Here is a 57,671-nt window from a genome sequence, read left to right on the forward strand (position 1 = left end):
ATAGCAATGCTCTATTTTTGTTCTGTTTCATTTTTTTGATTACTAGCAAGTATGTGGGGAGTTTGTTACCATAGAAATGGCCCGGAACGGACTAAGTTCAGCACCATATATCCTGGCGGTGCCTAATCCGGGCTGCCACACTGATAAGGTTTTGACTAATATTTGATTAGCGAAGTGAGAGGAAGGTAGGATCGCGCGGTGATGATTCTGGTTTTGCTGCCGGTCGGCTAGGGGTTGTCCCCTGCTCGCGCTCGACAGAAATGGGCGAATCTGAAGTCGGTTTACGTTTCCGGCTACGACTACGCCTTTTCTTTGCCTGTCCTTGGTTTTCATTATCAACCACCGACAGGGGGGATGATGCGACGGCTGCGGTCGGGAGGGGGCTTGATGCTACTCTCCCCTGCTGTTGGATAAGCGATGTGTTGAGCGAATCTGGAGTAACGGTTTGAGTATGAGCATTTATCGGCCAGAGACGCTCAACGCTCACTGGGGGTGTATTTGTTGGAGTGGGCGCCTGAGGGGGCTTTTTGTTTGGGTCTGAAGGCATAATTCGTTCGTCAATTTCGTGCTGGATATCTTCTCGGGTTCGGCTATAATGCATGCGGGTATACTCGATGATGCGGCCAGTATTGTCTTCTTGCGGTATGGGCAGGTTTAATGTGGTAGCACTAAACGCTGGCGCCTTCTCGCCGTTGATTACCATATTGATAATAAAATGCCGATTGTGCATCTGTAAGAGGTCTTGCGGCTCAAATTGCGGCTCAAATTGCTTGGCTAAAATAGGAGAATCGTCGGGACTGACACGGAAGCTGATCATCGTGCCAACGTTGCCGAAGACAGCGTTGCGTACCTCTTCGCTCATCTGAGAGATGTATTGATTGGCGACGGTGAGGTTAAGCCCATATTTGCGTGCCTCAGACAAAATAGTAGCAAACGAATCAGTCGCGAAGTTTTGAAACTCGTCAACGTACAGATAAAACGGCCGGCGATCCTCGACATTTGGAATATCGCTGCGGCTCATGGCCGCGAGCTGAATCTTTGTCACCAGGAAAGCGCCCAAGATTGAGGCATTATCTTCGCCGATCAATCCTTTTGATAGATTGACAATCAGGATTTTGCCCTCATCCATAATCTTCCGAATATTGAACGTACTCTTTGGCTGGCCGATAATGTTGCGGATAATGGGGTTGGCGGTAAAGGCGCCTACCTTATTGAGTACAGGAGCGATTGCTTCGGCCTGAAACTTATCTGTCCAGCTGGCAAACTCGACATTCCAAAACTGAAGCACTACTGTATCGGTACAGTACCCTAGTGTTTCCTTGCGGAACTTTTTGTCGGTGAGCATGCGTGTGATATCGAGCATAGTTGTCTCGGGTCGGTCAAGGAGTGCCAAAATTGTATAGCGGAGAATATACTCGAGGCGAGGTCCCCAGGATTCGCCAAACATGCGCTTGAGGACACCGATAACCTCTGAACTGATATTTGTTTTTTGGTTGGGGTTTGTAACTTCGAGCGGGTTAAACCCGAGAGGAAATGCTGTGTCGGCCGGGTTGAAGTAGACGACGTCTTGCAGACGGCTCCCTGGTATGAAGCGCATGTTGTCTACGGCGAAGTCGCCGTGCGGGTCGATGATGGCGTAGCCTTGGTTGTGAAAGATGTCACTCAGCGCAAACAGCTCGAGCGTACCGGACTTCCCTGCTCCAGTCTGTCCGATGATGTAGACGTGGCGGCTACGGTCATAGCGAAGCATGCCGAATTGGTGATTGATACCGCGGAAATTGGTCAGGCCAAAAGCAGAAATATTCTCATCGATCGCCATATCACCAGTGATAACCGGTAGTTTTGCTGGCGGTTCGGCTGTTTTGCTGCTCGCCCAAACAATATTGGGCGTTTCGACATTGGTGTGTGGCAGGTGGAATACCGAGGCCACCTCTTCGATATTGAGGATATATCCCCTATCGGCAAAGAGGCGAGACTTGTATTTAGCAAGATCCTCTTTTTTGAAACTATCGGTTGTCATTTTGAAGCCATTGAGGTTTGTGCTATTGAACTGTTTGAAGGTCCCGACGATGGCCTGCATACGGAGTTTGGCGTTTGCCGTACTCTCCCCTAGATAGGCGACACGGATTTTGGTTTGGTAGCCCAGCTTTGTCGCTTTTTTTTCGGCCTCGGCGATACGTGTTTTGTCACGTTCTGAGACCTCTTTGACAGTAGTGCCGCTCACTCCCTGCTCTGGGGGTTGCCAGAGGGCCATAAAGAGGCCGGCAAACCATTTGAGGTTGAAGTCGCCATTGAAAAACGCCGCTGTGCCGTTTTTGACACTTCGCACCCAGGATTCTGAGGCTTTGTGCCATTCATCGGCGATAGGTCGTACTAACATTTGAATCCAAATCTCTTCGTCAGTATCTTCTAGCTTGGCGAGCGTTCCCGTGATGCCGGCGAGCGGGTCAACCTCAAAACTTTGGAAGGTCTTGATGGGGAGAAATTCTCGGTCTGTGAGGGTAATTTCGGAAGTATAGACAACGCTATGTTGGCGCTCATGTGAGACATAATCTTCATCAGCAGTGTGAATTTGAACCTGAGGGTACTGGGAATATACTTGGCCCTCGACGAAGCTCTGCAATGTCTTGGGAACCCATACATAAAAACGGATTCTACCGGCGACTGAAGCAATCTCAAAGCTGAGGTGTTCTTGGTATCCCCCATTTGCACGGAGCTCTTTGGCATCGCGCAGGATACCGTGCAGGCTGGCAAACATCTGCTCGGCGGCAAGCTCACTCTTGTCATTCGCCTTTGGAATCTCAAGCGCCAGGAGGACACTCTCGACATCTCTTACCATATCGATGCGTTGATAATTGCGCCATGTCAGGTAGAGAAGGATGACAACAATAGGTACCCAGACGTACCATTGAAGCAACAGAGAGACAAACCACGTGATAAATGCCATAACTTAGTGCTTCTCATTATATCATACCTCTGTTAATTTTGCAAGAGTAAGCATGATCAGATAATGACAAAACCCGCCACCGGCGAGTCGTGCGCACTCGCATGGTGCGAGTAGCGGGTTCTGTCGGTTGGCGGGTTATCTAGTAGTTGGAGACCACCTGGTACCCCGCATTCCAGACGGCCGTGAGGCCCTCTGCAAATGCCACCATCTCCTCCCAGCCGATCGGGTCACCCTCGACGGGCTTGAAGACGATTTTGAGGTCCAGCTTGGGGCCGTCGGTGAACTCGAGGGTGATATGGGGGTCATTGCCGGTGGCTTCGATGGTGAGCCGACTCGCCGAATCCCTCCCCTTATCATCACTGAGCTCTTGGACGATAACGCTCGTTGCGTACCGGTGCACGTGCGCCGTTCCGCCGCGACGGGTCCCACGTCCGGAACCGTAGTACCGGAATATCCTGACGGTGCCATTTCTGGTGGACATGTTTCCTTTTTCTACTAGGAAAATTCGGGAGCAAAACGCACCCCGATGAACGTGATTATATACTTTTCATATAAATAAGTCAAATCAAGGTCTCATAAAGTATACAGCGTAAACAAAAGAGCTCGCTGTGATGCGAGACTCTTATGATTTAGCTTTCGGGGTTTTATTTACCGTCAACTTCAGCGAGAGTGTATGTGGCCTTAGCGACACGTTTGAACTCTGATTTGCTCTGGAGGTTGAGGAGAATAGTCGTCTCCTTGACTTGTCGGCTTTTGAGTACGCGTTTGACAATTTCGTCGCGGTGGAGGGGCTCCCCCGCTTTTTTGAGCACCTTGGTGATAATATCGCTCACGGTACCCTTGCTATAGCCCCACTCGTCGAGGGCATAGATACCGCGGCCGATGAGGACAAAGCGCTTGTCTTTGATAAGCTCATTGTGGATGGCCTGCGTGGTCACGTCTTTGCGTTTGAAATCACTCTGCTTGATCGTTTTTGCGATGTCGCTGAAATGGAGTGGTTTACCACCATCAGCGAGGATAACGTAGATCTTGTCGCGGATATTTTTTGGATTGACGGTAGGCCATTTGACGAGACCCCATACGTCCTTGAGGCTTGCGAGGAGCTTACTGAGGCTTGCGAGCGCACGAACTTGGTTTGGGTTTTCATAGCTGAGCATATCGTGGAGCTGCTCGATACCAACTGGTTCGCCATGTTTCTTGATAGTTTTGACGATGTCGTCCACCGAAGCGCGTACTTTCTTTTCGTCGCCATACTCTGCGATACCAACGCCCAGATAGTAATTGTCGTTTTCATTGATAACTATTAGCTTTGGTGATAACTCACCGATAAATGCGACATGCGCTTTGGTTTGAGCCGAAGGAGCTGTGGTGACAAGGCGCGTCGCGAGGTCTTGCACGCGAGCGACGCGGCCGTTTTCGCTAAGATCGCGAATAATGAGTCGCTCTACGTCGTGGATGGCTGGTATCTTTCCTTCGTCGGCAGCGATTTTGAGACGGATGAGGATGGCTTTTTCGAGCTGGCGGACGCGCTCGCGAGTGATACCGAGTAACTCGCCGATTTGTTCCAACGTTTCGCGTCGGTCAAAAAGTCCAAAGCGTCGGGTAATAATCTCACGTTCGCGCTCCTGCTCGATGACACGCAAGATGTCTTCAACGGCCTTCTTCAGAGTTGCTGCAGTATTTTGCTGTGCAGGTTCACTCATTACTTGTATCTCCATTCCTCTCTGCCTCACCTCTGGAAATTATGTTTACTATTGAATCTTGGTTTTGATTATAGAACAATATTTCCAAAATGTCAAACCCCAAATTCTCTATGGCATTATTATAGCACAATGTCGACGCTTATGGTAAATACTTTTTTGAGACTTTTTATATCAAAAAATGATGGTGAGGCTAACCATCATCTTCAATACTGTCAACTTTCACCCCTGTTTTATTGCTATAGTTGCCAATGGAAAACGTGGCAAATATTACACCAGCTATAGCCAATTTTACGAAGAGAGCCCGCCCCAGAGGAGCGGTGGACCGAAGCCGGGGTGACGGCTTGGGACGGGCTCTCTCTGGTGCGGGCTGGAGCTCACACCTCGATGTTGTTCGGGGGCCTGAGAGGGTGGCTGTTCCTGTTGAGCAGCCAAAAGGCGCTACAGCCGCCGAGGGCCCACCAGAAGTCACTGGCGAGTTGGTGCTGGTGACGTAATAGCTCACCCCCAAGCCACCCACCCAGCGTCCAGCCGGCGACTCCTACGGGGAACCAGGTCCCCCGTAGGATCTCGTACCTGAAGACGGCTCTGACGATGAGCCAGAGGAGCAGGCCGACCATCAGGCCGCTGATGTAGATCTCGAACGGGATGCTGTTCATCTCAGATGCCTTTCTCGAGAGGAGCTGACAGGAGTCGAAGAGACTCAAGTTCGTACGTAATTATATCAAATAACGGTATAAAAGTCAATATCTGATAGAGGTAGTTATGCCTTTTTGCGTCGTGGGATGCGGCGTGCTTTGCCTTTTGCTGGCGCTGATTCTAAGAGCTGTTTTGCTTCTGATTCTTTGATAGTCTTGGGGTCAGTATCTTTTGGTATCTTGGCATTTTTTTTGCCATCGGTGATGTAGGGACCAAAGCGGCCGTTGAGGATTTTTATCGTACCAAAGTCGGCAATAGTTTTTTCGGCTTCGGCGTGTAACTTAGCAGAGTAGAGCTCGCGTGCATCAGCGAGCGCGATAGTACGAGGATCGTGGTCCTTGATCGAGACAAACAGCTTGCCAACTTGGATATAGGGGCCAAAGCGGCCGACGTTTGCCTTGATGTCTTGACCATCTTCTGTCTGACCGACGAGTCGTGGTAAGGTAAAGGCTTCAAGCGCTTGCTCGAGTGTCACCGAATCGATACTCGTACCTTTTGGCAATGGCGCAAACTGGGGTTTATTTCCCTCCTCGGTGTTACCGAGCTGGAGCATCGGACCATAGCGGCCAAAACGAGCGATAATAGGCTGATTGGTTTTGGGATCAAGACCAATCTCTTTACTATGTCCCACACTGCTGCGGTCGATATCTCCCGATTTCTCAATGAGCTGATGAAAGGGTGTATAGAACTCTTGGAGCATCATATTTCGCGGTAACTTGTCTCCGGCGATATCGTCGAAGTGCTCTTCAACACTAGCGGTAAAGCCATAGTCGATCACTTGATTGAAGTGTTTGCCAAGGAAGTCGCTGATGAGTTCACCGGCGGGCGTTGGTACTAATTTACCTCTGTTGGAACCGGTTTTTTCTTGCTCGATTTCGCGATGAACCGTATCGTCGATAAGCTGGAGTACGATAAGATCACGTGGCATGCCTTCGGACTCACCTTTCTCGGCATAGCCACGGGCTTGAACCGTATTGATGATCGTCGCGTAGGTACTTGGTCGGCCGATACCGAGCTCCTCAAGCTTTTTGACGAGCATACCCTCGGTGTAGCGGGCGGGTGGTCGTGCGAAGACCTGACGTGCCTCAAGGCTATAGACGGCAAGTGAATCCTTGGTGGACAGGGCGGGCAGCAGCGTGTCTTCCTTGCCACCGCCATAAACGCGCAGGAAACCATCAAAGATAACGACTTGACCTTTCGCTTCAAACACGAGCTGTCGAGGCGCTACATTGGGAAGTGATGCGGCGTTCACTATGTCAATTGTGATAGTAGTGTTTTCCAGTGTTGCTGCTGCCATCTGACTTGCAAGGGTGCGGCGGCGAATGAGGTCATACAGTTTTTGGTCGTAGTCGCTCCCACTGACTGATTCACGACTAATGTCGGTAGGACGAATTGCCTCATGGGCCTCCTGCGCCCCCGCAGATTTGGTGGTAAATTTGCGTACATGGCTATACTCCACCCCGTAAAGACGCTTGATGTAGTCGGCAGCAGCCGAGATGGCCTGTGTCGAGAGATTGACGCTGTCAGTACGCATATAGGTGATCTTACCTTCTTGGTAGAGCTTTTGTGCAGTCGACATGGTGGTGCGACTACTGAAACCAAGCTTACTGTTTGCTTCCTGTTGCAAGGTGCTGGTCGTAAACGGTGCTGCAGGATTGCGCGTGGAGGGACTTGTCGAAATATCACTTACCGTATACTGGGCAGTTTTGACACTTTCGAGGAATGCTCGGGCAGTCTCCTCGGTATCAAAACGCTGTCGAAGCTCGGCCTTGAACTCATGACCGTTGTGGGTAAAAATAGCGACGACCTTGAACTGCGATGTGCTCTCAAAGGCGCGGATTTCGCGTTCACGCTCGACGAGCAGGCGGACGGCGGGGCTTTGTACCCTTCCGGCACTCTTGCCGCCAGGTACTTTTTGCCAGACGACGGGACTGAGCTCAAACCCGACGATGCGGTCGAGAATCTGTCGGGCCTGCTGCGCCTCGACAAGTTTCATGTCAACGGTGCGCGGGTGAGCGACTGCCTCTTCGATAGCGGACTTGGTAATTTCATGAAAAACAATACGGTTTGTCGTCGCGGGATTGAGCTTGAGGACTTCACAGAGGTGCCACGCAATGGCTTCGCCTTCTCGGTCTTCATCGGTTGCCAGCCAGACGGTCTCGGCTGCTTTGACGGCTTTTTTTAGTTCGGCGATTGTCTTTTTCTTTTCGGGGTCTATTTCGTAGGTAGTAGCAAAGCCATTTTTGACATCTATGGGCGGTGTACCGTCCTTTGTTTTCTTGGCGATGCTACGAATATGCCCGATAGAGCTAAGAACCTTGAAGTCTTTTCCAAGGTATTTTTCGATAGTTTTTGCCTTTGCGGGCGACTCAACGATAACGAGATGTTTGCTCATGTGTATCACCTACTATATATGAATGTTGGCGTCTGGGCCACAAATCCAAGTCCGTATAGTACGCGTCTCCTACTAAGATTGCAAGTCAAAAGTAGGCGTAGTACGAAAATCCGCCCCGAAAGGCGCTGAGCCGAGGGCTCGAAGCGGATTTCGGGGCGGCAGAGGCCCTTATGGTGGCTGGCGGCTACTGGCGCGGAGGATTCACAAGAGCCCGGTGCTGGTAGATCACGCAGGCGTTGCGGACCGTGTTTGTCTCTGTGCGCGGCTCATTGGTGGGCCGTGTCTCCTGGATGTTGAGCATCGCATAGAGTGCGCTGAAATCGAGGTCTCCCCAAGCGTACGCGTTGAAGAGGTTTGCCCACTCACTGGAATGAGCTTGACCCGACTCGCGGACCAGCTCGGCGTAAGCGGCGAGCAGCTCGCCAAGCAGATGGCGATGGGTCGCGAGGTCCAGCCGGGCTGCCTCCGCCTCAGAAGTGAGCACGGCGATGTGCGTTTTGCGCAGATCGTTATACATCATTCCCTCCCAGGATGATTGTCAGTAAGCAAGGGCTTCCCTCTACAGTAGAGGGCTAAAAAATATTATTACACTAATTCTAGTATATTGTCCACTGATTTGCGCCGAGCGAGCGGATGGTGCCGTTTACCTCAAGCATGCTCAAGGCAGTTGAGAGCGAGGCTGCATCGAGGCCCGTCTGGCGCTGAATAAGTTCGCCATCATGAACACCGTTTTGTAGTTGCTCGATGATCAACCGTTCAGTGGGGCTATATGTCAGTATCTGATGTGCTGGTGCCGAGAGGAGTTCGGGCGCGAGGATCTCAAGAATATCGTCTGAGCAGGTTACGGGGTGGGCTCCTTGTTTGATAAGCGCATTGCAGCCGGCGCTCAAAGGACTGGTAATATTGCCCGGGACAACAAATACGTCTTTGCCCTGCTCAAGGGCATGCATCGCCGTATTGAGCGTACCGCTTTTTGCACTGGCTTCAGTGATCAATACGGCATCGCTGATACCTGCCACTAGCCGGTTGCGCTCGAGAAAGCTCCATGGGCCGAACTTTTCATCTGTCGCGTGCTCGGCGATGATAGCACCTCCCTGAGCGATAATACGCTCGCCCAGAGAGCGGTTTGTAAGAGGACGAATCGCGGGGAGTGCGTTCGCTAGCACCGCGATCGTAGTACCATGCGCTTCGAGTGCGGCACCGTGAGCGATGGCGTCAATCCCGAGGGCGAGGCCGCTGACGATCACCACTCCTTTTTGCGCCAGTTCAGCGACAATCCGCGACGTCACCTCTTTCCCGTAGGTGGTGGGCTTACGGGTGCCGACCACCGCCAATGTCACTTGGCGCTCCGCGGGAAGTGTCCCGACAAAGTGCAATGTATTAGGACATTTTGCAATACTACTTAGTATCTTGAGGTAAGGATGTTCCTGGGGTGATAATACGTTGATTTTAAGCATGATTTGTTATGAAAAGTGTTGACATAATGTCAAGTGTGTGATAATATGGCTATGATTGATTGATTCTGCGAGAACAATCAACCGCACCTTATACCCCCTATTCTAACTTATGTTAGGGTACGCACAAGGTGTGTTATAGTATTCTACCCTCCACTGTAACACCGTTTAGAAAGCCTGGTGCGTATACTAACGCCTTTATCCGGCGGACCTCGTATTTGTGAGGTGGGTCACGCTAATACCCGATATTCAGGGTGGGATGAAGGCTGAAATGGCGCTAGGTGATGCCCACCCTTACCTAGCGCCTTTTTGGTTGTGTTAAAATACCTCTATGAATTCTTTTGCTCTGATGGTGCTCGCAATCATAGTAGGTAGTGCTCTCTCGCTGATCGGTGGTGCCTTACTTTTTTTGACAAAAAAGCGGAGGGCGCACGCTATCACGTATGCGTTGCCATTTGGTGCAGGTGCACTGTTGGCGGCGGCATTTTTTGATCTATTGCCAGAGAGTTTTGAGATGGGTCAACCAAGAGAATTGCTCGTGTGGGTACTTGTAGGCTTCATCATATTCTTTTTACTCGAGCGGAGCTCGACGTGGTTTCACCATCATCATGAGCATAAGCTGGGAGCAAAAAATACTTCTCAAAACCTTCTGGTGATGACGGGAGATCTCGTCCATAACATTATCGATGGTATTGCCATTGGGGCGGCATTTGTGGTTAATCCCGTGAGCGGGTTTGTGACGACACTCGCAGTGAGTGCACATGAAATTCCCAAGGAGTTAGGGACATTTGGTATCCTTCTGTCGCGCGGGTGGCATGATCGTAAGGTGTTGCTCGCGAACATCATGACCGCAGTTGGCACGCTGCTTGCTGCCACGACCGTCTATCTGCTCGGTACAACAGTAAAGATACCCGAAGCCGAACTATTAGCCCTCACCAGTGGTTTCTTCATCTACGTAGCAGCGAGCGACATTATTCCCGATATTCACGAGCAACCCCGGCGCGTGGGAACGCTGCAGGCACTTGTATTGGTTATGGCACTTGTGATGGTTGCCGCTATTATTAAGCTTCTCGGTGTGTAGTTACTGCAAAGTCACCAGCAAGGAACGCGTCGATAAGTGATGTGACTTTTGGGAGCAGCGCTGCTAACTGCTGCTGCTCTGCTGCGGAGAGTTTGCCCAGCACAACATCGGTTGCCTCTCGACCCTCATGGGTATCATCCCATACGCCAATGCGAAGCCGGCACGTTGTTTCACCAAGGTGGCTGGTGAGGGATTTGAGACCATTATTGCCGCCACTACTGCCGCCAATTCGCGTTCTTACGGTGCCAAGGGGTAGCGCAAGGTCGTCGTGAATAATCAAGGTGTCTTCGGGCGCGATTTTATAAAAATCGCTGATAGCACGCGCTGACTCGCCAACCAAATTATAGTAGGTCGTGGGTTTTGCGATGATGACATGCTGACCACTGGGGGCTACATACTCTGCTGTGATTGCATGAAATTTCTTCTGTTTTTGCCAGCTAGCATGCCATTGCCCGACAAGATGGTCGGCAATAAAAAACCCAATATTATGACGGGTCCCGTCATAGCGTTTCTCTGGATTGCCGAGTGCAATGATAAGTTTCATACGTATCATTATAAACCACTGTAAAAGATGACAAAGATCATTACTTAGGCAATTATATACTTGATGTCACCAAATCACACTAAAGGCGGCTATTCTTGAAAAGTAAAGCTACCTGTCATTTTCTAAATCTTCGATCTCTTTGCGTTGATCTTTGACCCACTTTGCAACTTCGTTATTCGTCATAGGCGGGGCTTGCGACATTTCTTTTACCGCGTCCTGAAAAGCAGCGCCAACTCTTACGCGGCGCTCATTTTCGCGTACAGGCTTTTCTTGATCGGCTTTAATTTGAGCCTCTAGCTCCTTGATCTCTGCCTTAGTCGGCTTTTTATCTGTTGTCATGCCTTGATTATAACAAAACGCCACGACATTATTTAGTGATACAATACATATGCACTTTTGCAGACGTCTCGATAGAGCCGCTCTGCTTCTGTCCTGTCAAAAGTACCTGCATCGTAATCAATTATCTTATAGTTAAAGTCATCGTATGGCATGACGTACCGCGCATTACCATACCACGGCACTTCATCAAACTTTTTGATGAGTTTTTGCCATAACCTCCCACATTCGGTTTCGTTCATCAGGCGCATCGTATATATCACGCCACTATGATGCCGGAGGATTGCCATGCAAATGAAATCAAATTGTTGTGCGGCAGGCTCGAGGCCCGCCATATACCGCACTGTGTCGACTTCTGGGCCTGACATCTGGTGCTGCTCACCGTTTTTGCCGCTGATGTAGTGGCCTTTGCTGTCGAACCAGTGCGGTTCATCTGGGCGGATGTATCTGACTGAAGTGAAGCGAGGGAGATAGAGCATGGTCTTAGTGTAGCATCCGATCCCTCTATTCCCATAAATACACCTTAGCGCTATACTAAACAATAATGCTTATCCTGCCACGAAAACGTCCGCACTCTATTGCCCGTATTGTTTTGCTTTTGCTTATAGTGTGCCTTCTTCTCGGTGGTGGCTACCTCCTCCTGCTTGTTTCTGCGCCGGCCATTGCTCCACTTGCCATCAAGTCGATCGATACAAAAACCTTACCTACACCAAAAGTAGGCGATAACCGCATCATCATTCCAAAAATCGGTGTCAATATACCCTACGGAACAGACGGACTCAACTCGCTCAACCACGGAGCCTGGTGGCGCTATCCAGAGAGAGGCAACCCGATCGATGGCGGTAATTTCATCATCGCAGCCCACCGCTTCACACTAGAGGGCACCGTTGCCGGGACGATTGAAAAGTCGCCATTCTACAACCTTGGCAAACTCGTGCTGAACGACCAAATCCTGATTGACTACAACGGCAAACGTTACACCTATTACGTTGATAAAATCTTTGATGTCAAACCGACACAAACGGAGATTGAGGCGCCGAGCAAAGATGCGAAACTCACCCTCTATACATGCAGCCTCGGCGGTTCAAGCGATGGCCGGCTTGTTTTGATAGCCAAGCAAGTGATGGCAGCAAACTAACCTCCAGCAATGAAGTCTCTCAGGCGTTCACTCCAGTCAACCGCCAAGCAGTCTTCTCTCCACGAGGCCTATCGACGAGCCGTCCGCAACAAATCGCAGCGCCCCGAGGTTGCACGGTTCTTGCCCCAAAAAGTTCTCTTGCTGCATCAAATAACAAGGAGTTTGCAAACACAGACATACGTGCCCTCGCCGTACTATGAGTTTACGATTCATGATCCAAAAACCAGGCATATCCTAGCCCTTCCGATTCATGACCGTATCGTTCACCAGTGGGTCGTCGAGGAATTCATCAAACCCTACTATATCCCGCGATTTATCGCCCATACCTACGCCTGCATTCCCGAACGTGGCACGCACCAGGCCGTTGCCACCGCTCAGCATTTTTTGCGTACGGCGCTCGCTCACTTCACCTCGCCCTATATTATCAAGTTGGATATCGCCAGCTTCTTCTCGAATATCGACAAAGCGATTCTCTACCAACTGCTCGCAAAGAACATCCGCGATAGGGAGCTCCAAGCACTTCTTTTTACCATTCTTTTTCACAATACACCCACGCAGGGTATCCCCATCGGCAACTATACCTCACAGTATTTTGCTAATATCTACCTCAATGAGCTTGACCAGTTCGTAAAGCGAGAGCTGAAAGTCAAATACTACGTGCGCTATATGGACGATTTCATTTGTTTTGTTGAGAGCAAAAATGAAGCGGGGCGCATTTACCAAGCAATCGAGTCATTCTTATACACCAAACTGCACCTCCCACTCAATCCTAAAAGTCGCTACTATCCGGCACGTCACGGACTGGATTTTTGCGGTTACAAAATCCATCCGCATCACAGAAGGCTTCGTAATCGCAGTAAACGCAAGTTATGTGAAATCATCGATGAGTACGAAAGTGGAATGGATTCACTAGAGCGTTTTGAGCTCCGCGTCAATTCTTGGCTTGGCCATGCAGCACATGTGAACGCCCACACTTACACGCGACGTAAGTTGGCTCGCTATCAGGAGCAGTTCCGATCCTTGCGCCAAAAAAACAGTCCCTGAGAGTCAGCGAAATCCGCCTACCAAAAAGGGACTGTCGTATTGATATGTTTATTCTCCCGCTAAGTAAACGAGAGAAGAGGACGAGTCTCTGAGTGTTGCGTGCATGCCCTTCGCCTCCGTAGAGCGCTACTCAGGCACTTTAGTTTGCTACACGCTGGACAACACGAAATCCGTTATCGTTGTTCGCCGACCCGTCGTTGGTATTCGCATAGAACAGACCAGCGTTCGAACCATTGTTCGCATTGCCGCCCCGGATAACCCAAGGGTTGTTCGGGTCGACCGAGTTCGAATTCTCGCCGAGCCACGACTGATTCCAGTCGGACACCGGCGAGGCGGAGGTGTCACCGTGCGAGACAAGCCCTAGCATGATGAACATGCCGTCTACAGTATACTTCGGATACTAGCAAAGTGATAGAATAAGAAAAGATATGTCCAAAAAGTACGAAGTAGTTGTTAAAACAGACCTTATAGATTCGCCGCACGATCATGAGATGACGGCTGCGGTTATTTTGGCGCATCACTTCAAAACAAATGTTATATTCCTGCGCCCAGAACGAAAGAAGACGCCAGATATAGAGGCCAACGGTACAAAGTGGGAAGTCAAGAGTCCGAAAGGTGATGGCAGAAAGACGATAGACAACAACTTGCGAACAGCCCGTAAACAGTCCCATAACATAGTCATAGATTTACGCCGAGCCAAACTCCACCAGAAGAAAGCGGAAGCACGGATCCGCTACTACCTCGCGTCTGGTCCGCATGACATCAAACGGCTCAAGATTATTACGAAAGCCCGAAAAATTATTGACATACTGTAAGTGTTTTGTTATTATGAAAGGTAGATAAGGCGCGCGCGTTACTGTACTGTATCAACCGCGTCTTTTCATTTTGCTGCCTCTTTCTTCCCTAAACTCATCGCCCACCCTACCACCGCGTCATCAAGATTGGAGAGCTTGCCTGCCCAGGCTGTCAGGTTTTTGTCGGTGATATAGCGCTTGTTGTAGGCATATTCGACTAGCACGGCGATCATTTTGATGCGGATATCGGCTTTGCGGAGCAGTTGCTCGCGATTATGGTCACGGCTGTAGTAGCTGGCGGCCTCAAGGATCAGCTCAACCACATCTTCGGTGCGGCCACGGATGGCTTGCATCAGGCCGAGCTTTTCGTGTTTCGGAAATTTCTCAATCAAGGTGTAGGTATAGTTGAGTAGCAGCGTCGCCTGGTAGTAGGTTTGGTAGTGGACGGGCGGCATCTTGCGGGCACGCTGGCGCATTTTATTGACAGCTGATGGTTTCTTGGCTTTTGATGGAGTTGACGTAGGTGCTTTTTGGGCACTTTCTGCTATTTTAGCTATTTTTTCACGCTTTGGCGGCTTCGCCGCAGCGGATTTCGGCAGCTGGTCTGTGGGACCAGCTGCCACCTCGCCGAAAAGGCTCGCTTGCACACTTGAAGAAAGTGGTTTCTTAGGCATAGTGATGAAAAGAGTTAAAGAGATAAACGCTTTTAGCTGAAGCTAAAACCGACTCTGGACAACACGAAAGCCGCTACCGCCGTACGCCGACCCGTCGTCGGTAACCGCAGAGAACAGACCAGCGTACGAACCACTGTCCGCAACGCCGCCCCGGAAAACCCAAGGGAGGTACGGGTCGACCGAGATCGAAATCTCGCCGAGCCACGACTGACCCCAGTCGGACACCGGCGAGGCGGAGGTCGTCTCAAAGAACGCTTGGCCGCCGCAGGTTGCCCAGGTACAATTCTGGTAGTTTCCGAAGTAGTCGCCAGCGGCAGCGTTGAAGGTAGTTGTGCTGTAGCCGTCAAAGTATTTGCTGGCTGGGAGCGTGGCAAAGCCGCTATTATCGCTATAGTTCGCAATATTGGTATCGTTGACGAGATGTGCCATGACATATTGCCAGTTACCACCGACCATGTCGTAGATGCCACTGGTGTTGCCGGTGGTGCTGGCTGTTTGGCCGATCGTAGTCTGGTACGCGCCGCTGTCATCAGTGCCAACCGCGCAGCTCTGCGTATAACTGGCGCTTGACGAACCACCACTCCAGCCAGTACGACCGTTGTAGTCGTTCCAGTCAGCTGCGACACAGTTATTGATTGCTACAGGATTTGCTGCGCCTTGGCCGTAGACACTCGTCGTGAGATACGCCACCGCACCCCAGTCGCTGTTGGTCATCATGCGGGAGTCGGTCGTGCCAGCGCTCATACCCTGGTAGGTTGCTTTAGTGCTGTCGGCGAAGCTCTGGGCGGTGGCGAACTGGTTCGAAACGGTCTGGTTGCTGAAGCCCCATTGGTTTGGCTTGATCGTGACGTCACCGCTCGTGACCGCTGCCGCCGAAGCGGTTTCGCTGGCAACATTGGCCTCGCTGCTGGTACTGGTCTGGTATTTACCGACCCAGATACCGTTGAGCTGCGCCGTGCCAAAGGTAAAGGCAGGGTGTGTTGCCCAGCCGCCGATGGTCGTGCCGTTATACGAGGTAGTCTGGCTGGCGGTTTGGAACTTGATGTTGAAGTTGTACGGGCTGGCGGTCGAGAGCACGTCTGCACCGGTGCCGTCTTGGCATTGCCCGGCACTGAGTGTCAGTGAATCGCTCGCATTCGGGCGGCAAACTTGATATTGGTAACGCGGGATGTAGGTGTAGTAGCCAAGTACGTCACTTTCAGGGATGATGGTGCCAGCGGCAGCGTTTTGATAGGTGGTACGCACGCCAGCCTTGACCGCAACAGCATTCGCCCATTGCTTGGCCTGGTAGTTATACCAATTGCCTTCGCTGTTGACGTCAGCCTTGCTCCACTGTGGGCTTGCCGTCGTACCGGTGTACGTGACGGGGATAAGGGCAGCATCCATGTCGACCTGGCAAGCACTTACTGGGTTGGCGTTTTCACAAACAGCAGGGTTAGCGGGGACAGGAGTTTCCGTCAGCGTGTAGGTCAACTTAAGATCGCTCGTGCCCGGGGTGGCGTTGGCGGTTGCGGCAACCGTGAGGGTGGTGTTGACTGCCGTGCTCGTTGCGGCGCTTGATGATTGCTTCACGGTGACGGGACTTGCAGCAATAGGCGTATCCGAAGTGAGGTCACCGCCCTTCACTGTGGCGCTGACACCATTGGCGCTTTGGGCTTGGACGAGGGTCAAGGTGTAGCCAGCGGTCGAAGTAGTATTCAATGTTGCCGTGGTTGGAATGGTCGCCTGGCTGCCCTGGGCAACGGAAATAGCTTGGTTTTGTGGCGTCAAGGCGAGGGTGGCAGTGGCAGAAGCGGCGTGGGTCTGCGAGAAGATAAAAACACCCGTAAGACCAGCTAGTGCGATCAGTGAGAAGAAGCCACGGAATTTGGCGCGTGCCGTGCGGCCTTGTTTGAGGTAGATGAACGTCAGTGCAGCTGCAACCAGGAGGCAGAGAGCCCCAACACCGACAAAAAGAGGTAGGTTTTCACCGGTGTTAGCAAGTGTACCGCCACTGTTTGCTGGCGCGGTCGTGACAGTAATCGTCTGGGTGATGGATTGGTTCATCGGGAGACTCCCTTCGCCACTACCTGCCCGCTGGGCGAGTTACGAGAGAGAGAGAGAGAGAGAGAGAGAGAGAGAGAGAGTTCTTGCTGCGAGTGTTTATATGTGAGTACGACATTCCACCAGGGTTCCTTTTGAGATTATTTGCTATCTATTTCTCTTTTTGACAGTGGTGGATGCCTAAGATTTACTTCAGTTTAGCATGAGAGGAATGGGGGTGTCAAGGAACTTTGGTTGAATCTGGCGCGGTTGCTACAGCTTTACTAAATCTATCTCTTGCTCCTCGTCTATCTTCTGCCATAACCTACTTGTAGTCGTGGCTTTTTCTAATTGCTCTCGTGTAATCGTCGCAAACACAATCTCGTCCCACATATCTTCCTCCTCAACTGCCCGCCGTATCTGCTTAGCCAGTTTTGTCTGTGTGCGCTCGTCTGGACAAATCGCCAAGACAGTCGGCAGCTCCCCATGCCCATACGGCCAGTCACCATCTGTGGCGTAATGAATGTAATTGCGTATTTTACGCACGCTCACAAAGAACGGCTTGGTATCGTCCCATACATCAAGAAAGTAGCGTCGTGGACTACCGGTGCCACCGCTTCCTGTCTTCTTGCCTTTGAAGCTCAGAAACAAGTCTGGCTTCCATGTAGGAAAGTACTCGTATGGTGTGAGCTGGCTGCTCGCAAATGAACGGAGTTTGTCGTCATATATGGCTTGTAATGTCAGGACGGTATCAGCTACGTTGAGGCAGTGCGTGATGAACTCTGGCGATACGGTTTTGTTTTTGTAGAGAGCTTTTATAGCCCACTCGTTTGTACTATCTGCTGGTAACTGGCGTGCGCCTTTGGGCGTCAAAAAATACTCCGCTGGTCGTCCTGCGAGCTTGTATGACTTGTTGTAGTGCTTGCTAATAAAGCCGCGTTCTTCGAGTATCTGTAGCTTGTTCTGTATGGTCTTCTGGTTCGGTTTAAGTAGGTACTTAGCTATTTGTTTACTATTACTGAAACGTACTTTATACAGCCAGTCTAATACCGCTACTTGCTCTAGGTTTAAGGGTCTTCTATACTTCGGTTCTGCTACTGTCATACGCTTAGTCACTTTCTTCTTATATTTATATATAAAAAGAGAGGAAAAGAAAAGAAGTGAAAACAGATAGAAAGAGTAGTTATAGGTTGGGTATCGATACCAAAGTTTTAAGAACGCCTGCAAATGAGGTTCCTGTACATCAGGCGCTTGCCGTCGATGTTATCAAACCATACCTCAAAACGCTCGCCGTCAGTCAGTTCGCGCGTATTCCAGCGGAACGTATATTCATCACAGTATAGCTGCAAATGCTTGGCGCTTACATGGTGGTAAATACCATTGATACCGCGCTTTAGGTGCGACCAAAAGCCCTCTGCGGTGTTCGTACTAGCCATGCCGTTTACAAACTCTTTGACGCCGTGGTTGACGCTTTCGTGCTTGAAACCAATTTTAGGCAGGGTGCGATACGGCATGTGTTCGTCTGTGTAGATCGTAGCGTCAATAGCAATGTTCTTGCGCGCTAGGTTCATGAGCGTAGCGCTACCTGTGTCTTTTGTTGCAATAACGCGTAGGCGGCCGCCACGTTCAACCATGCCGACGACAGGAGCTTTACTATTCTTGCTGCCGTGGCCTTGTGCGCCTTTGCCAGTAAGAGTCTTAAGTTTCTTGTTGTGGTGCTTGTATTTATCTGAGCCGCCTATATACGCCTCGTCCATTTCAACCTCACCAGTTAGCTTCTCGAAGCTGCCAGTTTCAAACACATGGCGTATACGTTGGAGCATAAACCAAGCAGTTTTTTGGGTGACGCCAATATACTTACTTAGCTGAATAGAAGACACGCCCTTTTTGAGGCTCGTACATAGATAGATCGCCAAAAACCATTTACGGAGCGGTACAGGGCTTTCTTCAAAGATAATACCCATACGGACGGTAAATGGGTTACGGCAGCTAGCGCACTTCATGCGGCCGCTGGCGAGCTTATAATACTTGATACCTATTTCACCACATTTTGGGCAAGTAACGCCGTCTGACCAGCGCTGCTCAAACAAGAACTTTTGACACTGTTCTTCTGTGGCAAATGAGTCGTAGAATTGGATGAGGTTGAATGCTTCCATGCCTCTATTGTATCAGGGGTAGTTGGTAACGTCAAGTATATAATTACCATTACTTATGATATAAATATTGGTGTAAGGGTAGACCAAACGATTGAGTGAGGAGGTGAAATACAAGTGAGTCCACTTGTGGATCCGGCAGCGTTTACGTCGGCACATTCCAGGGGTGAGGCTATCCTCTTGATGGTCTTGGGGACGGTGCTCATCATCATGGGAGCGTTACTCGGCGTCGTTACGAGCCAGTGGTTCACCGGCGTCATGGCTGTGCTTCTGGGTGCACTCGGTGGCTGGACGGGAGTTGTCCTGAATCGCGAGATTACCAAGGGGCGCCGGCGCGCCTGATATTCTGCCCCCCCAAAAAAAAGCCCAGGGAACCTCCCTGGCCCCCCGTCCTTGTTGGCGGGGGTTCGTTCTATGGTGACAAGATTATTTGGCGGATTGTTCGGCTTTCTTGCGCTGCTTGTATGCTTTTGTAACGGGTTCAAGACCCTTGGCAATACGTTCGCGGTTGGCCTTGATTTGTTTTTCGTCGCGGTAGCTAAACTTTACAGGAGTGCCACTATAATCATACGTTTCGCGCAGCAGTCGCTCCAGATAGCGTTTGTAGCTCCAGTGGACAAACTTGAGGTTGCTCCCATAGATGACGAACCATGGCGGAGCGGTATCGGTCTGAACCATATAGCGGAGTTTGGGGTGCGAGTTTTTGAGACCGGCCGGTGGATGTTTTTGGACGGCTTGCTGTAAGAGATCGTTGAGAACACGCGTCTTAGTTGCCTGATTGCGGCGAGTGATAATGTCGGTAGCAAGCTCAAAGAGTTTGGTAACGTTTTGACCAGTCACACTGCTCGTAAAAATGAGTGGTGCCCAAGGTACAAAATCGAAGCTGTGGGCTATTTTCGGGGCGAGGGCGTCGCGAGTAAAGGCGTCTTTTCCCTCCACACTGTCCCATTTGCTTACAACCAAGACTAGCCCTTTGCCCGCTTCGTTGATGAGACCAGCCAGACGTTGGTCGAGTTGGGTGTTTAGCTCGCCAACATCCATCAGGAGGAAGCAAACATCGGCTTCTTCGATGGCCTGGAGCGTGCGCAAGACCGAAAACTTTTCGATTCCCACCTCTTGCTTTCCCTGGCGACGGACACCCGCTGTGTCAATGAGCTCGAGTGTTTGGCGGTGAAACGTTACGCGAGTGCGCCCGAGATCGCGGGTCGTCCCTGCGATATTTGCGACAAGCGCTTGCTGCTTGCCAGCGAGCGTGTTGAACAAGTGACTTTTGCCAACATTTGGACGACCAATCAATGCGATTCGTACGACGTCATCTGGCTCAGACTCGCGTGCTATGGGGATCAAGTCTGTAATCTTGGTTAATAGCTCGGCGATACCGCTGTTATGCTCAGCACTTGTACGAATACTGTCGCTTATCCCTAGGCAGCGAAACTCTGTGTCGGGCAGACTCGTTTTTAGATCAGCCTTGTTTGTAACGAGGATAACTGGTTTTTTGCTCTTGAGCGCTTTTTTGGCAACCATGCGATCCTCATCGCCTGGGTACTCAGTACTATCAACGACAACAATGATAACATCTGCGGCCTCAGCAGCATCATCAATCTGGTGTTGAATGGTTGCCTCGAACTCATCCAATGGATCCTTGAGACCGGCCGTGTCGACAAGCCAAAATTGATGGTCTTGGTACTGCACCTTGCCCGTGACGTTATCTCGGGTGGTCCCAGCCTCACGGGCAACAATTGCTTGCTGTGAGCGGACCATACGATTAAAAAGCGAGCTTTTGCCCGCATTCGCACGTCCGATAATAGCAACCATAGGGAGTTTTGCCGCCATAATAGAGATAGTATAACAGAGGTAACGAGAAATAGCGAGCGTAAACACTATAATCTGAGTATTCCATAAGATTGACCAATAACAAATAAAGTGATATAAAAACATGAATAAGGAAATCATCTATGGCCGCACCGAGTAGTGAACAGCGACAACAATTTATTGGAGACAGTCTCGAGCGGGCATGGGGCTTTTTGCGTCATGAGGGTGTGAGGGATATCTTGGGTGCGACGACTGTCGCGGTGCTTGAGCGGCGGCTTAGCCAGGTAGTGATACCAGATATGGCCGTGTCGACTTCGGGGCTTGAGATAGATTTGCCGAGTCATGGTGAAAGTCAACAGGTATTTCCGGTTGTCGCCATGCTCCCCGGTGAGAACCTCTGCTATCCGAAAGAGATGACGACACAAGCGGATGAAGTTGTTGAAGCGCAGATTAGGCGCATGAGAGAGCTTTGTCCTAACCTGAGCCATCAAGATGCACTCGATGCACTTATACGCCGAGAAGCGTATCGCCGCCAAGATACCACAACTAAGATTGAAATGGGGAGGGGCTATAGTGCTCAGGTCTTCACGGAGCGTGGCGAACACTCTGTTGGTGGTACACGCTTTGCAATCTATCAACAGCCGATCGTTGCCTTTGCCATGCAAGATGCCAAGAATGTCACCTATCCTTTTGCGCATCCTGTCGTGACAACGCATGAAGTGACACACCTCGATGACTATAGTATGTTTCCTGTTGTCGATATGAACGTAACGCTCCCCCACGAGTATCGGCTTAGTTCCGAACTAAGGGCATATCATATCTCTGCTCTGGCTGAAACAGCTATCGACAGATACGGTCTCGACAGCAACGGTCTCTGGCATAGAGCAGTTTATCCTGGTAGGCCGACAGTATCATCGAGGGTTGAAGCGTTGCGCCGTTTGCACACTACGGCAGAACGTCCCTATCGACCGTTGCCATCACTATATCTTGCGCTCGAGGTAGAAGGTCTGGAAAGTATTTATCAAGCAAATATATCGCCTACTGAATATTAATCTGATGGTAAAGACCGCGCTTTATATCACCCAGTGAATAATTACCGAAATTAGTCCTATCGAGCCTCACCACTGTATATCCTAGTGCGGCAAAAGTACGGCGTATCTGTCGATTACGGCCTTCACTCATCGTTACTTGCCACTCGCGCAAATTGCCATCACGCAGTTTTGCTAAGGTCAGTTGACTACGTCCATCGTCGAGAGTGATGCCGATGTCACTAATCATTTGCTGGTGGAGTGGTTCGAGATCACGATCGAGGCGTATACGGTATACTTTTGTTTTGCGATACTGAGGGTGCGTCATGCGGTGGGCAAAGTCTCCATCATTGGTAAGTATGATAAGGCCTGAGCTGTCCTTATCGAGACGACCAACTGATTTAAGGTGTTTGAGGGGTAATGGTAGAAGGTCGTAAATTGTTGGGGTATCTCCCTGGGAGCGTCGTGAACAGACGTACCCGGCGGGCTTATTGAGGAGGAGGTAGGTGTACTTGGTGGGTGCCAAGGGTATTTCTTTGTTGTTTACCGTAATATGATCAGATGAGCTTACCTGGAGGCCGAGTTGAGCGGTGACGCCATTAACACACACGCTACCTTTTTCGATCAGCAGATCCGCTTCGCGACGTGAAATACCAAGCGCAAGAGCGAGGTATTTATTGAGTCGCTGTGAATTACCAGGTAACACGATAGTTCGTATTATACAACAGGAGTGACCGGATTGCTCGGTGGCGTCGGAGACTGAGGCATGGGTACTGTGGGCAGAGGAGGCGCTACAGGCGGCCGAGGTGTTTCCTCAAAGGAAAGACCACTGGCGGCCGGTGGGGTCGCAACTACCGGTGCAGAAAACGTTGGTGGAGGCGTTGGAATGGGAGGAGCGGTGGGAGCTTGCGGTTGAGGCATTACGGGTGCAGCGGTGCCTTGGACGCCGTTTGCCAGTTCTCTTGCCATGAGATTGTTGTAGTCGCGCGGAGGTTCTGAAGGCTGCAGTGGATGAATGACCCTATCCCCGAGTGTAGCCGGGCGAGGGGTGGAAAACGGTGCAGTCGGTTGCGGCAGAGGTGGTGGTGATGCCTGGGGCTGTGTTAAGGTGGGCGCTGGCTGAGGTGATGGTGCGGACGTAGCTGCCGTTGGTTGAGGAAGCGGAGCGGCAGGGGGCATGGGAGCAACAGGAGCTACGGGTGCTGGAGAGGAAGTAGGCGCTGCCGGCGAAGGGGGTAACGGGGCGGAAGTGGTAGAGGAAGCGGGCCTCAGCGTATTTGCAGTGATAGGTGCGTCACCTAAGACTTCATGCACTGTGCGTACGACGTCCTCAATACCAACCTGTGACTTTACCAGGTAGCGATCGGCGCCAAGGCTTTCACCCCGCTTACGCTGATCTTCGCTGCTAAGAGCGGTCATCATAATGACCTTAATGCCCTTCGTCTCGGTTGTTGATCGCAGGATATCAAGCATATCGAATCCACTGATTTTTGGCATCATCACATCACTAACAATAAGATCAGGACGATCCTTGATTGCCATGGCGAGTGCTTCTTCGCCGTCGCCTGCCGAGACAATATCGTATCCTTCCGCTAATAGGCGTACACCGTAGATCTCTCGTAAGCTTTTGTCATCCTCGACTAGCAGTATCTTTGTCATGTTACCTCCCATTGTATCCCAGGCATGTAAAAAAAACTATACCCCTCATGCTTATCTCTTGATTTCAGCTTGTGGAGACACACGTGTCGCTCCGTGATGGCTGATAAATGCACTTGGATTTGCTTCAATTGTTGACAGCGGAATATTTGGAGCGGCGTAGGTTCTTCCTGGAACGAGGGGTTGAGATGCGGGTGCCATCAGAGGTGCCGGTGCTAGTAGTGGGGTCGTTGGTGGTGCGGTAACCACGCCCACAGGGGCGCTTTGGGAAGGAGTTGAGATGTCAGGAATAGCTGGCAGTGACGGTGGCACAGCAAGTGTTGTGGTACTTGTTGAAATCGGTGTGGTCGTTGTTGCCGCAGCTGCATTTTCGGCCTCGATACTCGCTTGCTCAATCAGACGCATCGCATCTTCATGGTTGATACGGGGAAGCTCCACATAGAAGGTGCTCCCTTTTTTGTATTCGCTTTCTAGCCAAATACGTCCCCCCATTGTTTCGGTGAGGCGACGACAGAGATAGAGGCCAAGGCCGGTACCACCAATTTCACGCGTGTCGGTATTGTCCACTCGATAAAACTTTTGGAAAAGGTGTGCTTGGTCTTCTCTAGGAATGCCTAACCCCGTATCGGCGATGCTCATCACGATATGATTGTCATCACCATTGACGTCAACAACAACATCGCCGCTCGGTGTGTACTTGATGGCGTTCTCTATAAGGTTGCTCATCACCTCGCGGAGGTGATCGTTGTCGACATTGACATAAAATACTGGGCTCAGGCGTCGCCCGTTTAGTTTCTCTTTGGTGACATTGTCTTCGGGTAGCGGTTTGTAGATAAAATGAAGATTTTTTTCTTTTGCTTTTGACTCAAGCCCCTCAAAGATATCATGAACAAAGGGGACGACATCAACCACTTTAGGGTTATTTTTGAGTCGGGCGTCATCTGCCTTGGTGACGTCGAGCAAGTCCTGAAAGAGTCGGCCAAGGTGCTGTGCCGAGGCGTGTGCTTTAGTAATAAAATCACGTGCTTTGTCGTCGATGGTAGCGGTATTGGGGTTGAGTGCTAGGCCTAAGTATCCTTCGATAGAAGCAACCGGCGTACGCATTTCGTGACTTGCTGTACTGATAAACTCGGCTTGTTGACGTTCCTCTGCCTTCTCTCCGCTAATGTCACGAAAAACAATAATAACACCAGAGCCGGCTTGACCAACCGGTGACACAACAATGGAGATAAGAGTGGTCTTGCCCGAGCTGGTGACAAGACTGAGAACTGATGAGGTGGCCTGTTTGTTTTCGTTGAGGGCTTTTGTGATCGGATCATTCATGACATCAGGTTCTTGATTTTTGCCATCAACGAGTTTGAGTACCGATTTGTAGCTAAGGCCGAGTGCATCTTGCTTGCCCCACCCTATCAGCTGCTGCGCAGCAGGATTTATCAATTCGACCGACCCTTTACTGTCGAGAGCGATGACTCCGTCGGCAATGGCATTGATCACTACCTCAGATTTGCCCGAAACTTGGCTAAGCTGTGTCGCGAGTTCATGGTAGGATTTATCCTCCGAGGTTTCCTCGTCGTCATTGTCGCCCTGATGTCCCCAAATGAGCATGCCAACAGCAAGCGGTAGATCTCCCGCTAGGAGAGCGAGCATGAGACTATTGGTCGTGAGTGTATTGCTCGAATATTGCCAAAAGAGTATAGCGTTGACTACGATAAAAAGCATGATGATCCCCTGCTTCCCGAATACGCCCGCAAACACTGACGCAGCCATCCAGAGCGCGATAAATGGCGAAGATATGCCACCCGTCCCAGCCATCAAGCAACCGATGGTTACGAGCAGTAGGCCATAGATGAGGCGCGAAGAGAGACCGATAAATCGATGGGGGGTCCACTCGTACGCAATAAAGGAGCTTATGAGGGTCGCTGCGGCGACGATTGCCGCATAATCTGCGACAAGGAGTGTGTTATTTGGTTGCTTGACTCCTGAAAAGAACGACCACGCGTAGAGGCCAAGAACTGCGGCTGCTACTAGCATAACTGCTTCACAGAGCCGCCGATGCCAAAAGCGATTTAATTGGCGTGGTTTAATAAAATTGCCCCCTCGTTTGCTATCGATAGTACTTACGGTTAGTATAACGCATCAACGGGGGTGATTGCAACAATTCTGTCATATGAGGGTACGGAAGAAGCCCGAGAAAGGACCTGGGCTTCTCTCGCGGCTAAGATGACCACCTCCAATATATTGGGATGGTGTTGATCTGAGGTGTGACGATGCCATGGGGACTACCTGATAATATTATCTTTGTTGAGGTGGAAGTGGCACCAGTACTGAGGTGGCTCGGCGGTACTCGTTCCAATTTGGGTAGCGACTTGATCTCTGCTCGCTCGGTGGGATTCCTGATATAAAGATAATTAAAATACTGATCGTGGCAGCGCCAATCGTCGCGAGCCACCAAGAGGGCGAACTCAATGAGAGACACGCGATTCCCCACCACATCACGAGTTCTCCAAAATAATTTGGATGACGTGAGTATCGCCATAGGCCACTCGTCATAAGTGTGCCGGGTTTTTGTGCAACATGGCTGCGGAGCTGGTAATCAGCGACCGACTCAATGATAAATCCGCCGACCCAGAGGACAAGCCCTAATGCGGTCAATGATGACACCGCTGGTTTGTCAAGCCAGAGCGCGATACCCGGAAGAGATACGATAACGGCGAGGACTGCTTGTACTAGGTAGATACGAAAAAATGTTTGTAAACCAACAAACCGTTTGGGCCATTGTTTTTTGAGCGCTACGTAGCGCGGGTCTTCTGCTTTGGCGTGAAGCCAGCGTTTTCCGATGTGAAACGATAGTCGGAGTGCCCACAAGCAGATGCAGGCGCTGGCAGCAATCGCTACGGTTGAGTGAGTAAAATGAAATGGTATTTGAACGATTACCGATGCCAAGATTGCCATCCCCCATGCGACATCGACGCCATCGTAGCGTTTCTTGTACCAGCCAACAACAAAAGCACAACTCATAACAGCGAGTGCTGCAAAAAAACTAACCGCAAGATCGCCTATGACCACCATGTTCGCATCACCCAGTAGGCAATACCCGACACTGTGGCAGTCAACACCGTGCCCCAGATCAGGTCCACTATCACTAAGGTAAGAGGCCAGTTTTTGAGTGTGGCAAGATTGGTGAGGTCATAGGTTGCATAGGCGACGAACCCAAAGAGAGCGCCCATTCCTAGGGCATAGTGCCATGACTGCTTATCGAGTGCTGGTGATAATACAAATGCGACGATGCCGATGACATAAATAACATAAAATAGCACGGCTGCCGCCATGTTTGGCTTATCCATAAGGAGCGATCCGATTTGCGAGCGGTAAAACTTGTTGGCAACGACACTAAGCCATAGCCCATCGAATACACCCATTACGACGCCAGTGACGACGAGTCTCACTAGAAATTGTTCAACCATACTACTATTCCCCCTTCCGCTGACGGGCTAGTTTGCTTGGCCACCACATCGGCCGCCCGATATCGATTGTGAGGCTTGGTACGAGGAGTGACCGAACGATAATTGTATCGAGCAGAACACCAAATGCCACGATAAAGGCAAGTTGCGCCAAAAATAGAATTGGGATAACACCCAGTGCCGCAAATGTCGATGCTAGCACAACGCCAGCACTGGTAATGACCCCTCCAGTGACAACGAGTGCCTTGATGGTACCATCCACTACCCCCCTTTTGTTGATCTCCTCGCGCACCCGTGTCATCAAGAAGATATTGTAGTCAATACCAAGTGCGACCAGGAAAACAAATCCAAATAACACAACAGATGGGTCTGCGCCCGGGAATTGGAATACGTGGTTAAACAAGACTGCCGATACGCCAAGTGTCGCCTCGAAAGAAACGACTGTTGTTAGGAGCAGTATGATTGGTGCCACTAGGGAGCGTAGCAGAACCACTAAGATGACTGTAATGGCTGCTAAGATGAGCGGAATAATAACATAACGGTCGCGCTCAGATGAGATAATGGTGTCATATTGGACTGCGCTGATACCGCCTACCTTGATACTGTTTTCGAGCGGATGGAGGGCAGTCCTGAGCCTGACGATTGTCGCTCGCGCCGCCTGTGTATCCGCGCCATCTGTTAAAGTCACCTGGAGAAGTACCATTCCGTCGATGACTTTTGGCGTGGCGTTTTTGAAGGGCGAAAACGATTCAACTGGGGTGCCGGCAGGGATTTGACCACGCTTTGCGATAGCTGCCTGCAAGGTTTCGAGCAGTTTTTGCTTACTTTTGCCAATCGGGGCGGTTCCAGATGGTGATCCAGTGGCAGTGATGGCCGTAGAGGCAACGCCTGGATCGGCATCAATCACTGTGACAGATTGATCGACCTTTGATTCCGGAACAATAACGTAGGTAGGAGATCCCGAACCGCCCGGGAAATGATCGTTGAGGATAGCTTGAGCATCCCGTGCTTCTGACTTCCCTAGTACAAAATCACTTTGGGCAACACCGTCGGCTTTTAGTTGGAAATACCCCGCACACGCGACAATCAATAGTGCGGATGTTACTATCCAAACACGGCGTGGGTATTTACGTACGAAGGCTCCTACTGAGGCCCATAATCTGTGGCGCTGCTCGTATTTGTCATTGTGCGTTAGGTCGTACTGCGGCTTGCGAGGCCAGAAGGCCGTGCGTCCCGCCAGCAGCAATGCGGCCGGCAGAAAGGTCAGGCTGCTGATAATGGCTAAAATAATTCCGATTGAGCCTACCGGTCCAAGTGCTTTGTTTGATCCTAAGTCAGATAGCAGGAGGAAGAGCAGCCCAACAATGACGGTACCGCCTGCTGCCACAATCGGTTCCCATGAGCCTTTGAGTGCGGCCTTTGTTGCTTCCCATGTCGTGCGGTGTTCACTCAACTCTTCGCGTAGGCGGGCGATGTAGAGTAGCGAGTAATCGGTCGCAGCACCAATAACCAGGATCGACAAAATCCCCTGCACTTGTCCGTTGAGCTGGATGGCACCATTTGCAGCCAAATGGTACACGATGATAATTGCCGCTGATAATGCGCTGATTGACCCCAAGAGAACGATGACCGGCAGTAAAGGTGATCGGTACACTATGAGCAAAATAACAAATACAACGGCGAGTGCTACCAATAATAACGTGACGTCGATGCCACCGAAGGCATTTTGCAAATCACGGGCGAATGAGGCCGGTCCTGCTAGTTTGTAGCTAATGCCAATGCCAGCACCATCGATCGTCGACTTCAGGGCTGGAAAGATAGTTTTGAACTCAGCCCCTGAAGCAAGGGGAATCACAATGATAGCTGCCTTGCCATCATCTGAGCGAATCGGTGGTGAAATATCGCTAGAAACGCCCTCAATTGAGCGTAGTTGCTTGGCTGAATCTGTCAATTTCACCATATCACTATCGCTTATATCGCGGTTAGTGTCGTGAAAAACTGCAATAAGCGGGATCGTAGAACTGTCACGAAACTTGAGTAGCTCGGTGTTTACAGCAGTTGCTTCAGCGCTTTTTGGCAAAAAGTTAGTGAGGTCGTTGCTCGAAACTTTACTAATCTTTCCAAAATACGGTCCGCCGATGCCAGAGACTGCCAGCCACCCGACGACAATAAGTGCTGAGAGACCGTATAGCCAACGAGAAGATACACGGGAGCGGGATTTTTTTGTCATCGTACCTGTTATTGTATATGGTTTGGAGGAGTATTGATAGTGATTCTTTAAAGAAAACACCTCTTACTAACAAGAGGTGTTTTCTCGACCGAGGAGAGGACAGAGGGCGGCTAGTTTTGCTGTGAAGAGTCAGCAGTAGTGCTGCTGTCCCGTGGGGGTCGTGGACCTCGCGGTCCTGGACTGTTTGGCCCATCCTCTGTACTAGTAACCGTGAAGTTCGTGTCGAGATAGACGGTAGTGTGAGAACCGTCAGATTTCCTCATATGAACTTCGTAGGTTCCCTTGCCGTCGGCTTCGGTTTCGGCGCGAAGCACGGTAGCACCCGATACCTTTGCGGTCGCTGCGGCTGTGGCCTTCTCGAGATCAGTTCCCGTGAGAAGTGTTTCTGCCTTGCCGTTTGCAGTGTGACCACCTTTTGATTCGTCAAACACAGGTGGACGCTGTGTCGATGTATCGTTTTGGGTGGATGTCGAGGTGCTTCCTATTGACGAACTAGCGCTTGTCAACGCATTGGCAACATTAGTAGCTGCGCTCACAGTAGCGATTGTTCCTACAACCCCTAGTGTAGCGAGGGCTGGGATAAGTAATTTATTGTTGGCTATGATAGTCTCCTTTCGTATTATGCTCATCCGGATTGAGCGACCAGACTCTTAGCTGGTCGATACCAACTATAAGGAGCCAAGCTTGAAATTAACTGAAACAGAGATAGTCTAGCGGTCTCGATAACAATTTTTGTATACCACTTCCAGTGTTGTTGTGCATATTAGGTTGTTACGCTCTTTCGGATACCGATACCGCCTACTGGGCCTTCGCTGCCCTTTGTGTAGGATTCGGGTATAGAATTGTGATTACGCCATGTTTGGATGATGGGCTCGAGGATTTCCCAGCACGCCAGAACTTCTGCACTTGTCGAAAAGAGCGTTTGGTCGCCAGCAATCGCGTCAAAAAGTACTCGTTCGTAGGCTTCCGGATTCTTACCCTCGAAGGCCGTATTGTAGGAGAAGTTCATCGATACTGGCCGTGTTTCATAGCCAAAGCCGGGTGACTTTGCGGTGAGCTGCAGTTCAATGCCTTCATCTGGTTGTACGTGGATGGTGAGAGTGTTTCGTCCGCTATCAATATTGTGCCGGTCCCGAAAGACTACTTCGATCGAGGTGTCTTTGTGATCGAGTGCTTTGCCCGTCTCTAATACCACGGGAACGCCGTGCCATTCGGGGAGGTCAACACCAAGTTTTACTATGGCGTAGGTCTCAACCTGCGATTCAGGGTTATTCACCTCTTCCCGATAGCCTTGGTATTGTCCACGGTTTGCAAACTCGTCAATCGGTTCGGTGGGTAGTTTGATGGCACCGAGCAGCGCATTTTTTTGCTCATGGATAGCGTGACTTTCCATGGCAGTTGGCGCATCCATCATGATGAGTGCCATTAGTTGCAACAAATGACTTTGCAGTAAGTCTCGAAGTGCACCAAGACTCTCATAGAAGTCGCTTCGCCCCTCGATATCAATTTTCTCGAGGGCGCGGATGTGAATATAGTCAATCCCATCGCGGTTCCAAATACTGCGAATGAGCGGGTTTTGGAAGCGGAACGTCAGGATATTTTGGACTGTTTCTTTCGCCAAGTAGTGGTCGATGCGGTAAATTTGATGTTCCTCGAAGTGTGTTTTGATTGAGTCAATCAGATCTCTTGCTGATGCAAGATCACTGCCGAAAGGTTTTTCGATGAAAATGCGTCGGGCGACACCATCATACTCCTTGTTAAGTTCGGCCGCGCCGAGGCACGCGATAACTGGCTTAAAGATACTCGGTGGAATGGCCAGGTAGAAGATTCGCTGATGGGCAACACTGAATTCGTGATCTATGCCGTCAAGCATATCACGGAGTCGATAGTAGTCTTCTTGGTTTGTACTATCCATGATAATTGGTCGGATTAGTGATTTGAGACGCGCCAAAATTGCGGGGTCACATTCGCGGTGTTGTCGTAGCATTGTCACCTCAACTTGACTCATGACGGTATCGAGTGCCGCACTTGACTGTCGGAAGATCGCGACGATACTCAGGCGCTCTGGCAAATGCCCATAGGCCAAGAGCTCGTAGAGTGCAGGAAAAAGCTTGATTTGAGCAAGGTTTCCTGAAGCACCAAAGATAACAAGCGTGGTGGGGTTTGAGAGCGTTTGTAAGTGAGAATTACTACCCATCTATTTTTCCTCGTGGTTTATCGCATGACCGCCAAACTTATTGCGTAGCCCTGCAAGTAATTTAGTGGCAAAAGTATGGTGCCCCTCTTGGCTAGCTTGCCGTACTGCGAGTGCTTCACGGAGCGCCGGCATCGGTACTTGAGCCGCCTCAGCAGTTTCGTAGGTCCAACGACCTTCGCCTGAGTCAGCGACGTAGCCATCAATACCCTCTAGCTCAGGATTTTCTGAGAGTAACTGCTCTATAAGCTCGTTGAGCGAAGAAGCAATAATACTACCACCCTGCCAAACGTGAGCAATTTCTGCGAGGTTGAGACCAGGTATCTCGCCATATTTCAAGAGGTCATATCCTTCGGCGTAACTTTGCATCAGAGCGTATTCGATACCATTGTGTATCATTTTGACATAGTGCCCGCTTCCGGGAGTACCGGTATGAATCCAGCGTCCGCGCGGCATAGATAGCACCTCAAACAGTGGCGAGAGTGTTTGAACAGCGGCTTGCTCGCCGCCCACCATGAGGCTAAACCCGTTTTCAAGGCCCATGATGCCACCACTCGTGCCGGCATCAACGTACCGTATCTGGTGATCACGCAGGTCATCGGCGCGTCGAAGAGTGTCGTGAAAGTTTGAATTGCCACCGTCGATCAGCATACTCCCTGCGGGAAGGAGGGTTTTGTAGGCGGCAACTTCTTGCTCAACATAGTCTGAGGGAATCATCAGCCAGATGATGGGGGTATCACCCAGGGCTGCCACAAGTTCCTCGCGCGACGAGGCGGCCTCTGCTCCTTTTTCGGCGCAGGCGGCGACAGCGCTAGAATTGACATCGAAGACAACGATGGAGTGTCCCGCTCCCAGTAGCTTTTCGACGATTTGACTCCCCATTTTTCCTAATCCGACAAAGCCGATTTTCATTGTCCCTCCCTCCTTATCTAGATATACCTCGTAGTGTTTTGTAGTTCGCAAAAATTCGACCGGGAATGTATCGGCCGGCTGAGCGAGACTGTTGAATTGATCGAGAACGGCTGCTTTAGCGGCACCTTTCGTATAGACAAAGGCGTGATCGATCGACGAAAAAAATGCTCCTGAGATCGTAATACGCTCAAAGTCCGCAGCTTCATAATCACTTGCTGCGTTATCGCTATGGCAGGCGGGTGAACTGGGTTTGATACCGGCAATGTGCCCATCTTCTCCAATACCAAGAAGTGCGACGATGGTTGCACCTAATTGGTGCTGATGCTCGAGAAACGCTGAAAATGCCTGGCTGTCCTGCTGGCGGCTACCCCCTGAGAGTACGGGCACAAAGGATGCTTCTGGCAAGAGGTGCGCGGAGCGCGAGACCGCCTGCCAGTTTGAGTGGTTATCCTTGATGGGTACGTAGCGTTCATCGCTCAGGGTGATTGTCAGACTATGCTGATATGGCAGAAGTGCCCTAAAAAGTGGTTCTATAGCCTGGCTCGCCGAACCACCCGGCAGCAGCAGAAGAACCTTATTGCCACTATCATGAGCCGCTCGAACTGCTCGCTCTATAGCATCAATGAGTTGTTGGGTAACAGGAGTAAGCTGGGTCATTTAGTGGAGCACATCGATTACAAGTGGTGTGGTATTATCCCAGCTCGTATCGACATAGAGCAGCAATGTGTCAGCTTTTTTTGGAACGGCAAAGCTGATCTGTCCCGTAGCTGTTGCTCCCGGTGCGAGGTCCTGGGCGGCGATGGGATTCTTAACATGCATTGAAGCGTGGAGTGCCGAGTATTCTCCCTCGGGGGTTCGGACAAACAACTGGTTGACGGGAATAAACGGCTTCGCCGTAGAAGTACGATTGGTAATCGTAAAACTCATGATGAGCATTGTTTTGCCTTCTTCGACTCCGAAAGCGGGGTCTTCGGCACTATTTATGGTGACGTCCCTGACCGATGCCTCAAATGCACTGTTGAATGTAGGGTCGAGAGTTTTTGTGACATGCGTCGTCGCGGCCGAAACGGCGACAGCTCGTAGTTTGCTCTCGTTTTGTTTGGTGACTTCTACCCAAAAAAGCGTATTGATGACCACTAGAGCGGCAATGCCAAGCACCAGTGTTCCCATAAGGAGACTATTCTCATCGGTAAAGCGACGAAAACGACCATATTCTTTTTTTAATTCGCCTACTTCATCCGCAATGAACTCAGCGGGGGTGGTGTGTTTTTTGTGAAATAGTTTACGCATCACATCTCCTTTTATGGTTTGGTTGCATCATAATACCCCACACGGTACCCGAGTAAGAGGCTGCTAGCAGAATTGTTGATGGTGGCACTGCCGTGCGCGTGAGTAGTTGCTCCGCCGCTATCCTGATAACCTGGTATGCTTGCGGTACCTCTAAGAATCGTATTGATACTGTGATTACATGTGGCAGAAGTGTTCTCAAGTGTAGAGGTGGAGCCAGATTTAATGCCTCCCTTGTGTGTTGGCCGGAAGCTTGTGATGTTGACAACCCAGGTAGTGTTCCAACCCCAACAGTTGCCAATGGTACTGTGTGCGGCGAGATCGGTCGGTCCATAGCAAGGCGTTAGTCCGCCGCAATACACTGGTGCGGGGTCACTTACGGTAAGGTTGGTGCTGTTTGATGTGGTACCACCAGCGTTTGAGCAGCTAAGTGAATACACGTAGGTGCCTGCCGGTGATACGGCGCCGGTAGACTGTGATCCGCTGGCTGCTTTGCTACCAGACCAGTTGCCACCAGCTGTGCAGCTGGTGGGGCTATTGGCTACGCTCCACGATACCGTAGCACTTCCACCTGTTGTAATACTGGATGGCGAAACAGAGATACTTATAGCAGGAGGGGTTACGACTGTAACGGTTGCAGAACCACTCCCAGAGCCTGAGGAGTTTGTGCACGTTAGTGTGTAGGTATAGGTACCGGCAGTTCCAATTGCTCCCGTGCTTGCTGAGCCATTAGCGCTTTGGCTACCGCTCCAGGAACCGCTACTTGTACAACTAGTGGGTGCATTTGTGGCAGACCATGTGAGCGTGCTAGCTGCGCCCGTGGCAATTGTTGTTGGTGAGGCGGTAATCGATACTGCGGGGGGATTCGAGGAAGTGCCGTTACTTACTGTGACGCTTGTACTTGCGCTCCCCGTTCCTCCGTCATTATTACAATCAAGGGTGTAGTTGTAGGTGCGGATCGTACCGAGACCACCAGTACTTACTGAGCCGCTCGCTGCTTTTGCTCCCGACCAGTCACCACTCGCATTACAGCTCAGCGGCGTGTTGGTCGTCGACCAAGTGAGGTTGGATGAACCGCCTATCGTGACCGATATAGGGCTTGCTGATAAGTTGACAACGGGTTTTGGCGGCAATGAAACAACCAGTGTTGTGCTTCGTTTTGCGCTTGTCCCTCCCTGGTTACTGCACTGAAGCTCGTATAGATAGTTGCCCGCCGAATTCATCGTCCCTGTATTAAGCGATCCACTCGCTGTTTTCGCGCCGCTCCAAGCGCCAGTTGCTGTACAACTCGTGGGATTATTGGTCGATGACCACGAGATGGTTGATGTCGCACGTGTATAGATGGGAGAAGGGCTAACGGTGATCGAGACATCGGGGGGATTTGGGATTACCTGCAGCGCTGCGGTGTCAAAGGTTCCTCCGGCGGCATTGCTGCAGGTTAATGTAAATAGGTAGGTTTTTATTGTGCTCAGTCCTGCCATGACTTGTGATCCACTCGCTGCTTTTGCGCCTGACCAGTCACCGCTTGCAACACAACTGGTCGGAGCATTGCTTACAGACCACGAGAGTGTGGTACTAGCGCCAGGAACAATAGGCCCAGGTGGAGTGGCGGCGATTGTAACAATAGGAATATCTGCTGGCGGCGTACGCGCCTCGACGGTAGTTGTTGCTGAGCTGGAACCAGCTGCGTTTGAACACTTGAGCGTGTAGGTATAATTGCGTGTTTGAGTAAGTGAGCCTGTCGAGATACTACCGTCGCCACTTTTGGTACCACTCCAATCACCACTGGCTGTGCAGCTGGTGGGGCTACTGGTCGTTGACCAAATAATTTGCGTCGAGCTGCCGGTATACACCCAGCTATCAGTAGGCGCTATCGTCACGATGGGCGCGCGAGCTGCATTTCCTGTGACGGTACGGGACATCGACCCTACACCGACAGTTGCAAACCCCGTCCCAGTATCGGTCTTACAGGTGAGCGTAAAGAGGTAGGTTTGGACGGTCGTCAGCGCTGGAGTGTCTTCTTCGCCAGAAGCAGCCCGGGCTCCCGACCAATCGTCGCTGGCGATACATTCCTTAGGATTATTGGTAACGCTCCACTTTAGCCTACTTTTTCCACCAGTTACCACTGACGCGGGATCGGCAGTAAGAGTGACGACTGGCGGATTAGTGCCCGATGTCCCACCCTTTCCCTGCTCTACATTTCCACCTGGATTTGCTGCATCGCTTTTTTTGGCTTCTTCTTGAAGTGCCTCTTGGTCATTTGCGGTGAGACCATGGTCTTTACTAAACTCCTTGTTGGTACTGAGATAACTAAATATAGCAAACGAAACCATACTAATAATCATTATTGCTGAGGCAACAGCAATCAGGAGCTTCACTGCCTTCGGGCTGAGCTTCGGCAGACGGAACCTTGGCGGTTTGGAATCAAGTGGTGTCTTGATCTTAGCAACAAATGGATCCAGTGGCACTAGTATGATTCCCCTTTAGCTTATTAGTATCAGTGTAACAAGAATTTCATTGCTCCGCCACTCCAATCTGACTCGATGTAAAGCCAGAAGGGTATGGTATCAGACACGAGATAACTGAGCTGGCCGTTGATTCGTTCCCCTGGAAGCAACGTGCCTGCTCGGAGTGGGGTATCAAGAACGGAGGGGGTAACAAAGGCAACTGTCCCATCGGCAGACTTCAGATAGGTATCATTTGTCGGGGTGATTGTGATAGGGGTAGCGCCTGTATTGAGGATCAAAAGATCGATAACCTCGAAATGTTTACCCGTCGGTGCGGCGTAGGGGGCTTTGCCTTGGGTTTGGGTGACCTTAGTCACAGTGATCTCTACCACCCCACTTCGCACCGGTGAGCCAAGTGTTAACCCGTGAAAACTAGGCCCGGCAATTGTTGGGTGTGTGATTCGATAACTAACACTTAGTACTGTAAAAGAAGTAATGCACAAGAGAAGAGAGATGACAAAAAACACCTGAGAGAATCGAGAGAGTCCAGTAGTATGCCGACGCGAGTGGTTATGGTTTTTTTGCATCGTAGTATCCAATAAAGAATGATGTCATATTGCGTTCAGCGTTTGATTTACTGGCGTTGCTATGGTTTCTTGTCTGGCCTTCGGCACCGACACTACCCCCTAGGGCATTTGCAAGGTTCGTACCGCATACACCACCTACTTCTATGCTTGAGATGCCACTCTTAGCACGATGAAATGCCGCATCAAATCCAGAAATATTGATGACGCGATTACCGTTATATCCCCAACAGTTGCCGCTGGAATTGTGTGCAGCAACCTCGCGCGGTCCGTAGCAGCTGCTTGCCCCGTTGCAGTAGGTAACGGTTGGAGTACCAGGCGATGATGGGGCTGTGGGCGTTGTGGGTGGAGAAACAGCACCAGTTTTAACTGTTACGGTGACAGTTTGTTTGGCCTCTCCTGCTGCATTTTTGCAGATAAGAGCATATGTGAAGATACCTTCTTTTGCGAGCCGACCCGTGCTTTGGCTGCCAAAAGCTGTCTTTTGGCCCTCCCATGATCCTTCCCCACGGCAACTATCGACGGTACCCTCGACAGACCACGTCAGACTACTAAACGAACCAGTCGCCACTTGTTGAGGTTGTGCCGAAAAGGTAATAACTGGTATCGCCAAAGAAGCTTGCTGCGTTGCGCTGAGCTCCCTACCACTCTTCGATGGAGCGAAGATACCAGCGATAGCGATGCCGTTCATCCCGACGAGAGTGATAATCATACTGACGGCAACAAGTTTCTTTAGCCACATACATCTACCTCCTATGACATTCCAAATTCTTCGCTATGAATACTTGTGGCAGGAACACCACGTGCTCTCAGCTGCTTCTTGAGAGATTGCATCATGGGAGGTGGTCCACAGATGTAGAAGTCCTTTCCCTCCAATCCCCCACTGTTCTCGGCAATAAAATCAACGCTGAGATAGCTCGGTTGCTTATCGCCAATAAAGGGAATAATACGCAAATTGTTCGGTGCGCCAACGGCTTGCTCGGAGAGCATATCCCAGTTGATAAGCTCGGATTCGGTTTTGACCGAATAGTATAGGTCGGCATGTGCATTACTGCCCACGATATCCTTTGACATCGACAGAAAAGGCGTTATACCTATCCCGCCAGCAATCCAAATTTGCTGAGTGTTCTTGTAATTGACGTAACTGAAACGTCCGTAGGCGCCCTCGATATCGGCATGTGTCCCGGCTTTGAGGGCTGTCAGTTTGTTGGTATAATCCCCGAGACCTTTGATACTGATCTCGAGCGCACTATCTTTTGGATTTGAACTAATCGAAAATGGATGCCATTCCTTAGAGATTCCCGCACCAGCTCCGATGAAGCGCATAAACACAAACTGACCGGGCTTGTAGGATATCGGTTGCCCGACGGGTTCAAGCTTGATTTGCACGACATTCCCAGCGACAACAGTAACATCGCGGACGATATAGCGGTAGCGTCGGATGAGGATGCGTCCCAGTAGTGATTTGTAGACAAAAGCAGCTGTCCCCATAATGACGATCGCAAGCATATACCAGCGCAAGCCAGGCAATTTCGCGACGTCACTGCTGATAAACAAAATATGCAGGGCGGAAATGGCAAACGCTACGCCCAGAAACTTATGAGTAAATAGCCAGAATCTATACGGTAGTTTAATGAAAAATGTGATCAGCAGTAGGGCTACCATGCCCCAAAATGCGATGATGCCAAAAAAGATTGCCCATTGTTGCAGCACTGATTGGTGAAAAATATGATTGTCATCAAATAACGCTTGAAGTGGGAAAATACCGTTTGGTACAAGGAGAAGTGCTGCCTGCTTGATGTCGGTCGAAACAAATCGAAGCGCTAGCATGAGTGGATGAAATGACAGCATGATAAGGGCTAGACCGCCCAAGAGGTGATGTGCGATATATACTCGGTTGAGCCCACCAAACAAATACTCGAGGAAACGCAACCTCGTTGCATAAAGAAGGTTAAGCGCGTACATGACGGTGCCGATAAGCCCTGTCACTTGCCCTAGCGCTAGCATCACTTGCTCGGGTCGCTTGATATAACTCAGCGGATGGGCGTTGTGCCACAGAACAACGGGAATGATGCAGAGCAAAATAGTGATGCCCCAGCCCAAGAGGTACTCCCATCGAAAACTAATTATGACTGTTCGTTTGCCACTTGGTTGCATAAGCGTCTTTCATAGAAAAGTATAGCATAGCGTCTGTCATCTGGTGAAGAAGTTGCGGAAATTGCCTCAGGCTAACCATCCATGGTCTTTTTGATAAGCTGCATACGCTTCAATCTGGCTATCGCAATGAGCATAAATGGCCATGTCAGCACTATCATCCAGACCCCCTGCCCTACTGCACCGATGATACCAATCTGCTGTGCTATGCCCGCAAACAGAAGTGTTAGCCACACCTCGTGGATGAGTTTGAAATTGTTAGTGACCGATAGGAGTGTGGCCTTGTAACGACTGGAACCAAATAATTCTAACAAATAGTGCTGATACATAATACTTTGGTATCGCCACATTGCCATATTGATAACGTGTGCCGCTATCGCTAGCGGCAACGACTTGAAGAAGCCAATTGAAGTCATCATGAGGATATTCATTATGATATCGAGAGAGGCGTACTGCTGAAATGTAAGGCGTCGGAGATGGTGGACAATGTAGCCCAAGGCGGCTCCTATGATACTCGGCGCGGCGTAGAGAAGTCCCATATATTGCGGGTTGAGACCAAGTGCAACGAAACTTAGGTTGTATAAATCAACCGGACTAGTGGCGAAGGCCATTACGAGTCCCGCAATACTAAAGGACCAGACCGTACGTCGAGTAACAACTTGGCGAATTGCCCGCAAAAACGAAGTGTGCTGAATGCTGTCTTCATGCGTAATGGGCGGCTCGGTAAAAAGCGACGCAATCGCGAATAAAACGCCGTATGCAATCACGCCTGCTATAAATGGCAAACGTTTGTCAACTGGATACAGCAGCGGAATAAGTGCAATAATTCCTGCGTTGACGATAAGACTAAGTGACTATGCCCGTGCTGCAATCTTTGCATAATCACTAGCGTTGCTGAGTACAACGAGACTATCATGTACCAGTGCATCAACAGCGCCACTCATAAACGAGTAGCCAATTGCAGTGATGACTGACGCCAGCAAAATACCAGTGAAGTTTGGTAGGAATATGTAGCAGAGTGTCCCAATAAGCGCAAGCAGCGCACCGACACGTGCACTGCGTTTTCGGCCGTATATATCCGCTCAATAGCCTGTCATTGTCTCAAACAAAATGCTTGCTACGCTTCCGGCAGCGGCCGTAACGCCTATTTCTGAGATACTGAGGCCGATTCCCTGGCTTGCATAAATGGTGATGAGGGGTAGAAAGATACGCTTTGTAAATACCTTATAGACGCCAAATAGTCGAACATTACGGAGCATCTTTTGCGAGAGGTTGAGTGGCACTATGTCAGTATAGCAGGTACTATTTGGCGCTCCCAACAACAAGGTTCACTCATGTTATATGAAAGAATTATTGTCGAATTGAATTATGAAATGTCTAAGCCAGTCCACGCGTTGACAAAGAAAAACAGAGACGACACGGGGTTGGGCTGTGCTGTCTCTGTTATATCAGGCTTTATCTACGGTACTAATACCAGTCCCACAACGCTGATCCAGGTATCGAGTCGGCCGTATAACCCCAATAAGTGTGTATGTTATTGTGCCATGCGTATGCCGAAAAGCTGCCCCATGTTTTAGGACCAACAATTCCATCAACTGGCATTTGATAGCTATGCCAACTGTTTACCCACCTCTGGAACACCTTAACGTTATTGTAGGTATTTGTGCCAAATTTTCCATCAACAACTAGGTAGTAACCACCACTGTATCCATTGCCACTCCAAGTGCCGGCTTCTGATTGCATTGCATTTAACATTGTTTGGATATATCGAACACAATCACCGCTTGAGCTTTTCGAGAAAGTCATTGTATTGCACGCCGATGACGCATGTGCGGTAGTTGGTGCGTATGTCACAAACACTAAAGCTAAAGACAACGCAGCTGCTACAAGTTTAGTTCTAAGCATATTTTTCCTTTAATACCCTAAGTTAATATAAGGATCATTATACTAAACTTTTGATTAATGTGAAGTTTTCGATAAATGTCTAGATGGAATATTCTCCGGTTGACCTTATGGGAATACCTAGTTTATGCCAAGCCGAGCCTTCAAGTGACGGGGCAATAGCGAACTGCAAGACGGGTTCGATTCCTCCGAGTAGAACTCGGCGCAAACACCCCTGTAAAAGTAGAGGTGTTTGTGTGGTGGGCCTTTCGAGTGTGAAACGTACCTTACGCCGTCAAGGTCTCACCAAACCAGAGAGCAAATGGAAACGCTTCCGTCCACACATTGAGCGACCATAGGTTAATGTACCGGGTACGCTCGTCGAAGGGGATACAATTCACTTCGTACGCTCCGACGGTACGCGTTTGTATGTGCTGTCATTCATTGAACTATTACTTACGAGCTACTTACGCTGAGTACTCACTTCGCCGCAACCAGCAAGCTGGCCACCAGTTTGTGGTACGAGCACAGGATTTTCTAGGCATTAACTTCTCTATGTTCCAGACAGACAATGGGGGTGAATTTGGGACGTAACTCCATGACATACTTTAGTCGAAGGGCATTCCCCTTTGACACACGAGGCTCCATCACCCGAACGACAATACTTACATTTGAACGGTTAGCCGAATTATCCAGCAAGAATGCCGATCTTTACTTGTTAACGAACAGCGAGTACCAGACAAGGTTGGCTGGTACTCGGCTCTATTATAACTGGCATCGCCAAATAGCCATCGAGAGCAGGAGATAGATTGTCCAGGGCTAGGTTGTAACAGAGGTTCGAACCGATACTTAGATAACGTCAAACAAAAGCAATACCGTATGCATAGTAGGGCGTAGCAAAGCGCAGTTAATTATGTGATACCGGCACTCTTGTTGTAGTCACGATTAGATAGTATAGTTAGATTTGTAAGTTCACTTTAACTAACAGGAGGGTATTATGGCAATAGAACAAAAATATTTAGACCAAGCGGCAAACGACCTATTCTTCGCATATGATGATTCGTTTGGATATGCAGGCTTACCCCGGCCTACCACGACATATGACAGTGTTTTGGCCAGAGCCGCAAAGGAAGGTTCCACGAGCCAAAGCAAGGCCGTGTCGCTCATGCAAGAATATGCAGCATTGTTACAAAAGGAGGCAAATGATCCTAACACGCCGACAGGACCAACATCGTATGAGCTAAAAGAAGTAGACATATACGGGGTAAAGTATTATGTGCTGAAGGACGATCCAAATCCTCATGTGGCATTTCGTGTCGACATCCCCGGCAAATTGATCATAGGAAATGCAATCCCTGGCTCGGGAAGCGATGATGGTTATGCTCTTAACAATAATGCCGACCTTATTAACAACTATTTAAATAATAGTGCTATAGATGAACGAGATAAAAAGGTTGTTGCGCAGCTCATGGGCATTAGGCGGCCCACAGAAGCAGACATATTCAGGGCTGAAACTATCAGGAGTTATGGGGGTCTTACGCCAGGGGCCGCTGAGGAATTTGATCAAAATTTCTTCAACCCTGCCGCTGGGATTACGGAGGGAGTGCAAGAGAGACATGACGAAAAATTCGCATGGTGGAAGGAGGCGACAAATATGGAAAATGCGCAGTCCGAAGAAGAACTGCCGCTATACGCTCAATACGATCTGAAAATATTTGACCTCAACAATAAAATTGAGCTTTGGAAAGATCGTCCGGACGCGTTCCCTATCGAGGAAATAAATGCAGACCTGCAAGAGATGAAAAGGCTACAAGGCCTCTACGCTGCTACCCCAAAGCCAGATGTATTTAAGGATGAGGCGTTTAATTATGCTGCGACAGCAGGCTCCTCCTCAGGCGGCTCATCACCCGCGCCCACAGAAACAAATCCGAATACAAATACTACAGAGAATCCAAAAGATAGCACCGCTGACGGCAATGTGCAAACTAACATCTCAAATAACTCCGTCACCGAAGATGATACCTTGACGGGGGGTGTAAAACCAGATAACCAAACGGGCTCAACATCAGACTCAGAGTCAGGTCCAGAAAAATCTGCCACACCCGCAACGCCTGCTACACCTGCGGTGACGTCGTCTAACTCATCAGGCAACTCTAATTCTAACAGCTCAGCCGATGAAAGTACTCCTTCTCGCCGCGACAAGAGTACTTCGAATAGTCACAAAGGTGCAGCTGCTGCGAGTAACACAGATGTTGCTGAGGATAGCAACGCGAGTATCGCTGGCGGTACCTACACCGTGAAAAAAGGCGACACTCTGAGCGAGATCGCACAGGCACACGGCATGGACTACCATACGCTGGCGAAGATAAATGGTATCGCCAATCCAAATTTGATTCACTCAGGTCAAATCATACGCATCGGCGATGGAGGGAGTGTTCCTAAGGAAGACCTATTGACCAGTACTCCAAGCGCGGGTACCTACACCGTGAAAAAAGGCGACACTCTGAGCGAGATCGCACAGGCACACGGCATGGACTACCATACGCTGGCGAAGATAAATGGTATCGCCGACTCTCACTGGATCCATCCCGGACAACAGATAAGATTTAGTGATAGCGCAAGTGGTGGTCTAGGGGGCAGTACGGGAGACAATACCCTGCCATCCGGTGAGATTGGTATGGTTCAGTACACAGATAGACAATAGCCCTTTACTTGCTTGGTGATCGGCTACATACCCCAGCAGCACATATGTGAGCTGGGGTATGTTATTTCACAGTCTGGTCCCGGACCGATAAGGGTATTCTACTCTTCGCGTCGTTCGTGGTGGAATTCTACAACCACTTCGTCTGACATACTTAGGTCCGTCTCAGAAGAGCGCCCTGTAGTCTGATCGCTACTATGTGGCACAAAGAATACATCCCTTGAAGGCATCTCGACGTCTGACGAACCTATCTCTTGAAATACCTGTATGGTATTTGTCTGTCGTGCTTCAGGAACCGCCATATCCTGAATACCTATTTGGGTGTCAACTGCATTTGGAAGAACATAGCTCTTTTCATCAACGATTTCCTTCTCTGCTTGCTGAATAGCAATTCCTTCCAGTAGGGTGAGATAGTAATCTAGGCCGCCTAGCTCATTGACATTGGTTAGCGTGCCATTGTCTAATACATAAATTGTATCCATGAGTGACAAGAGGGCTTTTCGGTGGGTTACCATGAGAACGGTTTTGTTGGTCACGATTCTCGATAAAGCGTCGCGAATATAGTTCTCACTTTTGACGTCGAGGGCGGCGGTCGGCTCATCTAAACAGAGGATAGGAGCATTTTTAATCAGTGCACGTGCTATTGCCACCCGCTGTCGCTGACCACCGCTCAAAGAAGATCCGTTCTCGCCAACGAGCGTATTGATCCCAAGAGGTGTCTTAACAAGAAACTCGAGCACGTTAGACACTTCTACAGCGTTCATCACCTCTTCTGAGGTAATCCGCCTGTAGACATCGCCGTCATAAATATTTTCTGCGATGGTTCCACTAAAGAGCTGCGGGGTCTGGCTCACCCAAGAGATCTGACGTCTTAATTCTTGCAAAGAGAAACTCTGTGTGTCGTACCCGCCCAATAAAATACGTCCCTGGTCTGGCTCAATAAATAAAGGTAGCAGCTTTAAGACTGTGCTTTTTCCACCGCCACTTGGTCCAATAATTCCTACCTTTTCGCCCTCTCTGATTGTGATATTTAAATTCTTAAATATATCTTTCCCACCATATGAGTACGAGACATTGTCAAACTGGATAACCGGGCGGATGCCCGCAGGAATATGGTCACCCTTTCTTAGAAATTCAACACCTTCATGGTCGCTTAGCACCTCATAGATACGACTAACGTCAATCTCCTTTTGATACCGTGTGGTTATCTTTTTGACTAAGTTCTCAACTGGTCCTAGTAGGTACCCCATATACGTCATAAAGATGAAAAGTTCGCCAAATGTCATTTTCCCCTGCATGGCCTCGGTGCCACCAAAATACATCACTGTCGACGTTGCGAGGATCACAAGCAATGAGTTTGAATTCTCCAAAAGATTACCCCAAATAAGATTCTTACGACTTGCTTCGTAGCTGGCTCGCCAGTAGTTATCAACCTGCAATAGTTGCTTGTCTTCCAACGTAAAGGTCTGAACCGTCTCGGCATTGTCAACGGCTTCATTGATTGAACTTGCTGTCTTGCTGTTAAGTTCAGTTAACTGTCTCGAGTATTTACCAAGATGCGGACCAATAAGTTTCATCGTAACGTATAGCATGGGCATGAGAACAACTGACACAATGGTCAGCCGTGGATTAAACGAAAACATTATGGCTAAGACGCCCATTATCATAATGATCGAGCCGATGATAGATGAGGTCGTGTCAAGAACTAGGTCGGATAAACTATTTGTGACGACGTTTTGACGATAGACGTAGTCACCTTTTGCCAGGCGTTGCTGGTGAAAAAGTGGTAAATGCAATATGTGTAAAAAAGACTCGGTTTTAATTGAACGATTCAATGAAAAAGCAACTTTTTGAAGATGCATCGCACTAATCCAGTTAAAGGCAGCACCGAAAAGGAATATCAGGATGGACATTATCGCCGTGTATGCAATCAGTGCGGGCTCACCAGTATAAGCTGTCAGCGGCCAAGGTGCAGGGATCGACCCAAATGCTGAATCGGCCATGATCTTCATAGGCCACGGTTTGAGCAGTGATATACCCGCGCTGATCGTTGTGACTATAACTACAGTTACTACGCCTTTTGTTGCCTTTTTTTGGTATTTTTTTAGCCAAGTTTTGAAGTCAGTTTGTACTGTTCTCTTGACATTTACCTGCAGCCATGCATCAACTGCTGGATTGACCAATTCTGCGGGCCAGCCAATATCAATCAATACATCAGCCACCATATTTGGTTTCACACCACTTTTGACGGCCATGTCAACAGCTTGGAGTAACTGCGACATCACCTCATATTCTTTGTCCGCACCCCTTTTTTTCATTACTGCTTATTATATCACTCTACTCCGCAAGAGGTATAGTCAAAATTTAGCCTATCTACAACTCATATTGCCTGATGGTTTAGCCCTAATTTGACATAACAGATCGTTTGTATCCGAGCGGGCGCTTAGATATGAGTGCTAAGTGCATATCTGTAAGGACCACAACATAATAAGATTAGACTTACTGATACAGAAAAAGACCTTTCTGTGAAAGAAAAGTCTCTTATGGTGATCCCACCGGGAATATCTAAAGATGTAAACTATCCTCACTCGGAAAAATAAGCAAGCTGATTTTTCTCTCATTTCGTCGGTTTATCGAACCCTCCAGGTTCGGTTTCCTGACGGAAACCAACCAGAGAAAAAACACCACCGTAGGGTGATGTTTTTTCTCTGGTGATCCCACCGGGAATACTAGAGTATATTGCGCCGTCGCAGCAAGCTGCCGGGCAATAGCGAACCGCGAGACGGGTTTGATTCCTCCGAGTAGAACTCGGCAAAGAAAAATCGCCTACCCATGCGGGGTAAGCGATTTTTCTTGGTGATCCCACCGGGAATCGAACCCGGATTGCCAGGATGAGAACCTGGTGTCCTAACCGTTAGACGATGGGACCAATGCTGCTATATCGTAGCAAAAACAGAGGTGTTTGTCTAGCCATTTGCGGGGGTCGCGGGCTCAAGTGATGTAATCACTTCGAGGAGCTTGCGCGGGGTAATTTCTGCCTTGATAAGATATCCATCGACATCGTGTTCCATCGCGGTACGGGATTCCTCATCTTGGTCAAAGTTGGTCATAACGAGGACATGCGTACCAGGAATAAGGTCTTTGCCTTCCCCCCTCAAAGCACGCAAAATATCACTTCCGCGCATTTCTGGTAGCATAATATCGAGAAGAATGAGGTCGTAGCGGCGGTTGCGTGCCGCGACAAGCCCGTCGTTGCCATCAACCATCCAGTCGACAGTATAGCCGGCATGTTGGAGGCTACGAACATACATTTCGCCGATAAATCTGTCGTCCTCGATGCACAAAATAGTCTTGATAGCCACTCGATTTACCCCTTATACATTGAATGATTTTTTATCCAACCGCTCCCGCTATTGATGAGACTGGCATTGGTATGGTCGTTTGCCTGTAGTTTGTCAGCGACGGATGCGTAAATAGGAACGGTAAAGGTAAAGACAGACCCTTGGCCTTCGCTACTTTTCACTCCTATTGTACCACCGTGGGATTCGACAATTGCCTTACAAATGTAGAGACCAATTCCTGTCCCGGCGACTGTTTCGCGCGAACGGTGGCTGCGGTAAAACTTGTGAAACAGATTGCCCACGATACTTGCAGGGATGCCTATGCCGTGGTCTTCAACCCATACGTTGACGAAGTTTCCTTCTACTGCGGCGCCAAGCGTTACAACACCACCTTCATTGCTATATTTTAGAGCATTGTCAATCAAGTTGGCCATCACTTCGCTGAGGCTTGAGCGATCAGCGGCAACGGTTGGAAGGTCTTGTGGTAGTGTAACAGAGAGAAGCCGACGTTGAGACTGAGCGCGCATGCGCATATCGTCACTAATTGTGTCGTAGATAGCGGCAAGTGAATCTTCGGCGAGGTGGATTTTCATGTGTCGACGATCAAACTTCGACGCGTTGAGGATATTATTGATGTAGCCGCTGAGACGGTTTGCCGAAACAATCAGTCGCTTGATAAGCTCTGCTTGGTCGGGCTGTAGTGATGCGCCGAGCTCAATGTCCAGCACGTCGAGGTAACCTCGAATTACAGTGATGGGCCCACGTAGTTCATGAGCGGCAAAGGCAATGAAATCCAGCTCATCATCTTCTGGTTGATAAATATCCGTACGATCAAACATCACCATCACTATCTCGGCCGCACTCCCCTTTTCGTAGGTGGCGGTGATATCAAAAATTCGTCGATCCTCCTCGCCGACAATTTTACTCGGTATATGTAGCCATGATTTTTCGGCATGAACCGCCGTATCATGGCAGTCTTTGAGCCACTGTGTTAGTTCACCCTCCTTCTCAAATAGCAACTCCAAAACAAGTGAATTATCGGTCGTGCGGGTAACAGGTGCATGCTTATTGGCGAACTGTATCTGTCCCATGCTATCGAGTACAACAATACCCGCAGAGGTCTGGTCAAAGGCTTGCTTGAGACGTGTTGTGTCATCTGATAGGGATGAAGATTGTCGCTCGACAGGACCACCCGCTTCGGCTGCCGACTGATAGATATACTGCAGGAGCGGCTTGAAACCATCTCGCTCAAAATGTTTTGCGTTTGGATTTGGTGGCACAACGTCGCTTGGTTCACCAGAAACATGTGTTAGTGCTGCGGCGAGGTCTTTGAGGGGAATCAGCAGGTTCATTACCAAAATGTAGTTTAAGCTGAAGGTGCTCGCTGAAGTGGCAATCAGTACAATCCAAAAGGCTGCCGATGTGCTAGAAAACCCAGCAATAAGGAGCGACATTGCGACACAGATGACGATGAGGGTTTGCATACCGAGCGTCACCATAACGGCCGTGTTTCGGTATTTTGGCCAGTATGCCTTAATAAGCGGCCGAGAAGTCCCTTTGGGCTCTACTGCCATGAGACACCTCCGGTACCATTTGGCACTGCGGCGATCCACGTTTGACCCCTAATGAGTGGGACTGCTTGACCAGAGGCGTCGAGTAACTCGAGTGGGCTACTTCTGCTCTTTTTGCGCCAGGTACATTCTGTCGCTATGCCATTTTGGAATACAACGGCGCTGCCGGTTCCCGACGTCGTGATACTTTCTCTGTAACCGTCTTCAAAGACGAGTGACATATCAACTTTCATTGCCACTACCACTGATGGTGCAATGCGTCCGAGCTCACGATCATTACTTGGTCCGCCAGCGACCGAGCGAAGGTAGGTGTTAGAGGTAGCATCGTAGGTGTACGCTGTATTGTAGAGAGGGCCGCTGATGTTGATAGTGACCGAGTTTGCCGTTGGACTCGCTGCAGGTTTACCGTCCACTCTGGGAAAGCTTGTGAAGTTTGATGTCGTATAGCCTTTGGTGGCATTGAGGGCATCGAGACGCTCAAAATTTGTGTATACGTTGTGCGGTGGGTAGCGGTCACTGGCGCGCCAGTAAGAACTGCCATTGAAGAACTGATCGATATCGCGGTAGGAGCCATTTCTGACTTCTTGGAGCGCGTACTGACTGCCTCCGACATGTGCAACACTTGCCTGGTAGGGCGCCAGCCAATCAACATAATAGAGTCGAACACTTCGTACGGGCCCGATAAGAGTCGGTTTTTGTTGCTGATAGAGCGCCAAAAAACGCGTGATTCCCCCCTCGGCCACCGCCTCATAGACGACGCCAGCGGATTTGAGTCCTGATTGTGGGCGTGCATCGGGGCTGTTTTCAATCATGATTGCTGTCACTGCCTGTTTTGTCGCCTGCTCGGACTCAACTTTCTCACCTGTGAGCGGTGAATAATACACCACAGGCGGAGCAGATTTTTTTGATGGTGACGGGGCGGAGGGAGTTGTATCGGACTGGGCTGGCTGTTGCGACATCATGAATGCAGCAACACCACCGACCAGTATGATACTCACAACCCCCGCAAGAACAATACTGCGAGTTCGGTGAGTTCGGAGCCATTGGATGATGCGTGCAGGTGTTTTTTTGTGTGGCTCGGGCGCATAATACGTCGGTTTCATGCTTACGCTTAGTATAGCAGAGGGGGGTATGCTAACGCTAGAGGCGAAATGCTAGACGATCAAGGGTTCTCTCTCTTCCCAGCAGCGAAAGCGTGTCGTTTAGTTGTGGGCTAAACGGTGCCCAGGTAGTGACGATTCTGACGAGACTAAACAGTACCGCGGGTGATTGACCAGTTTGTTCGAGAAGCCGATTTAGGCATATCTGTAACGCACCTGCTTGCCAATCATCACAGGCTTCAAATGAAGTTTTGACTAGTTCCAACAGATTGTTTATCTCATCAGCCGATAATTTTTTGAGCTGTTTATTGTCTAAAATTAGTTGTGGCTGAGGGGCCGGATCTTCAAAGAAATAGTTGGTGAGCATCGGCAGATCTTTGAGCGTCTTGAGGCGGTCTTGGGCAAGAGCTAGGACGCTACGCTTGTAGTCCTCAGGGTGTTTTTTGGCCGACTCTGGCCAAAAATACTCCACGCGGTTGATAAGATCATCGAGCGGCAGTTCGCGAATAAATTGTCCATTCATCCAGAGTAATCGCTTCTCGTCAAAGCGCGCACCACTACGTTGTACGCGGTCGAGACTGAATTTTGTGATCAACTCATCCATCGTGAATACTTCCTGCTCAGTACCATCATTCCACCCCATCGTCGCGATGAAACTGTCGAGTGTTTCGGGCAAATAGCCATCGCGAATATAATCAAGCACATCTTTGGCGCCATCGCGCTTTCCTAATTTTTTGTTGCCCTGCTCGTTGAGAATATGAGGCATATGGGCAAATACCGGATGAGTCAAGCCGAGAGCATCGTAGAGTGCTAGGTAGTTCGGCATACTGCTGATAAACTCTTGGCCACGGATAACATGTGTCACTTGCATCTCGGCATCGTCGACAATATGCGAAAAGTTGTATGTTGGGTAGCCGTCTGATTTGATGAGAATAAAATCATCGACCACTTCGGAGTTGGTGGTGATATCCCCCATTACCTCGTCGTGATAGTGATAGGCTTTTGGTTCGGTCTTAAAGCGAAGCGGCTGTGTGCCATCCCAGGCGGGTGGATTGTCGGGACGATAGTGACGATACAAAAACGCCTGTTTGTGCGCCGTTGCCTGGTCTCGAAATGCTTGAATTTCGTCGGCAGTATAGGGGTCGGCATAGGCACGTCCGGCGTCGATTAGTTTTTGAGCCCACTGTCGGTATATCTCAAGTCTTTCTGATTGTTTGTAGGGCGCAAACGGACCGCCAATATCAGGTCCCTCGTCATAGTGGAGTCCAAGTGATTTTAGGCTGGCGATCAGATGTTCTGCGCTGCCCGGCACTTCTCGTTTCTTGTCGGTGTCTTCGAGGCGCAAAATAAATTGGCCGCCGGCTTGCCTTGCTACAAGAAACGCAAATAAGGCGGTGCGAATACCGCCGACATGCAGATAGCCGGTGGGGCTCGGTGCAAATCGAGTGCGAATAGTCATAGCAGGTAGTATAGCACGACAAGGGGCTAAGATGCAGGCTACCTGGCGAGCCTAAAGACTCGTTGCGACGTGCTCGATTTGATCGGCAGAGAGAGGTGCATCGCCCGTAATGGTATAGAGGATGCCGCCGTTGACCCAGGCTGCCCCGGCATTGTAGGAATATATGGTTAGCCCTCCAGTAGTTGATATGGTGTAGTCGCTACCGGCTTTTTCGCGAACGTAATTTTCTAGGACGGCGGATGAATCCCAATCTGAACGAGACTGAGTGATGGTGTAGCTTTGTGGCCCGGCATTGGCGGCAAATTTCATGCTCACGGTCCCCTCTTGATAGGCAACAGGACCCGACAAGCTATAGCCAGAGGGTTGATAGCCAGGATAGGTGGCGTTGATACCGGCTTGCGCCGCCGCCACTCTTGTAGAGAGGCTGGGCATATTGAGGTACGTGACATAGGCGCCGAGGAGGAGTAAGGCCAGTGAACCAGACAACACACTAACAACCCGACGTGTACGACTCGACTGTTTGACGGGTTTGACTGGCTTTTTGGTGTGAGCAGGCTGCATGGCGGCAGTGGCGGCGGCGATCGCCTCTTGTTTGATAACCTGAGATGGCTTAACTGTATATACTGGGAGTTTTTTGGCAGAGAGACGTGTTTCGGTGGCCGAAAGGAGCGGATGAGCAGTCGGAGCGATATCGTGCACTACTACTGGGGCTTTCGGATGGTGCTGTGAGGCAAAGCGGGAGATGGTGTGCTGACTGTTGCCATCCTGGATGCGAACTTTTTTGGGTGTCGAGTTACTCTTAACGGTAGGAGATGCGATATAGCGGCGATTTAGTGTACGTGAATGTTGCGCAGGGGTGTGAACTGCACTGGCATGGTGCTGATGATGACTGGCGGGCATCGTCTCGCGCAATCGAATACCAGTATGTTTGTCATACAAGACGCCATTGACTACTATCGTATCTTTACTCATTGTTTCTACCCTCACCGAAAGCTCACTATTAGGATACTGCTCGTGGTTCACTCTTTATACTAATGAAACCTGCAGAAATATGCAATAAGCAGTATAATAAGGCTGTCTATGTATCGAACACCCTCAAAACGGAAACAGCGTGTACAGTTAACGTTTGTCTATAGTTTAATGACGCTAGCGGTGTTGGTTATCGTGGCTATCTTGGTGTTGGTAATGCAGGGGTATCGCTACAATGCCCACGACGGGCGTCTCGAGCAAGGGGGCCTTATCCAGTTTGCTAGTCGTCCTGAGGGAGCTTCGGTAACAGTTGATACCGCTAGCCTCGCAAACAGAACACCGACGAAAATTACAGCTACCGCAGGTGTTCACACTGTTACACTACTCAAAGATGGGTACCGAAGTTGGCAAAAAAACGTCAAAGTGATTCCGGGTGGCATACTCTGGCTCAACTATGCCCTGCTCGTCCCCACCACCCCTGAGATAGTTCCTCTTGCGCAGTTTACTTCTATGACGGGAGCAATCACGTCGCACGATTTCAAATCGGTTCTTGTCAAAGATGCGGCGAACACGCCGACAGTGACACTATTTCATCCTGATGATGATACATTTACCCCAACGCGCATTACTCTTTCTGACCAGAGCTATACAAAAGCTGCAGCCGGGCTATCGGAACAATTTAGTTTGGTTTCATGGGATGACGATAACCGCTATGTTTTACTGAAACACACTTACGGGAGCACTGAGGAATGGCTGGTGCTCGATACCAGCGGCGACCATGCGGTGACGAATGTCACTAAAGCACTCGGTATCACCATTCGCTCAGCAGCGTTTCGAATTGGCAACAATCGCCAACTGTATGTTATCACCCAGACTGGCGAAGTGCGGCGCGTGGATCTGGCTTCAATGACTATTTCTGGGCCGCTGCTTACCGGTATCAGCGAGTTTTCTCAATACGATGCATCAACCCTGACTTATGTCACAGCACTCGATCAACCAACCAAAACCCGCTCTGTTGGCTATCTGACCGATGGTGCACGCACACCGCTCACGGTCAAAACCTATACTGACGATGGTGTAGCACCCCTTTCGTTTGCAATCGCGCGCTACTATAACGTCACCTATACGGCAATTGGGTATGGTGATTCAGTGGAAATCTCCTCAGGTAATTTGCCAGCAAGCGATAGCGGCAGCCCTCTTGTACTCAAGCCGGTTGCAACAATACCGCAAGTTGGCTCAGCGAAGCGCGTCGGGTTCTCGCCCAAGGATGCTCGATTTGTTTATGTCAGTACAGATCAGTCAGCTATCACCTATGATCTTGAGCTGCAGGCGCTCTCTCGGGTGACGTTCGCGGCTGCTCAGAGTAGACCAGTGGCGTGGCTCGATATGTTTCATTTTGCTGATACGAGCGGCGTACTGTATGAGTTTGATGGCGCGAACCACCAAGTGGTTATTCCAGGTGCGTTGGCGGTATCACCGGCACTTTCACCCAATGGTAAATACTTTTACGGCTACGTGCCCTCTGCTTCAGGGGCGCAACTAGTTCGCGTGCAGCTTGCCCAGTAAACCTAGCGGGCACCAAATAATCGTTCGAGAAATGTCGGCGAATTGCTTGGCATAGAGCCGGTCGTGTTGCCGCCACCGGTTGGTTTGGCGGTAGCTGCTTTTGGATCAGGGCTGATTTGATCGGCAAACACGAGGAGTCGGTTGTTGGCAGTCCCAAGTGGCACGCAGGTGATGAGGGTGATGATCGGTTTATCAACAGGAAAGGTTAATGCGGAAACATCATTTGGTTTGACTACCTTTGTGCTGGTGATGAGATAGGTATAGCGCTTACCCTCGTAGTTTATATAGATTGTGTCGCCCTCTCGAAGTTGTTCAAGCCGAGCAAAGATAAACTTGTAATTTCCCTGATCGAGCCAGTCATTGCTACTATGACCAGAAAAAACAGCGTTTCCTATCTGGCCCGGTCGGCTGCTGGCACCAGGAATATTGAACCATGCAACACCTTTAGTCATAGCAACGTTGAGTGAGTTTTGATCACTAGCCACCGCATCCCAGATGATGGGCACCTGGACATTGATTTTTGGCACGATAAGCAGCGGATCGGGCCCGATAGTTGCGTTTTGGCTCGGATCAACGATAATACTCTGAACGTCAAGGTTTCCTGGACTCACGTACGCTTCAATGTTTGCAAGGAGAACACGGTTGTATTGGAGAAACAAAAACACCAACATCACAAATACAGCCGACAACACTGGTACAAAATGGCGACTCTTTCGGACTTGTTTTGCACGAGTGTTGATAGCCTGACGCACGCGACTCCTGAGATCATAGATTGCCTCGTCTGTTGTCATTTCTTCTGGCGTCTCATCTGGCTGAGCGGTCTTCGCCTCTGCAGCCAATTGCTGCTTTGTTTGATGTACCTGACTCAGATAGTAGCGGGCGTAATACTGTTGGTAATAACTTTGCCAGGCGGTGTGATATTGTTGCCAGATCGAGGGTTCGATATGATGCTGAGTTTCATCGTGAGTTCGCGCGTAGGGGCTGGGCGCTTCGTCCTGCTGCAATGACAGGGGTGAAATGACCGGCGTTGTCTGTGGAGCTTGTGAAGGAGTGGCGTAAATCGTGTCAATTTGGTCTCGAATGAGTGATGCGGCCTCCTGAGTACCTTCGCCACGGACATCATGCGTACTCACCGTCTGTCGCGGAGGTATAGCAAGGGCTGGTTTTGGGCGGGTATCATCTGGGCGCATACTAGTAACTGTCTGCGATATAGTATACAATAACGGATGTGTAATGCCTACATGGTGCTTATGGCAACAAGAGTAGCGACAATAAAGAATGTGCCGATGGGCTGGTGGCGGAATTGGTAGACGCGCTAGACTCAAAATCTGGTTCATGTACGTGAGTGGGGGTTCAAGTCCCCCCCGGCCCACCAGCAGATTGTTTATTGTCACTCCTAATAAAACGAAAACCCGCCCTCGAGGAACGGTCCGAGGCGGATTTGCCTCGAGGACGGGTCTCGTAGAGCGGGGGTGAGCAGCTACCGGCTGCTCGGCGGTGGACTCAGCGTGGGATCGATGTAGGGGCGCAGCCGCGTCATCAGGTCCTGCGCCAATCTCACGCGGTCATCCTGACGATTGCGCTGACCCCTTGCGATGTGTCCGAGCTGAACGAAGACAGTGTCCCAGTCTTCGGCACCCAGCGCCTCAAGCAGCGTCTCGCTACTGCGGCGCATAGTGCGGAACCTCGATGTCTTGCATTGGCCGGCGAGTCGCCGGATGTCGGCTCGGAGGCGCCTGTCGTTGACCTCCACACGACGAATAACTCCTGCTGGTTTCACGAGTCTACTCCTTTTCTGTCGGGGGTGTAGACTAATATTTTTATAACACATAAATAGAAATACTACAACCCTTGACTTATCTAAATCCCAACCCCTCCCCACTCCACACAACCGGCCCGCCGCTAACTAAATCAGCCTTCGCTCTTGGCGGGCCTTGGCCCATCAGGGCCAACTGTCTGTCGGAGGAGGGGGTGAGATTCAGGTTTGATCTGTAATCAGGCTTGCCGTGAGGGCTTCGAGCGGATGAGAGGGGTTCCATGCCCAGTAGGCTGCGGCGCAGGTCGCCGTCGTGCCGCGCCAGATAGCGAGCGGGTTTTCCCATGCGGTCGTTGTCACGTTGCCATCATGGGCAACGACAACTGTCTCGCGGTGGAGCACCACCAGCGTTACCGGGTATGTGATAGTAAACTTATGCACTGCTTCCACGAGCTGCATCAGCTGCATACTGAATGTCAACATCTTTGGATAGTAGACGGCTTGAAAGAGTTTTTGGAGTTGAGCAAAGGATAGCACCAGTGCCGTGGAGGGACGATTGACAAGAGCGGCGGTGTCGTTTTTGATCAGGTCGATAGCATCTCTGGTGATGACCAGTGGTCCACTATAGGTGCGAAGCATATCGGAGTACACGATAGCGGTTTCACTGTTTCGTCCGGCATCACCGACGAGAAGTAGCATCGTTGACCAGTGAGCAAGTGCTTGCATGTCGGGTAGCGCTTCACGGGAGAGGCTGCCGCTTGGGTTGCTGGGGCTCAAGACAACCTCTGTCATAGACGGTGGGATGGTTTTTCTCAGAGCATCAGGCAAGAGCACGCGTACTTCCCCTACCCCGCTATCGTGTGCAGTAGAGTATGCTTCGGCAACCGCCGCAAAGCCGAGTTTGTTGCCGCCAATAATTCCGAGTCGCCCTGCGAGCGCACGTTGCTCTGGTTTACTCCACTCGATATCGGGAAAGAGTGGTTTAGAGGCGGTCTGCTGTTGCCAATACGTAGGGGTCACCGGCTGCTCCTGTCAGAGTATAGGCAATATTTTTGCGTTCGATCACTACTTTCCACCCCCGTTGTCGTGCGGTATGCAGTAGTTCCACGGTGGGGTTAAACGCTATGGGGTATGTCACGAGTTCAAGCATGCCGATGTCGCTATCGGAGTCGCCTACGGCAACGCTCTCTGTCAGCGTGAGATCATGCTCTTTGACATAGTCGCTGATGATAGTTCGCTTGCTGCCGGGAACATAGCGTTCGATCTTGCCGGTGAAGCTATCGCCAGAGCGCTCATAGACGGATCCGATACAATCATCGAACCCATAGCGTGCAGCAAATGGCGCGACAACTTCCTGCTGGGAACCGCTCAGTGCCAGGATATAGTAGCCGTCCTTGCGGAGTTTTTTGATGAGCTTGTGAGTATAGACATATATCTTGTGACCACTCTCGGCAACAACTTGATGAGCGGCTTCATCGAAGGCGTGACTGGGAATCGAGGTGAGATTACCAACGAGGGTATCGACGACAAATTGTTCGTAGCTCGCGAAGCTGGCCTTACGTGATACCCATTGATTGAAGGATTTGTCGAGCTGTTTAGCTATTTCCTCACCGAAATAGCCCTGTTCCTTTAGTTTAAAGACAAGCTCATGATAGAGCTGCCATCGAAACAGCGTCCCGTCGATATCGATGATCGCGAGTGGCTGCTTTTTACTACTCATAGAGCCTCCTTTGTCATTACGTCATGGCGTGTTAACTCATACGCATCATCAAACACAAATGTAGCATCGACGATCTTGCCGGCTAGGACGTGCGGAAGCCAGTGTTGGTCATCTTGCCACATATTCTCATAGGGAATAGTGTCAATATTGAACCATTTTGGTTTCATTTCCTCGCTTTCGTGTGGATCGCCTTCCCACTCACGACAGGTATAGACGTGCACATCGATATTTGAATACATGTCGACAGGGGGTTCCTGATAAAAACGCAAGATACCAGCAGGCGTAATAGCCCTGGCGGTGACCCCCACTTCCTCTTGACACTCACGAACTGCCGCCTGCTCGGGAGTTTCGCCTGGCTCACACTTCCCGCCGGTGCCATTCCATTTTCCACTGCCATGGCCGATTTTTTTCATCGCCAAGAGAATCTGGTTGTCTCGCAGTAGAAAGAGCAGTGTTAGTTGGGGGCGTTTCGCGGCAGTGTCAGTAGTCATTGGACCCTCCTTACCACCTCAAGGCATTTATCTTTGAGAGGAGCTGTTCGGCCGTTTGTTCATCGCGAAGCACAAATCGCTGCTCAACCACTGTCTTGATGGCAGAAGCAGCGTAATCAGGGTTATCTGGTTGATTACAGATGATAGAAGCGTCGGTGTTGGCGAGCAGCCAATCAAGAGATTGGGCGCCCTCTGCGAGCCGCTTGGCACGGTCTTCTGCGCTCTCAAAGTGACGCCGGTTAAACCACGACTCCCATGCGTCTGGAGGGGCAACGAGGCCGATAAGGCGTACGTCACGAAACGGTAGACGACGATACATGTCGGTCGAGTTGCTGAGCATTGGGAGGAGATTGAACTCACCAGGATAAGA

At 50.1% G+C, this 57,671-nt stretch carries 54 protein-coding genes and 2 tRNA genes (1 of these 56 only partly in view); 9 read left to right on the forward strand and 47 right to left on the reverse strand.

What is annotated here, in order from left to right; all coding sequences use genetic code 11:
- Positions 1-166: 166 nt before the first annotated feature.
- The 7 genes from L336_RS06000 to dprA form a co-directional block, all read right to left on the reverse strand.
- Complete coding sequence (locus L336_RS06000; RefSeq protein ID WP_015641969.1) at positions 167-2,947, reverse strand: type IV secretion system DNA-binding domain-containing protein; 2,781 nt, start codon at positions 2,945-2,947, stop codon at positions 167-169.
- 139 nt (positions 2,948-3,086) lie between these two features.
- Positions 3,087-3,428 (reverse strand): hypothetical protein, encoded by a 342-nt coding sequence (locus L336_RS04185; RefSeq protein WP_041191351.1) that lies wholly within the window; start codon positions 3,426-3,428, stop codon positions 3,087-3,089.
- A gap of 163 nt (positions 3,429-3,591) precedes the next feature.
- The gene (locus L336_RS04190; protein ID WP_160142771.1) at positions 3,592-4,650 is read right to left on the reverse strand and encodes a sigma factor-like helix-turn-helix DNA-binding protein; all 1,059 of its coding nucleotides are present in this window, start codon (positions 4,648-4,650) and stop codon (positions 3,592-3,594) included.
- Between the two features lie 374 nt (positions 4,651-5,024).
- Positions 5,025-5,354 (reverse strand): hypothetical protein, encoded by a 330-nt coding sequence (locus L336_RS04195; RefSeq protein ID WP_041191353.1) that lies wholly within the window; start codon positions 5,352-5,354, stop codon positions 5,025-5,027.
- Between the two features lie 56 nt (positions 5,355-5,410).
- On the reverse strand, positions 5,411-7,741 hold the full coding sequence (gene topA / locus L336_RS04200) for a type I DNA topoisomerase (protein ID WP_015641971.1): 2,331 nt from the start codon (positions 7,739-7,741) through the stop codon (positions 5,411-5,413).
- 184 nt (positions 7,742-7,925) lie between these two features.
- Entirely contained in the window at positions 7,926-8,261 is a 336-nt protein-coding gene (locus L336_RS04205) for a hypothetical protein (RefSeq protein WP_015641972.1), read from the reverse strand.
- A 76-nt stretch (positions 8,262-8,337) separates the two neighbouring features.
- A complete protein-coding gene (gene dprA, locus L336_RS04210) occupies positions 8,338-9,198 on the reverse strand; it encodes a DNA-processing protein DprA (RefSeq protein WP_015641973.1) in 861 nt (286 codons plus the stop codon).
- Positions 9,199-9,526: 328 nt separating this feature from the next.
- On the opposite strand from dprA, the gene L336_RS04215 reads away from it, so the two are divergent.
- Entirely contained in the window at positions 9,527-10,276 is a 750-nt protein-coding gene (locus L336_RS04215; protein ID WP_015641974.1) for a ZIP family metal transporter, read from the forward strand.
- Here the strand turns inward: L336_RS04215 and pth are convergent.
- The 3 genes from pth to L336_RS04230 form a co-directional block, all read right to left on the reverse strand.
- Positions 10,257-10,820 (reverse strand): aminoacyl-tRNA hydrolase, encoded by a 564-nt coding sequence (gene pth, locus L336_RS04220; protein WP_015641975.1) that lies wholly within the window; start codon positions 10,818-10,820, stop codon positions 10,257-10,259. The genes L336_RS04215 and pth overlap by 20 nt on opposite strands.
- 108 nt (positions 10,821-10,928) lie before the next feature.
- Positions 10,929-11,159 carry a hypothetical protein gene (locus L336_RS04225; protein WP_015641976.1) on the reverse strand — a complete coding sequence of 77 codons (231 nt, stop codon included), beginning with the start codon at positions 11,157-11,159 and terminating at the stop codon, positions 10,929-10,931.
- 32 nt (positions 11,160-11,191) lie between these two features.
- Positions 11,192-11,635: a hypothetical protein gene (locus L336_RS04230; RefSeq protein WP_015641977.1), complete on the reverse strand. Its 444-nt coding sequence runs from the start codon at positions 11,633-11,635 to the stop codon at positions 11,192-11,194.
- Between the two features lie 65 nt (positions 11,636-11,700).
- Between L336_RS04230 and L336_RS04235 the strand changes: the two genes are divergently transcribed.
- The gene (locus L336_RS04235) at positions 11,701-12,294 is read left to right on the forward strand and encodes a sortase (protein ID WP_015641978.1); all 594 of its coding nucleotides are present in this window, start codon (positions 11,701-11,703) and stop codon (positions 12,292-12,294) included.
- 9 nt (positions 12,295-12,303) lie between these two features.
- A complete protein-coding gene (locus tag L336_RS04240; RefSeq protein ID WP_015641979.1) occupies positions 12,304-13,338 on the forward strand; it encodes a reverse transcriptase/maturase family protein in 1,035 nt (344 codons plus the stop codon).
- A 139-nt stretch (positions 13,339-13,477) separates the two neighbouring features.
- Here L336_RS04240 and L336_RS04245 read toward each other — a convergent pair whose 3' ends face one another.
- Positions 13,478-13,714, reverse strand: a complete 237-nt coding sequence (locus L336_RS04245; protein ID WP_015641980.1) for a hypothetical protein — start codon at positions 13,712-13,714, stop codon at positions 13,478-13,480.
- A gap of 52 nt (positions 13,715-13,766) precedes the next feature.
- On the opposite strand from L336_RS04245, the gene L336_RS04250 reads away from it, so the two are divergent.
- The gene (locus L336_RS04250; RefSeq protein ID WP_015641981.1) at positions 13,767-14,153 is read left to right on the forward strand and encodes a CdiA C-terminal domain-containing protein; all 387 of its coding nucleotides are present in this window, start codon (positions 13,767-13,769) and stop codon (positions 14,151-14,153) included.
- 65 nt (positions 14,154-14,218) lie between these two features.
- Here the strand turns inward: L336_RS04250 and L336_RS04255 are convergent, their stop codons facing one another.
- The 4 genes from L336_RS04255 to L336_RS04270 all read right to left on the reverse strand — a co-directional run bounded on the left by L336_RS04255 (position 14,219) and on the right by L336_RS04270 (position 18,984).
- Positions 14,219-14,806 (reverse strand): four helix bundle protein, encoded by a 588-nt coding sequence (locus tag L336_RS04255; protein ID WP_015641982.1) that lies wholly within the window; start codon positions 14,804-14,806, stop codon positions 14,219-14,221.
- Positions 14,807-14,848: 42 nt separating this feature from the next.
- Positions 14,849-16,852, reverse strand: coding sequence for a hypothetical protein (locus L336_RS04260; RefSeq protein ID WP_015641983.1), 2,004 nt, complete (start codon positions 16,850-16,852; stop codon positions 14,849-14,851).
- A gap of 249 nt (positions 16,853-17,101) precedes the next feature.
- Positions 17,102-17,932 (reverse strand): replication-relaxation family protein, encoded by an 831-nt coding sequence (locus tag L336_RS04265; RefSeq protein ID WP_015641984.1) that lies wholly within the window; start codon positions 17,930-17,932, stop codon positions 17,102-17,104.
- A gap of 107 nt (positions 17,933-18,039) precedes the next feature.
- The gene (locus L336_RS04270) at positions 18,040-18,984 is read right to left on the reverse strand and encodes an IS1595 family transposase (protein ID WP_015641985.1); all 945 of its coding nucleotides are present in this window, start codon (positions 18,982-18,984) and stop codon (positions 18,040-18,042) included.
- 114 nt (positions 18,985-19,098) lie between these two features.
- On the opposite strand from L336_RS04270, the gene L336_RS05835 reads away from it, so the two are divergent.
- On the forward strand, positions 19,099-19,323 hold the full coding sequence (locus L336_RS05835) for a hypothetical protein (RefSeq protein ID WP_015641986.1): 225 nt from the start codon (positions 19,099-19,101) through the stop codon (positions 19,321-19,323).
- An 84-nt stretch (positions 19,324-19,407) separates the two neighbouring features.
- Here L336_RS05835 and der read toward each other — a convergent pair whose 3' ends face one another.
- On the reverse strand, positions 19,408-20,814 hold the full coding sequence (gene der, locus L336_RS04275) for a ribosome biogenesis GTPase Der (protein WP_041191359.1): 1,407 nt from the start codon (positions 20,812-20,814) through the stop codon (positions 19,408-19,410).
- 122 nt (positions 20,815-20,936) lie between these two features.
- Between der and L336_RS04280 the strand changes: the two genes are divergently transcribed.
- Positions 20,937-21,845, forward strand: coding sequence for a hypothetical protein (locus L336_RS04280; RefSeq protein ID WP_015641988.1), 909 nt, complete (start codon positions 20,937-20,939; stop codon positions 21,843-21,845).
- On the opposite strand, the gene L336_RS04285 is transcribed toward L336_RS04280, so the two are convergent.
- The 18 genes from L336_RS04285 to L336_RS06045 form a co-directional block, all read right to left on the reverse strand.
- Entirely contained in the window at positions 21,832-22,527 is a 696-nt protein-coding gene (locus L336_RS04285; protein WP_015641989.1) for a pseudouridine synthase, read from the reverse strand. The genes L336_RS04280 and L336_RS04285 overlap by 14 nt on opposite strands.
- 11 nt (positions 22,528-22,538) lie before the next feature.
- Positions 22,539-23,480: a response regulator transcription factor gene (locus L336_RS04290; protein ID WP_015641990.1), complete on the reverse strand. Its 942-nt coding sequence runs from the start codon at positions 23,478-23,480 to the stop codon at positions 22,539-22,541.
- A 51-nt stretch (positions 23,481-23,531) separates the two neighbouring features.
- Positions 23,532-25,508 (reverse strand): ATP-binding protein, encoded by a 1,977-nt coding sequence (locus L336_RS04295; protein ID WP_015641991.1) that lies wholly within the window; start codon positions 25,506-25,508, stop codon positions 23,532-23,534.
- A gap of 261 nt (positions 25,509-25,769) precedes the next feature.
- Positions 25,770-26,546 carry a DUF1295 domain-containing protein gene (locus L336_RS04300; protein WP_015641992.1) on the reverse strand — a complete coding sequence of 259 codons (777 nt, stop codon included), beginning with the start codon at positions 26,544-26,546 and terminating at the stop codon, positions 25,770-25,772.
- Positions 26,534-26,941, reverse strand: a complete 408-nt coding sequence (locus L336_RS04305; protein ID WP_015641993.1) for a DUF2177 family protein — start codon at positions 26,939-26,941, stop codon at positions 26,534-26,536. Before L336_RS04305 ends, L336_RS04300 begins: the two co-directional genes overlap by 13 nt.
- Before the next feature lie 4 nt (positions 26,942-26,945).
- Entirely contained in the window at positions 26,946-29,168 is a 2,223-nt protein-coding gene (locus L336_RS04310; protein WP_015641994.1) for an MMPL family transporter, read from the reverse strand.
- A gap of 110 nt (positions 29,169-29,278) precedes the next feature.
- The gene (locus tag L336_RS04315; protein WP_015641995.1) at positions 29,279-29,797 is read right to left on the reverse strand and encodes a hypothetical protein; all 519 of its coding nucleotides are present in this window, start codon (positions 29,795-29,797) and stop codon (positions 29,279-29,281) included.
- Positions 29,798-29,931: 134 nt separating this feature from the next.
- Positions 29,932-31,365 (reverse strand): glucose-6-phosphate dehydrogenase, encoded by a 1,434-nt coding sequence (gene zwf, locus L336_RS04320; protein ID WP_015641996.1) that lies wholly within the window; start codon positions 31,363-31,365, stop codon positions 29,932-29,934.
- Complete coding sequence (locus L336_RS05710; RefSeq protein ID WP_015641997.1) at positions 31,366-32,931, reverse strand: NADP-dependent phosphogluconate dehydrogenase; 1,566 nt, start codon at positions 32,929-32,931, stop codon at positions 31,366-31,368. It abuts the gene before it with no gap.
- Positions 32,932-33,564: a DUF4352 domain-containing protein gene (locus tag L336_RS04330; RefSeq protein WP_015641998.1), complete on the reverse strand. Its 633-nt coding sequence runs from the start codon at positions 33,562-33,564 to the stop codon at positions 32,932-32,934.
- 11 nt (positions 33,565-33,575) lie between these two features.
- A complete protein-coding gene (locus tag L336_RS04335; protein WP_015641999.1) occupies positions 33,576-36,029 on the reverse strand; it encodes a hypothetical protein in 2,454 nt (817 codons plus the stop codon).
- Positions 36,030-36,058: 29 nt separating this feature from the next.
- Entirely contained in the window at positions 36,059-36,595 is a 537-nt protein-coding gene (locus tag L336_RS06010; RefSeq protein ID WP_015642000.1) for a DUF4352 domain-containing protein, read from the reverse strand.
- Positions 36,579-37,334 (reverse strand): hypothetical protein, encoded by a 756-nt coding sequence (locus L336_RS04345; protein WP_015642001.1) that lies wholly within the window; start codon positions 37,332-37,334, stop codon positions 36,579-36,581. Before L336_RS04345 ends, L336_RS06010 begins: the two co-directional genes overlap by 17 nt.
- A gap of 11 nt (positions 37,335-37,345) precedes the next feature.
- Positions 37,346-38,749 (reverse strand): ferredoxin reductase family protein, encoded by a 1,404-nt coding sequence (locus L336_RS04350; RefSeq protein ID WP_015642002.1) that lies wholly within the window; start codon positions 38,747-38,749, stop codon positions 37,346-37,348.
- Between the two features lie 71 nt (positions 38,750-38,820).
- On the reverse strand, positions 38,821-39,513 hold the full coding sequence (locus L336_RS04355; RefSeq protein ID WP_041191362.1) for a hypothetical protein: 693 nt from the start codon (positions 39,511-39,513) through the stop codon (positions 38,821-38,823).
- An 87-nt stretch (positions 39,514-39,600) separates the two neighbouring features.
- Positions 39,601-39,729, reverse strand: coding sequence for a hypothetical protein (locus L336_RS06015; RefSeq protein WP_015642004.1), 129 nt, complete (start codon positions 39,727-39,729; stop codon positions 39,601-39,603).
- A 99-nt stretch (positions 39,730-39,828) separates the two neighbouring features.
- Positions 39,829-40,029, reverse strand: coding sequence for a hypothetical protein (locus L336_RS04360; RefSeq protein WP_041191364.1), 201 nt, complete (start codon positions 40,027-40,029; stop codon positions 39,829-39,831).
- A 184-nt stretch (positions 40,030-40,213) separates the two neighbouring features.
- Positions 40,214-40,651 (reverse strand): peptidoglycan-binding domain-containing protein, encoded by a 438-nt coding sequence (locus tag L336_RS06045; protein ID WP_015642006.1) that lies wholly within the window; start codon positions 40,649-40,651, stop codon positions 40,214-40,216.
- A 973-nt stretch (positions 40,652-41,624) separates the two neighbouring features.
- Here L336_RS06045 and L336_RS05720 point away from each other — a divergent pair.
- On the forward strand, positions 41,625-43,331 hold the full coding sequence (locus L336_RS05720) for a LysM peptidoglycan-binding domain-containing protein (protein WP_015642008.1): 1,707 nt from the start codon (positions 41,625-41,627) through the stop codon (positions 43,329-43,331).
- Between the two features lie 98 nt (positions 43,332-43,429).
- Here L336_RS05720 and L336_RS04375 read toward each other — a convergent pair whose 3' ends face one another.
- The 7 genes from L336_RS04375 to L336_RS04405 all read right to left on the reverse strand — a co-directional run bounded on the left by L336_RS04375 (position 43,430) and on the right by L336_RS04405 (position 51,771).
- Positions 43,430-45,646, reverse strand: a complete 2,217-nt coding sequence (locus tag L336_RS04375) for an ABC transporter ATP-binding protein (protein ID WP_015642009.1) — start codon at positions 45,644-45,646, stop codon at positions 43,430-43,432.
- Positions 45,647-46,182: 536 nt separating this feature from the next.
- Positions 46,183-46,257: transfer RNA gene (locus L336_RS04380), tRNA-Glu, on the reverse strand.
- A 37-nt stretch (positions 46,258-46,294) separates the two neighbouring features.
- Positions 46,295-46,690, reverse strand: coding sequence for a response regulator transcription factor (locus tag L336_RS04385; RefSeq protein ID WP_015642010.1), 396 nt, complete (start codon positions 46,688-46,690; stop codon positions 46,295-46,297).
- 5 nt (positions 46,691-46,695) lie between these two features.
- On the reverse strand, positions 46,696-48,243 hold the full coding sequence (locus L336_RS04390; RefSeq protein WP_015642011.1) for a PAS domain-containing sensor histidine kinase: 1,548 nt from the start codon (positions 48,241-48,243) through the stop codon (positions 46,696-46,698).
- Positions 48,234-49,343 carry a DUF3048 domain-containing protein gene (locus L336_RS04395; protein WP_015642012.1) on the reverse strand — a complete coding sequence of 370 codons (1,110 nt, stop codon included), beginning with the start codon at positions 49,341-49,343 and terminating at the stop codon, positions 48,234-48,236. The genes L336_RS04390 and L336_RS04395 overlap by 10 nt, the downstream gene beginning before the upstream one ends.
- A gap of 37 nt (positions 49,344-49,380) precedes the next feature.
- Positions 49,381-50,799 carry a glutamate--tRNA ligase gene (gene gltX / locus L336_RS04400; protein WP_015642013.1) on the reverse strand — a complete coding sequence of 473 codons (1,419 nt, stop codon included), beginning with the start codon at positions 50,797-50,799 and terminating at the stop codon, positions 49,381-49,383.
- 51 nt (positions 50,800-50,850) lie between these two features.
- Positions 50,851-51,771, reverse strand: a complete 921-nt coding sequence (locus tag L336_RS04405) for a hypothetical protein (protein ID WP_015642014.1) — start codon at positions 51,769-51,771, stop codon at positions 50,851-50,853.
- 108 nt (positions 51,772-51,879) lie between these two features.
- Between L336_RS04405 and L336_RS04410 the strand changes: the two genes are divergently transcribed.
- Positions 51,880-53,334 carry a PEGA domain-containing protein gene (locus L336_RS04410; protein WP_015642015.1) on the forward strand — a complete coding sequence of 485 codons (1,455 nt, stop codon included), beginning with the start codon at positions 51,880-51,882 and terminating at the stop codon, positions 53,332-53,334.
- A gap of 2 nt (positions 53,335-53,336) precedes the next feature.
- Here the strand turns inward: L336_RS04410 and L336_RS04415 are convergent, their stop codons facing one another.
- Positions 53,337-54,524, reverse strand: coding sequence for a sortase (locus L336_RS04415; protein WP_015642016.1), 1,188 nt, complete (start codon positions 54,522-54,524; stop codon positions 53,337-53,339).
- 98 nt (positions 54,525-54,622) lie between these two features.
- On the opposite strand from L336_RS04415, the gene L336_RS04420 reads away from it, so the two are divergent.
- Positions 54,623-54,709 (forward strand) — tRNA-Leu (locus L336_RS04420).
- Between the two features lie 105 nt (positions 54,710-54,814).
- On the opposite strand, the gene L336_RS04425 is transcribed toward L336_RS04420, so the two are convergent.
- The 5 genes from L336_RS04425 to L336_RS04445 all read right to left on the reverse strand — a co-directional run.
- On the reverse strand, positions 54,815-55,165 hold the full coding sequence (locus L336_RS04425) for a hypothetical protein (protein WP_128817321.1): 351 nt from the start codon (positions 55,163-55,165) through the stop codon (positions 54,815-54,817).
- Between the two features lie 147 nt (positions 55,166-55,312).
- A complete protein-coding gene (locus L336_RS04430; RefSeq protein WP_015642018.1) occupies positions 55,313-56,110 on the reverse strand; it encodes a hypothetical protein in 798 nt (265 codons plus the stop codon).
- Positions 56,073-56,810, reverse strand: a complete 738-nt coding sequence (locus L336_RS04435; protein WP_015642019.1) for an HAD family hydrolase — start codon at positions 56,808-56,810, stop codon at positions 56,073-56,075. Before L336_RS04435 ends, L336_RS04430 begins: the two co-directional genes overlap by 38 nt.
- Positions 56,807-57,301 (reverse strand): 8-oxo-dGTP diphosphatase, encoded by a 495-nt coding sequence (locus L336_RS04440; RefSeq protein WP_015642020.1) that lies wholly within the window; start codon positions 57,299-57,301, stop codon positions 56,807-56,809. The genes L336_RS04435 and L336_RS04440 overlap by 4 nt, the downstream gene beginning before the upstream one ends.
- 10 nt (positions 57,302-57,311) lie before the next feature.
- Positions 57,312-57,671: the 3' end of a hypothetical protein gene (locus L336_RS04445; RefSeq protein WP_015642021.1), read on the reverse strand. It continues 360 nt past the right edge of the window; the window shows 360 of its 720 coding nt (coding positions 361-720); the start codon falls outside the window, past its right edge — the gene reads right to left on this strand; its stop codon occupies positions 57,312-57,314.

The sequence above is a fragment of the Candidatus Saccharimonas aalborgensis genome, from assembly GCF_000392435.1.
GTDB lineage: Bacteria > Patescibacteriota > Saccharimonadia > Saccharimonadales > Saccharimonadaceae > Saccharimonas > Saccharimonas aalborgensis.

Bases quoted from the DNA above. Each gene is read 5' to 3' on its own strand.
- L336_RS06000 (WP_015641969.1), bottom strand. From the start codon at position 2,947: ATGGCATTTATCACGTGGTTTGTCTCTCTGTTGCTTCAATGGTACGTC.
- L336_RS04185 (WP_041191351.1), bottom strand. From the start codon at position 3,428: ATGTCCACCAGAAATGGCACCGTCAGGATATTCCGGTACTACGGTTCC.
- L336_RS04190 (WP_160142771.1), bottom strand. From the start codon at position 4,650: ATGAGTGAACCTGCACAGCAAAATACTGCAGCAACTCTGAAGAAGGCC.
- topA (WP_015641971.1), bottom strand. From the start codon at position 7,741: ATGAGCAAACATCTCGTTATCGTTGAGTCGCCCGCAAAGGCAAAAACT.
- L336_RS04205 (WP_015641972.1), bottom strand. From the start codon at position 8,261: ATGATGTATAACGATCTGCGCAAAACGCACATCGCCGTGCTCACTTCT.
- dprA (WP_015641973.1), bottom strand. From the start codon at position 9,198: ATGCTTAAAATCAACGTATTATCACCCCAGGAACATCCTTACCTCAAG.
- L336_RS04215 (WP_015641974.1), top strand. From the start codon at position 9,527: ATGAATTCTTTTGCTCTGATGGTGCTCGCAATCATAGTAGGTAGTGCT.
- pth (WP_015641975.1), bottom strand. From the start codon at position 10,820: ATGAAACTTATCATTGCACTCGGCAATCCAGAGAAACGCTATGACGGG.
- L336_RS04225 (WP_015641976.1), bottom strand. From the start codon at position 11,159: ATGACAACAGATAAAAAGCCGACTAAGGCAGAGATCAAGGAGCTAGAG.
- L336_RS04230 (WP_015641977.1), bottom strand. From the start codon at position 11,635: ATGCTCTATCTCCCTCGCTTCACTTCAGTCAGATACATCCGCCCAGAT.
- L336_RS04235 (WP_015641978.1), top strand. From the start codon at position 11,701: ATGCTTATCCTGCCACGAAAACGTCCGCACTCTATTGCCCGTATTGTT.
- L336_RS04240 (WP_015641979.1), top strand. From the start codon at position 12,304: ATGAAGTCTCTCAGGCGTTCACTCCAGTCAACCGCCAAGCAGTCTTCT.
- L336_RS04245 (WP_015641980.1), bottom strand. From the start codon at position 13,714: ATGTTCATCATGCTAGGGCTTGTCTCGCACGGTGACACCTCCGCCTCG.
- L336_RS04250 (WP_015641981.1), top strand. From the start codon at position 13,767: ATGTCCAAAAAGTACGAAGTAGTTGTTAAAACAGACCTTATAGATTCG.
- L336_RS04255 (WP_015641982.1), bottom strand. From the start codon at position 14,806: ATGCCTAAGAAACCACTTTCTTCAAGTGTGCAAGCGAGCCTTTTCGGC.
- L336_RS04260 (WP_015641983.1), bottom strand. From the start codon at position 16,852: ATGAACCAATCCATCACCCAGACGATTACTGTCACGACCGCGCCAGCA.
- L336_RS04265 (WP_015641984.1), bottom strand. From the start codon at position 17,932: ATGACAGTAGCAGAACCGAAGTATAGAAGACCCTTAAACCTAGAGCAA.
- L336_RS04270 (WP_015641985.1), bottom strand. From the start codon at position 18,984: ATGGAAGCATTCAACCTCATCCAATTCTACGACTCATTTGCCACAGAA.
- der (WP_041191359.1), bottom strand. From the start codon at position 20,814: ATGGCGGCAAAACTCCCTATGGTTGCTATTATCGGACGTGCGAATGCG.
- L336_RS04280 (WP_015641988.1), top strand. From the start codon at position 20,937: ATGGCCGCACCGAGTAGTGAACAGCGACAACAATTTATTGGAGACAGT.
- L336_RS04290 (WP_015641990.1), bottom strand. From the start codon at position 23,480: ATGACAAAGATACTGCTAGTCGAGGATGACAAAAGCTTACGAGAGATC.
- L336_RS04295 (WP_015641991.1), bottom strand. From the start codon at position 25,508: ATGCTAGTAGCAGCCGCAGTTCTTGGCCTCTACGCGTGGTCGTTCTTT.
- L336_RS04300 (WP_015641992.1), bottom strand. From the start codon at position 26,546: ATGGTGGTCATAGGCGATCTTGCGGTTAGTTTTTTTGCAGCACTCGCT.
- L336_RS04305 (WP_015641993.1), bottom strand. From the start codon at position 26,941: ATGGTTGAACAATTTCTAGTGAGACTCGTCGTCACTGGCGTCGTAATG.
- L336_RS04310 (WP_015641994.1), bottom strand. From the start codon at position 29,168: ATGACAAAAAAATCCCGCTCCCGTGTATCTTCTCGTTGGCTATACGGT.
- L336_RS04315 (WP_015641995.1), bottom strand. From the start codon at position 29,797: ATGAGCATAATACGAAAGGAGACTATCATAGCCAACAATAAATTACTT.
- zwf (WP_015641996.1), bottom strand. From the start codon at position 31,365: ATGGGTAGTAATTCTCACTTACAAACGCTCTCAAACCCCACCACGCTT.
- L336_RS05710 (WP_015641997.1), bottom strand. From the start codon at position 32,931: ATGACCCAGCTTACTCCTGTTACCCAACAACTCATTGATGCTATAGAG.
- L336_RS04330 (WP_015641998.1), bottom strand. From the start codon at position 33,564: ATGCGTAAACTATTTCACAAAAAACACACCACCCCCGCTGAGTTCATT.
- L336_RS06010 (WP_015642000.1), bottom strand. From the start codon at position 36,595: ATGCAAAAAAACCATAACCACTCGCGTCGGCATACTACTGGACTCTCT.
- L336_RS04345 (WP_015642001.1), bottom strand. From the start codon at position 37,334: ATGTGGCTAAAGAAACTTGTTGCCGTCAGTATGATTATCACTCTCGTC.
- L336_RS04350 (WP_015642002.1), bottom strand. From the start codon at position 38,749: ATGCAACCAAGTGGCAAACGAACAGTCATAATTAGTTTTCGATGGGAG.
- L336_RS06045 (WP_015642006.1), bottom strand. From the start codon at position 40,651: ATGCTTAGAACTAAACTTGTAGCAGCTGCGTTGTCTTTAGCTTTAGTG.
- L336_RS05720 (WP_015642008.1), top strand. From the start codon at position 41,625: ATGGCAATAGAACAAAAATATTTAGACCAAGCGGCAAACGACCTATTC.
- L336_RS04375 (WP_015642009.1), bottom strand. From the start codon at position 45,646: ATGAAAAAAAGGGGTGCGGACAAAGAATATGAGGTGATGTCGCAGTTA.
- L336_RS04390 (WP_015642011.1), bottom strand. From the start codon at position 48,243: ATGGCAGTAGAGCCCAAAGGGACTTCTCGGCCGCTTATTAAGGCATAC.
- L336_RS04395 (WP_015642012.1), bottom strand. From the start codon at position 49,343: ATGAAACCGACGTATTATGCGCCCGAGCCACACAAAAAAACACCTGCA.
- gltX (WP_015642013.1), bottom strand. From the start codon at position 50,799: ATGACTATTCGCACTCGATTTGCACCGAGCCCCACCGGCTATCTGCAT.
- L336_RS04405 (WP_015642014.1), bottom strand. From the start codon at position 51,771: ATGAGTAAAGATACGATAGTAGTCAATGGCGTCTTGTATGACAAACAT.
- L336_RS04410 (WP_015642015.1), top strand. From the start codon at position 51,880: ATGTATCGAACACCCTCAAAACGGAAACAGCGTGTACAGTTAACGTTT.
- L336_RS04415 (WP_015642016.1), bottom strand. From the start codon at position 54,524: ATGCGCCCAGATGATACCCGCCCAAAACCAGCCCTTGCTATACCTCCG.
- L336_RS04425 (WP_128817321.1), bottom strand. From the start codon at position 55,165: ATGTGTTATAAAAATATTAGTCTACACCCCCGACAGAAAAGGAGTAGA.
- L336_RS04435 (WP_015642019.1), bottom strand. From the start codon at position 56,810: ATGAGTAGTAAAAAGCAGCCACTCGCGATCATCGATATCGACGGGACG.
- L336_RS04440 (WP_015642020.1), bottom strand. From the start codon at position 57,301: ATGACTACTGACACTGCCGCGAAACGCCCCCAACTAACACTGCTCTTT.